This is a genomic window from Rhizobium sp. Rhizsp42 (assembly GCF_047304155.1).
In the GTDB taxonomy this organism is placed as follows: Bacteria; Pseudomonadota; Alphaproteobacteria; order Rhizobiales; family Rhizobiaceae; genus Rhizobium.
On sequence record NZ_JBGLYS010000016.1, the window covers coordinates 55,255 to 109,907 of the forward strand.

57 protein-coding genes are annotated in these 54,653 nt (G+C 62.8%); 27 read left to right on the plus strand and 30 right to left on the minus strand.

Translation table 11 applies throughout. From position 1 onward, the window contains the following. Positions 1 to 343 precede the first annotated feature (343 nt). The 4 genes from smc to ACCD05_RS16825 all read right to left on the minus strand — a co-directional run bounded on the left by smc (position 344) and on the right by ACCD05_RS16825 (position 5,737). A complete protein-coding gene (gene smc, locus ACCD05_RS16810; protein WP_413394097.1) occupies positions 344 to 3,805 on the minus strand; it encodes a chromosome segregation protein SMC in 3,462 nt (1,153 codons plus the stop codon). 84 nt (positions 3,806 to 3,889) lie between these two features. Then, positions 3,890 to 4,582 (minus strand): DsbA family protein, encoded by a 693-nt coding sequence (locus ACCD05_RS16815; RefSeq protein ID WP_047507864.1) that lies wholly within the window; start codon positions 4,580 to 4,582, stop codon positions 3,890 to 3,892. 183 nt (positions 4,583 to 4,765) lie between these two features. Continuing rightward, the gene (locus ACCD05_RS16820) at positions 4,766 to 5,266 is read right to left on the minus strand and encodes a DUF721 domain-containing protein (RefSeq protein WP_413394098.1); all 501 of its coding nucleotides are present in this window, start codon (positions 5,264 to 5,266) and stop codon (positions 4,766 to 4,768) included. A gap of 18 nt (positions 5,267 to 5,284) precedes the next feature. Next, entirely contained in the window at positions 5,285 to 5,737 is a 453-nt protein-coding gene (locus tag ACCD05_RS16825) for a hypothetical protein (protein ID WP_413394100.1), read from the minus strand. 95 nt (positions 5,738 to 5,832) lie between these two features. Between ACCD05_RS16825 and mutY the strand changes: the two genes are divergently transcribed. The 4 genes from mutY (at position 5,833) to ACCD05_RS16845 (ending at position 9,053) form a co-directional block, all read left to right on the plus strand. Then, the gene (mutY, locus tag ACCD05_RS16830) at positions 5,833 to 6,936 is read left to right on the plus strand and encodes an A/G-specific adenine glycosylase (protein WP_413394102.1); all 1,104 of its coding nucleotides are present in this window, start codon (positions 5,833 to 5,835) and stop codon (positions 6,934 to 6,936) included. Beyond that, on the plus strand, positions 6,937 to 7,545 hold the full coding sequence (locus ACCD05_RS16835) for an HAD family hydrolase (protein ID WP_413394105.1): 609 nt from the start codon (positions 6,937 to 6,939) through the stop codon (positions 7,543 to 7,545). It begins immediately after the preceding gene. A gap of 2 nt (positions 7,546 to 7,547) precedes the next feature. Further along, positions 7,548 to 7,913 (plus strand): nuclear transport factor 2 family protein, encoded by a 366-nt coding sequence (locus ACCD05_RS16840; protein ID WP_047507871.1) that lies wholly within the window; start codon positions 7,548 to 7,550, stop codon positions 7,911 to 7,913. A 228-nt stretch (positions 7,914 to 8,141) separates the two neighbouring features. Beyond that, positions 8,142 to 9,053, plus strand: coding sequence for a hypothetical protein (locus ACCD05_RS16845; RefSeq protein WP_413394107.1), 912 nt, complete (start codon positions 8,142 to 8,144; stop codon positions 9,051 to 9,053). Positions 9,054 to 9,226: 173 nt separating this feature from the next. Here the strand turns inward: ACCD05_RS16845 and ACCD05_RS16850 are convergent, their stop codons facing one another. Beyond that, entirely contained in the window at positions 9,227 to 10,357 is a 1,131-nt protein-coding gene (locus tag ACCD05_RS16850; RefSeq protein WP_047507873.1) for a site-specific DNA-methyltransferase, read from the minus strand. A 142-nt stretch (positions 10,358 to 10,499) separates the two neighbouring features. Here ACCD05_RS16850 and ACCD05_RS16855 point away from each other — a divergent pair, with 142 nt between their 5' ends. Continuing rightward, positions 10,500 to 10,871, plus strand: a complete 372-nt coding sequence (locus ACCD05_RS16855) for a nucleotidyltransferase family protein (RefSeq protein ID WP_413394110.1) — start codon at positions 10,500 to 10,502, stop codon at positions 10,869 to 10,871. A 32-nt stretch (positions 10,872 to 10,903) separates the two neighbouring features. Next, on the plus strand, positions 10,904 to 11,740 hold the full coding sequence (locus tag ACCD05_RS16860; RefSeq protein ID WP_413394112.1) for a carbon-nitrogen hydrolase family protein: 837 nt from the start codon (positions 10,904 to 10,906) through the stop codon (positions 11,738 to 11,740). A 6-nt stretch (positions 11,741 to 11,746) separates the two neighbouring features. Here ACCD05_RS16860 and ACCD05_RS16865 read toward each other — a convergent pair whose 3' ends face one another. Both ACCD05_RS16865 and ACCD05_RS16870 read right to left on the minus strand, forming a co-directional pair. After that, entirely contained in the window at positions 11,747 to 12,100 is a 354-nt protein-coding gene (locus ACCD05_RS16865; RefSeq protein ID WP_413394114.1) for an antibiotic biosynthesis monooxygenase family protein, read from the minus strand. Continuing rightward, positions 12,097 to 12,426, minus strand: a complete 330-nt coding sequence (locus ACCD05_RS16870) for an NIPSNAP family protein (protein WP_413394116.1) — start codon at positions 12,424 to 12,426, stop codon at positions 12,097 to 12,099. The genes ACCD05_RS16865 and ACCD05_RS16870 overlap by 4 nt, the downstream gene beginning before the upstream one ends. Positions 12,427 to 12,527: 101 nt before the next feature. Between ACCD05_RS16870 and ACCD05_RS16875 the strand changes: the two genes are divergently transcribed. Continuing rightward, the gene (locus ACCD05_RS16875) at positions 12,528 to 13,226 is read left to right on the plus strand and encodes an ArsR/SmtB family transcription factor (RefSeq protein WP_413394118.1); all 699 of its coding nucleotides are present in this window, start codon (positions 12,528 to 12,530) and stop codon (positions 13,224 to 13,226) included. Between the two features lie 77 nt (positions 13,227 to 13,303). On the opposite strand, the gene ACCD05_RS16880 is transcribed toward ACCD05_RS16875, so the two are convergent. From ACCD05_RS16880 to ACCD05_RS16890, 3 genes are all read right to left on the minus strand, one after another. Beyond that, entirely contained in the window at positions 13,304 to 13,729 is a 426-nt protein-coding gene (locus ACCD05_RS16880) for a DUF1284 domain-containing protein (protein WP_413394120.1), read from the minus strand. A 1-nt stretch (position 13,730) separates the two neighbouring features. Beyond that, complete coding sequence (locus tag ACCD05_RS16885; protein ID WP_413394122.1) at positions 13,731 to 14,309, minus strand: biotin transporter BioY; 579 nt, start codon at positions 14,307 to 14,309, stop codon at positions 13,731 to 13,733. A gap of 201 nt (positions 14,310 to 14,510) precedes the next feature. Further along, complete coding sequence (locus ACCD05_RS16890) at positions 14,511 to 15,182, minus strand: GntR family transcriptional regulator (protein WP_413394124.1); 672 nt, start codon at positions 15,180 to 15,182, stop codon at positions 14,511 to 14,513. A gap of 214 nt (positions 15,183 to 15,396) precedes the next feature. Between ACCD05_RS16890 and ACCD05_RS16895 the strand changes: the two genes are divergently transcribed. Next, positions 15,397 to 16,086, plus strand: a complete 690-nt coding sequence (locus tag ACCD05_RS16895) for an HAD family hydrolase (protein ID WP_018899055.1) — start codon at positions 15,397 to 15,399, stop codon at positions 16,084 to 16,086. A gap of 242 nt (positions 16,087 to 16,328) precedes the next feature. Here ACCD05_RS16895 and ACCD05_RS16900 read toward each other — a convergent pair whose 3' ends face one another. Then, on the minus strand, positions 16,329 to 16,988 hold the full coding sequence (locus ACCD05_RS16900; RefSeq protein ID WP_413394201.1) for a hypothetical protein: 660 nt from the start codon (positions 16,986 to 16,988) through the stop codon (positions 16,329 to 16,331). A gap of 232 nt (positions 16,989 to 17,220) precedes the next feature. Between ACCD05_RS16900 and thrC the strand changes: the two genes are divergently transcribed. Genes thrC through ACCD05_RS16920 form a run of 4 tightly spaced genes read left to right on the plus strand, consistent with a single transcriptional unit; the run spans position 17,221 to position 23,500 of the window. Then, positions 17,221 to 18,621, plus strand: a complete 1,401-nt coding sequence (thrC, locus tag ACCD05_RS16905) for a threonine synthase (protein WP_113196632.1) — start codon at positions 17,221 to 17,223, stop codon at positions 18,619 to 18,621. A 27-nt stretch (positions 18,622 to 18,648) separates the two neighbouring features. Continuing rightward, the gene (locus ACCD05_RS16910; RefSeq protein WP_413394127.1) at positions 18,649 to 19,947 is read left to right on the plus strand and encodes a M16 family metallopeptidase; all 1,299 of its coding nucleotides are present in this window, start codon (positions 18,649 to 18,651) and stop codon (positions 19,945 to 19,947) included. Positions 19,948 to 19,976: 29 nt separating this feature from the next. Then, entirely contained in the window at positions 19,977 to 20,591 is a 615-nt protein-coding gene (locus tag ACCD05_RS16915) for a GNAT family N-acetyltransferase (RefSeq protein ID WP_018899059.1), read from the plus strand. Further along, a complete protein-coding gene (locus tag ACCD05_RS16920; protein ID WP_413394129.1) occupies positions 20,588 to 23,500 on the plus strand; it encodes an EAL domain-containing protein in 2,913 nt (970 codons plus the stop codon). The genes ACCD05_RS16915 and ACCD05_RS16920 overlap by 4 nt, the downstream gene beginning before the upstream one ends. Before the next feature lie 21 nt (positions 23,501 to 23,521). Here ACCD05_RS16920 and ACCD05_RS16925 read toward each other — a convergent pair whose 3' ends face one another. The 3 genes from ACCD05_RS16925 to ACCD05_RS16935 form a co-directional block, all read right to left on the minus strand. After that, entirely contained in the window at positions 23,522 to 24,607 is a 1,086-nt protein-coding gene (locus ACCD05_RS16925; RefSeq protein ID WP_413394130.1) for a putative zinc-binding metallopeptidase, read from the minus strand. Positions 24,608 to 24,687: 80 nt separating this feature from the next. Next, positions 24,688 to 24,879 carry a CsbD family protein gene (locus tag ACCD05_RS16930; RefSeq protein ID WP_111561915.1) on the minus strand — a complete coding sequence of 64 codons (192 nt, stop codon included), beginning with the start codon at positions 24,877 to 24,879 and terminating at the stop codon, positions 24,688 to 24,690. 87 nt (positions 24,880 to 24,966) lie between these two features. Continuing rightward, positions 24,967 to 25,572 carry a YqgE/AlgH family protein gene (locus tag ACCD05_RS16935; RefSeq protein WP_018899063.1) on the minus strand — a complete coding sequence of 202 codons (606 nt, stop codon included), beginning with the start codon at positions 25,570 to 25,572 and terminating at the stop codon, positions 24,967 to 24,969. Positions 25,573 to 25,711: 139 nt separating this feature from the next. On the opposite strand from ACCD05_RS16935, the gene ACCD05_RS16940 reads away from it, so the two are divergent. The 6 genes from ACCD05_RS16940 to ACCD05_RS16965 all read left to right on the plus strand — a co-directional run bounded on the left by ACCD05_RS16940 (position 25,712) and on the right by ACCD05_RS16965 (position 30,386). Continuing rightward, positions 25,712 to 26,548, plus strand: coding sequence for a protein-disulfide reductase DsbD domain-containing protein (locus tag ACCD05_RS16940; protein ID WP_413394133.1), 837 nt, complete (start codon positions 25,712 to 25,714; stop codon positions 26,546 to 26,548). An 82-nt stretch (positions 26,549 to 26,630) separates the two neighbouring features. Next, entirely contained in the window at positions 26,631 to 27,116 is a 486-nt protein-coding gene (locus ACCD05_RS16945; RefSeq protein ID WP_413394135.1) for a peroxiredoxin, read from the plus strand. Between the two features lie 619 nt (positions 27,117 to 27,735). Continuing rightward, positions 27,736 to 27,861 (plus strand): hypothetical protein, encoded by a 126-nt coding sequence (locus ACCD05_RS16950; RefSeq protein WP_413394137.1) that lies wholly within the window; start codon positions 27,736 to 27,738, stop codon positions 27,859 to 27,861. Continuing rightward, positions 27,858 to 28,598 (plus strand): metal ABC transporter ATP-binding protein, encoded by a 741-nt coding sequence (locus ACCD05_RS16955; RefSeq protein ID WP_413394139.1) that lies wholly within the window; start codon positions 27,858 to 27,860, stop codon positions 28,596 to 28,598. Before ACCD05_RS16950 ends, ACCD05_RS16955 begins: the two co-directional genes overlap by 4 nt. Further along, on the plus strand, positions 28,595 to 29,467 hold the full coding sequence (locus ACCD05_RS16960; RefSeq protein WP_413394141.1) for a metal ABC transporter permease: 873 nt from the start codon (positions 28,595 to 28,597) through the stop codon (positions 29,465 to 29,467). The genes ACCD05_RS16955 and ACCD05_RS16960 overlap by 4 nt, the downstream gene beginning before the upstream one ends. Positions 29,468 to 29,486: 19 nt before the next feature. After that, entirely contained in the window at positions 29,487 to 30,386 is a 900-nt protein-coding gene (locus tag ACCD05_RS16965; protein WP_413394143.1) for a metal ABC transporter solute-binding protein, Zn/Mn family, read from the plus strand. A gap of 31 nt (positions 30,387 to 30,417) precedes the next feature. Here the strand turns inward: ACCD05_RS16965 and ACCD05_RS16970 are convergent, their stop codons facing one another. Together ACCD05_RS16970 and ACCD05_RS16975 are read right to left on the minus strand one after the other, a co-directional pair. Then, a complete protein-coding gene (locus ACCD05_RS16970; protein WP_026283108.1) occupies positions 30,418 to 30,726 on the minus strand; it encodes a Dabb family protein in 309 nt (102 codons plus the stop codon). Between the two features lie 136 nt (positions 30,727 to 30,862). Further along, complete coding sequence (locus ACCD05_RS16975) at positions 30,863 to 32,746, minus strand: methyl-accepting chemotaxis protein (RefSeq protein ID WP_413394145.1); 1,884 nt, start codon at positions 32,744 to 32,746, stop codon at positions 30,863 to 30,865. 303 nt (positions 32,747 to 33,049) lie between these two features. On the opposite strand from ACCD05_RS16975, the gene fdhA reads away from it, so the two are divergent. Beyond that, positions 33,050 to 34,240, plus strand: a complete 1,191-nt coding sequence (gene fdhA, locus ACCD05_RS16980) for a formaldehyde dehydrogenase, glutathione-independent (RefSeq protein WP_183901005.1) — start codon at positions 33,050 to 33,052, stop codon at positions 34,238 to 34,240. A gap of 940 nt (positions 34,241 to 35,180) precedes the next feature. Next, positions 35,181 to 35,693 carry a hypothetical protein gene (locus tag ACCD05_RS16985; protein WP_112982190.1) on the plus strand — a complete coding sequence of 171 codons (513 nt, stop codon included), beginning with the start codon at positions 35,181 to 35,183 and terminating at the stop codon, positions 35,691 to 35,693. A gap of 47 nt (positions 35,694 to 35,740) precedes the next feature. On the opposite strand, the gene ACCD05_RS16990 is transcribed toward ACCD05_RS16985, so the two are convergent. Further along, positions 35,741 to 36,643 carry a LysR family transcriptional regulator gene (locus tag ACCD05_RS16990; RefSeq protein ID WP_413394148.1) on the minus strand — a complete coding sequence of 301 codons (903 nt, stop codon included), beginning with the start codon at positions 36,641 to 36,643 and terminating at the stop codon, positions 35,741 to 35,743. A 99-nt stretch (positions 36,644 to 36,742) separates the two neighbouring features. Between ACCD05_RS16990 and ACCD05_RS16995 the strand changes: the two genes are divergently transcribed. Further along, positions 36,743 to 37,681 carry an AEC family transporter gene (locus ACCD05_RS16995; protein ID WP_413394150.1) on the plus strand — a complete coding sequence of 313 codons (939 nt, stop codon included), beginning with the start codon at positions 36,743 to 36,745 and terminating at the stop codon, positions 37,679 to 37,681. Between the two features lie 289 nt (positions 37,682 to 37,970). On the opposite strand, the gene rnhA is transcribed toward ACCD05_RS16995, so the two are convergent. The 5 genes from rnhA to ACCD05_RS17020 form a co-directional block, all read right to left on the minus strand. Further along, complete coding sequence (gene rnhA, locus ACCD05_RS17000) at positions 37,971 to 38,411, minus strand: ribonuclease HI (protein WP_018902017.1); 441 nt, start codon at positions 38,409 to 38,411, stop codon at positions 37,971 to 37,973. After that, positions 38,408 to 39,373, minus strand: a complete 966-nt coding sequence (locus ACCD05_RS17005) for a homoserine kinase (protein ID WP_413394152.1) — start codon at positions 39,371 to 39,373, stop codon at positions 38,408 to 38,410. Before ACCD05_RS17005 ends, rnhA begins: the two co-directional genes overlap by 4 nt. 230 nt (positions 39,374 to 39,603) lie before the next feature. After that, positions 39,604 to 40,605, minus strand: a complete 1,002-nt coding sequence (gene ispH, locus ACCD05_RS17010) for a 4-hydroxy-3-methylbut-2-enyl diphosphate reductase (protein WP_413394154.1) — start codon at positions 40,603 to 40,605, stop codon at positions 39,604 to 39,606. A gap of 165 nt (positions 40,606 to 40,770) precedes the next feature. Further along, a complete protein-coding gene (locus tag ACCD05_RS17015; protein WP_413394156.1) occupies positions 40,771 to 41,550 on the minus strand; it encodes an SURF1 family protein in 780 nt (259 codons plus the stop codon). Continuing rightward, positions 41,519 to 41,902 (minus strand): DUF983 domain-containing protein, encoded by a 384-nt coding sequence (locus ACCD05_RS17020; RefSeq protein ID WP_047507915.1) that lies wholly within the window; start codon positions 41,900 to 41,902, stop codon positions 41,519 to 41,521. The genes ACCD05_RS17015 and ACCD05_RS17020 overlap by 32 nt, the downstream gene beginning before the upstream one ends. A 121-nt stretch (positions 41,903 to 42,023) precedes the next feature. Between ACCD05_RS17020 and ACCD05_RS17025 the strand changes: the two genes are divergently transcribed. Next, positions 42,024 to 42,665 carry a chloramphenicol phosphotransferase CPT family protein gene (locus ACCD05_RS17025; protein WP_413394158.1) on the plus strand — a complete coding sequence of 214 codons (642 nt, stop codon included), beginning with the start codon at positions 42,024 to 42,026 and terminating at the stop codon, positions 42,663 to 42,665. A gap of 302 nt (positions 42,666 to 42,967) precedes the next feature. Continuing rightward, a complete protein-coding gene (locus ACCD05_RS17030; protein WP_413394160.1) occupies positions 42,968 to 43,141 on the plus strand; it encodes a hypothetical protein in 174 nt (57 codons plus the stop codon). A 123-nt stretch (positions 43,142 to 43,264) separates the two neighbouring features. Here ACCD05_RS17030 and ACCD05_RS17035 read toward each other — a convergent pair whose 3' ends face one another. The 6 genes from ACCD05_RS17035 to coxB form a co-directional block, all read right to left on the minus strand. Then, positions 43,265 to 44,143: a cytochrome c oxidase subunit 3 gene (locus ACCD05_RS17035; RefSeq protein WP_047507917.1), complete on the minus strand. Its 879-nt coding sequence runs from the start codon at positions 44,141 to 44,143 to the stop codon at positions 43,265 to 43,267. A gap of 57 nt (positions 44,144 to 44,200) precedes the next feature. Then, positions 44,201 to 44,806, minus strand: coding sequence for a cytochrome c oxidase assembly protein (locus ACCD05_RS17040; protein WP_413394163.1), 606 nt, complete (start codon positions 44,804 to 44,806; stop codon positions 44,201 to 44,203). 9 nt (positions 44,807 to 44,815) lie between these two features. Next, on the minus strand, positions 44,816 to 44,944 hold the full coding sequence (locus ACCD05_RS17045; protein ID WP_280636991.1) for a hypothetical protein: 129 nt from the start codon (positions 44,942 to 44,944) through the stop codon (positions 44,816 to 44,818). After that, positions 44,941 to 45,897, minus strand: a complete 957-nt coding sequence (locus tag ACCD05_RS17050; protein ID WP_413394165.1) for a heme o synthase — start codon at positions 45,895 to 45,897, stop codon at positions 44,941 to 44,943. Before ACCD05_RS17050 ends, ACCD05_RS17045 begins: the two co-directional genes overlap by 4 nt. Before the next feature lie 71 nt (positions 45,898 to 45,968). After that, positions 45,969 to 47,669 carry a cytochrome c oxidase subunit I gene (ctaD, locus tag ACCD05_RS17055; protein WP_047507923.1) on the minus strand — a complete coding sequence of 567 codons (1,701 nt, stop codon included), beginning with the start codon at positions 47,667 to 47,669 and terminating at the stop codon, positions 45,969 to 45,971. Between the two features lie 17 nt (positions 47,670 to 47,686). Then, positions 47,687 to 48,580 (minus strand): cytochrome c oxidase subunit II, encoded by an 894-nt coding sequence (gene coxB / locus ACCD05_RS17060; protein ID WP_018902033.1) that lies wholly within the window; start codon positions 48,578 to 48,580, stop codon positions 47,687 to 47,689. Positions 48,581 to 48,917: 337 nt separating this feature from the next. On the opposite strand from coxB, the gene ACCD05_RS17065 reads away from it, so the two are divergent. The 3 genes from ACCD05_RS17065 to ACCD05_RS17075 all read left to right on the plus strand — a co-directional run bounded on the left by ACCD05_RS17065 (position 48,918) and on the right by ACCD05_RS17075 (position 51,585). Continuing rightward, on the plus strand, positions 48,918 to 49,523 hold the full coding sequence (locus ACCD05_RS17065) for an invasion associated locus B family protein (protein ID WP_018902035.1): 606 nt from the start codon (positions 48,918 to 48,920) through the stop codon (positions 49,521 to 49,523). Between the two features lie 137 nt (positions 49,524 to 49,660). After that, on the plus strand, positions 49,661 to 51,076 hold the full coding sequence (gene tldD / locus ACCD05_RS17070) for a metalloprotease TldD (RefSeq protein WP_413394168.1): 1,416 nt from the start codon (positions 49,661 to 49,663) through the stop codon (positions 51,074 to 51,076). Between the two features lie 11 nt (positions 51,077 to 51,087). Next, a complete protein-coding gene (locus ACCD05_RS17075; RefSeq protein ID WP_413394170.1) occupies positions 51,088 to 51,585 on the plus strand; it encodes a GNAT family N-acetyltransferase in 498 nt (165 codons plus the stop codon). 3 nt (positions 51,586 to 51,588) lie between these two features. Here the strand turns inward: ACCD05_RS17075 and ACCD05_RS17080 are convergent, their stop codons facing one another. Both ACCD05_RS17080 and ACCD05_RS17085 read right to left on the minus strand, forming a co-directional pair. Continuing rightward, a complete protein-coding gene (locus ACCD05_RS17080; RefSeq protein ID WP_413394172.1) occupies positions 51,589 to 51,900 on the minus strand; it encodes a pyrophosphatase in 312 nt (103 codons plus the stop codon). A gap of 70 nt (positions 51,901 to 51,970) precedes the next feature. Further along, positions 51,971 to 53,296 (minus strand): serine hydrolase, encoded by a 1,326-nt coding sequence (locus ACCD05_RS17085; protein ID WP_209232865.1) that lies wholly within the window; start codon positions 53,294 to 53,296, stop codon positions 51,971 to 51,973. Positions 53,297 to 53,543: 247 nt separating this feature from the next. On the opposite strand from ACCD05_RS17085, the gene ACCD05_RS17090 reads away from it, so the two are divergent. Then, positions 53,544 to 54,593 (plus strand): polysaccharide deacetylase family protein, encoded by a 1,050-nt coding sequence (locus ACCD05_RS17090; RefSeq protein ID WP_413394174.1) that lies wholly within the window; start codon positions 53,544 to 53,546, stop codon positions 54,591 to 54,593. Positions 54,594 to 54,653 lie beyond the last annotated feature (60 nt).

Below are 54,653 nucleotides of genomic sequence, written 5' to 3' on the forward strand. Positions count from 1 at the left end.
AAAATCGCACAAATACGGCCAAAATGTTGCAGTGCACAACATCCGCGTATTCAAGCCGTTTGAATTTTCAGGAAGAGTAATAAAGCTTTGCGGGACCGCAACAAAGTCCCGCAAAGCCTTATTTCCGTCCGGCCAGGAAAACCGGACGGGGGGTTCAGCATGCCGATACAACGTGGAGGAAGCCTCAACACATGCGCACGGCAATCTGTACGCAAAACCGGTGGCGCGATCCTCGCGGACCGCACATACAGTTTCTTCTAATGCAAGATGGGTAAAAAGGCATCACCTTATTGGGTGAGAAGCCCGTTCGGGCCTGACTTTTTTTGGGTGTTTCGCCTTGACCTCAGGCGATCTCGCGCAATTGTTCGGCTGTTTGCAGGTCGACAGAGACCAGCTGCGACACGCCCTGTTCCGCCATCGTCACGCCGAACAGGCGGTTCATGCGGGCCATGGTGATCGGGTTATGGGTGATGATGACAAATCGCGTCTCGGTGGAGGCCGCCATCTCGTCCATCAGGTTGCAGTAGCGCTCGACATTGTGATCGTCGAGCGGCGCGTCCACTTCATCGAGCACGCAGATCGGCGCCGGGTTGGTGAGAAACACCGCGAAGATTAGCGCCATCGCCGTCAGCGCCTGCTCGCCACCCGAGAGCAGCGTCATGGTCTGTGGCTTCTTGCCCGGCGGGCGGGCGAGGATTTCAAGGCCTGCTTCCAACGGATCGTCGGATTCGATCAGCTGCAGCTCGGCCGTGCCGCCGCCGAACAGGTGGGTGAAGAGACGCTGGAACTGGGTGTTGACGACGTCGAAGGCGGCGATCAGGCGCTCGCGACCCTCGCGGTTCAGGCTCTGGATGGCGCCGCGCAGCTTGCGGATGGCGTCGATGACGTCGTCACGCTCCTTGATCAGCGCCGCCAGCCGGTCGCTCAGTTCCTTCTGTTCTTCCTCGGCGCGCAGGTTGACGGCGCCGAGCCGTTCGCGCTCCATCTTCAGCCGCTCAAGCTCGCGCTCGACCTCGCGCAGATGAGGCATCGCCTGCATGGCATCGAGACCGGCGAGCCTGAAGGCTTCGTGCGGGGCGACGTTCAACGCCTCGCGGATGCGCGCCTCGGTCTCCACGCGCTTTTCGCGGGCCGAGACTAGGCGCTCTTCGGCGCGGCCACGGCGTTCGCGGCTTTCGGCGAGCTCGGAGAGCGCAATCGCCGCCTTGTGATCGACATCGCGCTGCATCAGCTCGGCTTCGGCCAGAAGATCGGCGGCGGCGCGGCGTGCGTCGTCAGCCTTCTGCAGCTCGTTCAGCAGGCCCCGACGCTTGTCGTCGAATTCGTCCGGCGCCATTTCGAGATCGGCCGCTTCCTCGCGGGCTTCTTCCTCGCGGTCGCGCAGCGTCGCGATGTGGTCCTCGGCACTTGCCGCGCGCTGGCGCCAGGTCTCGCGCTCCTGGCCGATGGCGATGATGCGGCGCTGGCGGGCGTCGTTTTCGCGGTTCAGGCTCTCGTGGCGGGCACGGGCTTCGGCAAGGGCGCCGCGATCGGTCGCCACATCGGCCTGCTGCAGCCGCAGGCGCTCGTCGAGCGCGGAGAGATCCGGCGCGTCGTCGAGCTCGATGCGGGCGTTTTCCTCCTGGATGGCGATGTCTTCGAGCTGGCTCTGCAGCTGGCTGACGGCTTCGGCAATGACATCGCGGCGGCGGATGAGATCGCCGGAGGCGCGCTCGGCAGCCGCCAAGGCCTCGCGGGCTTCCGCCAGCTGGCGTGCGGCCATGCGCGCGGTATCGCGGGCCTCGGCCAGGCGATGTTCCTCGCCCGAGATCGCTTCGGCCGCGATCGCCAACTGCTCTTCAGCCTCGGTGAGCACGTCGCGGGCAATCGATGCTTCGCTCTCGAGCTCGGAGAGACGGTTCTTCTGTGCGAGACGGAGGGCGGCGGCACTCGGCGCGTCGGCGCCGGTGACGTGGCCATCCCAGCGGTAGACGGCACCATCGCGGGTGACGAGGCGCTGGCCGGGCTTCAGGCTCGCCATCAGGCCAGGTGCATCCGCGTCGGAGACGAGGCCGATCTGCTTGAGACGGCGGGCAAGGGCGGCGGGCGCGCGGACGTGTGTGATCAGAGGGGTGGCGCCTGACGGCAGCGCCGGATCGGCCGCGCCATCGCCATTTTCCGACCAGTGGGCGGGCGCCTTCGGATCGAGCGGGGATTCGAGATCGTCACCGAGGGCAGCACCCACGGCGGTCTCGAAACCGCGATCGACCTTGAGCTCATCGGCGACAGGCGCGAATTCGCCGGCGGTGGCGCCGGATGCCAGCATGCGCGAAATGGTGCGCGCTTCGGTCTCGATGGCGTTCAGCTGGGCGCGGGCCTGATCGACCGGCGCGCGCGACATCGCCTCCGTCTGGCGGGCAGCGGCCAGCGCCTGCTCGACCGCCTGGATGGCGGCTTCGGCCTCGGCCACCGCACTTTCGCCGGCTTCGACGACCATGCGCTTCTCGTCGGGATCGGGCAGCGTCGCGATGCGCTCGCCGATGCCTGACAGCTCGCGATTGGCCTCGTCCATCTGGCGCTCAAGGCGCATCTTGCGATCGGAGAGGTCGCGGATGGCGCGTTCGAGCTGGTTGCGGCCGGCGGCGGCCTCGGCGCGTTCCGATGTCAGGCCGGCGAAGATGCGCTCGCTGTCGGCAAGCTTGGCTGCGGCTTCCTCGAAGGCCTCGCGGGTCTCTTCCGCGTAACGGCCGGAATCGGCGAGGACCTCGTTGATCTCGGCTTCCTCGGCATCGAGGCGCTGCAGGATCTCGGCATTGTCGGCGACGAGCCGTTCCTCGCGCCTGATATCCTCCGAGAGCTGCGCCAGGCGGCGGGTGAGCTCATCGCGACGGCGCAGGATGCGGTTGGCGTCTTCTTCCAGCTGCGTCTTGGCGATCTGCAGGCGCTGCAGGGCAGCTGCTGCGCGGGCTTCGCCCTCGCGCAGTTCCGGCAGCTTGAGGCTCGATATCCCTTGCGACTTGGCGGCCTCCATCTGCATCTGCGCCTTTTCGGCGACGATGGAGGTGGCCTGGTTGAGCGCGCTGTCGGCCTCTGCTTCCGCCTCCTTGGCCTGCACCCAGCGGATATGCAGGAGCATCGCCTCGCGGGCGCGGATATCGGCGGAGAGCGACTTGAAGCGATTGGCCTGGCGGGCCTGGCGCTTCAGGCTCTCTATCTGGCTCTCGAGCTGCGACGTGACGTCGTCGAGACGTTCGAGATTGCTTTCTGCGGCGCGCAGGCGCAGCTCGGCCTCGTGGCGGCGTGAATGCAGGCCGGAAATGCCGGCGGCCTCTTCCAGCAACTGGCGGCGGGCCTGCGGCTTGGCCGAGATCAGCTCGCCGATACGCCCCTGCCCGACCATCGACGGCGAGCGGGCGCCGGTGGAGGCGTCGGCGAAGAGCAGCTGCACGTCCTTGGCGCGGCTTTCCTTGCCGTTGATGCGGTAGACCGACCCCTGCTCGCGCTCGATGCGGCGCGTGACCTGGATCTCGTCGCTATCGTTGAAGCCGGCAGGCGCGGTGCGGTCGGCGTTGTCGAGATAGAGTGCGACCTCGGCGGTGTTGCGGGCGGGACGATTGCCGGAACCGGAGAAGATCACGTCGTCCATGCCCGACGCGCGCATGTTCTTGTACGAGTTCTCGCCCATCACCCAGCGAAGCGCCTCGACAAGATTGGACTTGCCGCAGCCATTCGGCCCGACGACACCGGTCAGGCCGCGCTCGATGACGAATTCGGCGGGTTCGACGAAGGATTTGAAGCCGACGAGGCGGAGCTTGTTGAACTTCATGCGGTCGCCTCAGCCGGGCGCTGGCCCAACGAAAAAACGGGCGCACGGCTTCCGCCGTCGCCCGTCTTATAGGAACGGCTCAGCTTAAAGCAGGCTGTCGATAAGGGCCGACATGATGTCAACCGACATGTCTCCAGAGTAGCGCTTCCCGTTGATGAGGAAAGTCGGCGTGGCGTTGACGCCGAAATCCTTGGAACCCCGTTCCCGCGTCGCGTTCACTTCATCCAGCAGCTTCTGGTTCGTCAAGCACTTCGTGAAGCTTTCCTCACTAAATCCAGCGAGTTTGGACATCTGGAGGAGTGCGGTGCGGCCATCTTCGGCGGCGGCCCAGGTCTGCTGCTGCTTGAAGAGCATCGAGACCATCGGGAAATACTGCTCCGGCGTGCTCAGATCTTCGGGCTTGGACGGATTGCAGCGGGCCAGCATGAAGGCTGCGGCGGCGCGCGGGTCGAAGGGGAATTCGCGGATGATGAAGCGAGCCTTGCCGGTATCGACATACTTCTTCTTGATCTCGTCGAAGGTGGTGGTGTGGAAGTGCGCGCAATGCGGGCAGGTCATCGACATGTATTCGACGATGGTGACCTTGGCGTCTTCCTTGCCCAGCGCCATTTCCGGCAGTGCGCCCGGCTTCAGCACGGCTTCCATATCGACATCGCCGTCGGACTTCGGAATTTCCACAGCCGCATTGGCGCTGCTGAAGACCGCCAGGCTGGCGGTCGCGGCAGCTGCGCCGCCCAGGAGCTGGCGCTTGGTCAGTTGCATTTCGGACATCTGCATAATTTCCTCATAAATGAGAGTAGCGGCTGGAAGTGCGATATAACGGCTGATCGCCGCTAACAAGGCACGCATGAACGAGTTTCTTCAAACAATTGTGACCTTGATGGGACGAAGGGGCGGGAGTGGCAAGCAACTCTTGATTTTATTTGGCGCGGAAGGCGGCCGAATCGCTTCTAAGGCTGGTCAGCGCCCCTTCTTCCCCAACACCGCCGTGCCCAGCCGCTTCACCGCCTCGCGCAGCTTCTCATTGTCGATGCCCTCCATCATCCCCTCCAGCCGGCGGGCCGCCTCGCCTTTCAGCGGTGGTGGGGTGCGGGGGCGTTTGAAGGCCTGGGAGACCGGCTTCTGGACGATGCGGATCTGGTGGACGGCGGAGAAGCCGAAGAAGCTGTTGATGCGCTGGATGAGTTCGCCCTGCGCATGCGTGAGAAACAGCGCGCGGGCGCCTTCGCAGGCGATGGTCAAAACGCCGGGACGGAAGCTGCCGTCATCGCCGCCGCGCGCCCAGGCGATCTTTTCCGGGCGGGTGCAATCGGCGAAATCCTCGCCGGCGATCTCGTCCCAGGAGCCGAGCAGCGCCGTGTTGATGCCGGCGCGCTTGGCAAGCACGGGATCGATCAGGCCGTTGGCCAGTTCGGAGATCTGTTTTTCACCTCGTGCACGAGGCGCCTGCCCGTTAGCCACCATTGCTCCATTTCGCCTTCAGCGAACGCCCCCGCCTCTCAAGAGATCACGAAACGCCCGCCAGTCGTGTCCGCCATTTACCAGCAGCAGGCGTGCTACGACAATGCAGAAAGCGAAAAAGGCCACGGAGAGCATCTGCAAAGGGAAAACGCCTTTGTCGCGGGAATGCAGATATGCAGTCAACAACACGCCATTGCCGCTGATAAAGACAATCACCGACAAGACATAGAACATCACCGCGCTTGTGAACATGAAGGCGAGCCGCGACCTTCTTGAGGGCTGCCGGGCAGGCCTCAGCTCCTTCTCGAGCCATCGCAGGACCCCGCTAACCATTGCCGGGAGACTGCCGCTTTTCGGCGACAGCAGCCTGCCGATGCGGTCCAACAGCCGTAGGATGATGTAGACACAGGCCAATGCCGCCACCGCGGAAGCCAGCGTTGGCGAAAATTCAAAAAGAGCGTTCAGGTTCATATTCACATTCCCTTGGTTTGCCGAGTTTCATCAATCCCCAGCTTACTCGTGTCGGACCATTGCGGACGGCGTGCCATTCCCTATCTTCGGACGGAATGAACGCACGCACATCATCGGCCATTTCGGCCCCCTCCGCAAAGCCCCTGCTCGATTGGTACGATCGCCATCACCGCGACCTGCCCTGGCGCGTTTCGCCGCCGATGGCGAGCCGCGGGATCAAGGCCGATCCTTATCATGTGTGGCTTTCCGAGGTGATGCTGCAGCAGACGACGGTTCCCGCAGTCAAAGCCTATTTCCTGAAATTCCTCGCGCGCTGGCCGACGGTTGGCGATCTTGCCGCAGCGCCCAGCGAGGACGTGATGGCGGCATGGGCAGGGCTTGGCTATTACGCGCGTGCCCGCAACCTGAAGAAATGCGCGGAGGCCGTGGCGTACGAACATGGCGGCGTGTTTCCGGATACGGAGGAAGGACTGAAGGCGCTGCCCGGGATCGGCGATTATACGGCAGCGGCCGTGGCGGCGATCGCATTTAACCGGCAGGCTTCCGTGATGGACGGCAATATCGAGCGGGTGATCTCGCGGCTTTATGCGATCTCGACGCCGCTGCCTGCAGCCAAGCCGTTGATGAAGCAGAAGGTGGCGCTGCTGACGCCATCCGATCGGCCTGGCGATTTCGCCCAGGCGATGATGGATCTCGGCGCGACGATCTGCACGCCGAAGCGGCCCGCCTGCGCGCTCTGTCCCTTCAACGGGTCGTGCGAGGCGCTGGCGCTGCACGATCCCGATCATTTCCCGGTCAAGGCCGCCAAGAAGGCGAAGCCCGTTCGCGTCGGTGCCGCCTTCGTGGCGGTGACTGATGATGGCGAGGTTTTGTTGCGGCGCAGGATCGAGAGCGGGCTGCTTGGCGGCATGACCGAGGTGCCGACGACGGGCTGGACGGCGCGGATCGACGGCGAGACCTCGGCCGACGCCGCCCCCTTCCCGGCCGACTGGCAGCCATCGGGCACCGTCACCCATGTGTTCACCCATTTCGAGCTCAGGCTTTCGATCTGGCGCGTGGCAATCCCCGCGAGGATCGAAGGGGATGACGGATGGTGGGAGCCGGTTACAAATCTTGACGCGCAGGCATTGCCCACAGTCATGAAAAAAGCGATCACATCGGCTATTCCACGCGCGTTTCAACAGTCCAAGGACGGATAAATGCCTATTGATCATATCGTTTTCGATATCGGAAAAGTTCTTATCCATTACGACCCGAACATTCCCTTCAGCCGCATCATTCCGGATGCCGCCGAGCGGCAGTGGTTTTTCGACAATGTCTGCACCCACGACTGGAACATCGAGCAGGATCGCGGCCGCACATGGGCGGATGCCGAGGCGCTTTTGATCGAGACGCATCCCGATCGCGAAGAGCATATCCGCGCCTTCCGCAAGCACTGGCACGAGATGGTGTCGCATTCCTACGACGACAGTGTCGCCATCATGGAAGGGCTGATCGCCGAGGGCCGCGACGTGACGATGCTGACGAACTTCGCTTCCGACACGTTCCGCGAGGCGCAGGTGCGCTTTCCTTTCCTCACCAAGCCGCGCGGCGTTACCGTTTCCGGCGATATCGGCCTGATCAAGCCCGACATCGCGATCTACGAAGCGCATACCGAGAGCTTCGGCCTCAACCCGGCGGCGACGATCTTCATCGACGATTCGGCACCCAACGTGGAAGGCGCCAAGACGGCGGGATGGGACGCGGTGCTCTTCACCGGCGCCGAGCAGCTGCGCGCCGATCTTGCAGAACGCGGCGTGAGGGTCTGACCATGGCATTCGATCCAGTCAAGGAAATCACCCTGTTTCACGACGCGATCAACAGGCTCGACTACCAGATGATCGAGGACTATTTCGCCGAGGACGCGACCTACGTCTCGAACGGCGTCGGCAGTCTTTCGGGCCGCGACGAGATCATGACGGCGTTTCGCAAATATTTCGACGACTATCCCGACCAGACGGCGTTCAACACGCTTGTCGAGCGCGTCAGCCCCTATGCCGGACGCGCGGTATGGTCGGTGCGCGCCACCCACAGCAAGACCGGCAAGCCGCTGGTGCGCGAGGGCGAGGAAACGATCACCTTCAACGAAGAGGGCCGCGTGACGCGGGTGGACGTGAAGGATTACCAGGACTTCTAAGCCTCCCTCCCGGCGTGAAGAGAAACCGCAAATCTCTCATCGCCTTAGGAACAATCAGCGCCGTTGACGGTTTTGTGAGGACCCGCGCATGACGCGGTTTCGAGCAAACGATAAGTCAGCCGTGCTGACGGGAGGTTATGATGGGTAGAGGTATCTTGCTGTGGTTTCTGGGCGTTCCGATCCCGCTGATCCTGATCATCCTGCTGTTCTGGCACTAGGGGGTCGGCGATGTCCTTTACCTCCTCCACCGTGGTGACCGACGCACCACTGGAATCATCGGCTCCCGCCGTCAGCTGGGGGCCGATCATCGCGGGCACGCTGGCCGCCACCGCGATCTCGTTGATCTTCATCCTGATCGGCTCCGGCCTTGGCCTGACCATGGTATCGCCCTGGTCGCATGACAACGCCTCGCTGACCACGATCGGCGCAACGGCCGCGATCTGGCTGATCGTCGTGCAATGGGTTTCGGCCGCACTCGGCGGCTACCTGACCGGGCGGTTGCGGACCAAATGGGTCGGCGTCCACACCTACGAGGTTTTCTTCCGCGATACCGCGCATGGCTTCCTCTCCTGGGCGCTGGCAACCGTGGTCGTTGCCGGATTGCTGGGATCGGCGCTGTCGTCGGTGATCAGCACCGGCACGCAGGCCACCGCAACAGCCGTGGGTGCCGTCGGCGCCGCGGGTGCCGGGGCGGCTGTGAGCGCCAGCGATGGCACGAGCGGTTTCTCGCCCGCCTATTTCACCGACGCCTTGCTGCGCCCGGCCAATACGGCGCCGGCAGCGGGCAACCAGAGTGATGAGGCGGTCAATGCCCAGGTGACGAGTGTGCTGGTGAACGGCATTGTCGACGGCAAGCTTTCGGCCGACGACCAGGCCTTTGTCGAGCAGGTGGTTTCGGCCCGCACCGGCCTTTCCGCGACCGATGCCAAGGCACGCGTCGATGCCATCATGAAGCGGATCGACGACGCCAAGCTTGCCGCCAAGGAGGCTGCGGATAACGCCCGCAAGACGGCTTCGGCGGTTGCCCTGTTCGGCGCGCTGTCGCTGTTCGTCGGCGCCTTCATCGCCAGTGTCGCCGCCGCAATCGGCGGACGCCAGCGCGACGAGGACGAAGAGCGGATGGCGTTGCTGCGCCGCTAAGCGGTGAAGCTGAAAACTGAAAAGACGCTCGGAGCGATCCGGGCGTCTTTTGTTTTTCTCGGAAGTCCAGAACTGAAGACGCCCGGGGTATGATCCCGGGCGCCTTTTGCCGTCTTCCGCAACTGGAGGTACAAAAACCGGTCGACGGCAGTCTCGATCGGGCCTTTCGCGGATCAGCCCGCGTTTGCCAGATCACTGCGGATGACGGCCCTGAGATCGTCGATCGGGCGCAGGGATTGCCCATCGTCGAAGTGCCAGAATGTCCATCCGTTGCATGCGTCGAAACCCTGGACCTTTGCGCCCATTCTGTGGATCGAACCCGCCTCGCCGCCAGCCGTGACCGTGCCGTCGGCGCGAACGATCGCGCTATAGCGGCGCTTGGCGTCGGTCAGCACCTGGCCGGGCTTGATGAGGCCGCTTTCGACCAGCGTGTTGAAGGCCACGCGGACCTCCTGCTTCTTGCCGGTCATAACAGTCAGTTCCGCCTTGCCGAGCGGCTCGACGGCCTCGATGCGGGCGGAAGCCGCGTCGATGTAATCCTGTTCGCGCTCGATGCCGACGAAGTGGCGGCCGAGGCGCTTGGCGACGGCGCCCGTGGTACCCGAACCGAAGAACGGATCGAGGATGATGTCGCCGGGCTTGGACGAGGCCATGATGACACGGGCGAGCAACGCTTCCGGCTTCTGCGTCGGATGCACCTTCTTGCCGTCCTCTCCCTTCAGGCGCTCATGACCGTTGCAGATCGGGAACAGCCAGTCGGAGCGCATCTGCACGTCGTCGTTGGAGGCCTTCAGCGCATCGTAGTTGAAGGTGTAGCCCTTGGCCTTGGCGTTCGGGCTCGCCCAGATCATCGTCTCATGCGCGTTCTGGAAGCGACGGCCCTTGAAGTTCGGCATCGGGTTGGTCTTGCGCCAGACGATGTCGTTCAAGATCCAGAAGTTCAGATCCTGCAGCGTGGCGCCGACGCGGAAGATGTTGTGATAGGAGCCGATGACCCAGAGCGTGCCCGTCGGCTTCAGCACGCGGCGGCAGGCGAGCAGCCAGGCGCGGGTGAAGGCATCATAGGCTTCGAAGGAGGCGAACTGGTCCCATTCGTCGTCGACCGCATCGACCAGCGACTGATCGGGACGATGCAGATTGCCGCCGAGCTGCAGGTTATAGGGCGGATCGGCGAAAATGACGTCTACGGAATGGGTCGGGAGGGCTTCAAGAGCGGCAACGCAATCGCCCTTGATGATCGTGTCGATCCAGCTGTCCGGCTTTGCGGAGGCCTTGAGATCGGCAAGCGGAAATACTGACGCCATCTTTTAACTCGCTCATACACATTACGCTCTTACTGTCTGTTATGGTTACTCATCTTGGTTACCAAAGCCTGAACCGGGGTACGATTTCGGGAAAAAATTCAGTTCGAGGGCAAAGCGCATGCGGATGCGGTAGTCTTGCGGCATGAGGAAAAGCGAAGCGCTCGAACGTCTGAAGAGCAATGCCGAGGCGGTGCGCGCACTCGGCGCAACCTCGCTTTACCTGTTCGGCTCGGTTGCCCGCGACGAGGCGAAACAGGCAAGCGACATCGACCTCTTCATCGATTACGACCCCAAGAGCCGCTTCAAGGCCTTCGATCTTATCGGTATCAAGCTGATGCTTGAGGAGAAGCTCGAGACGCCTGTCGACATCGCCACGCGAGACGGCCTGCATCCGCGTTTGAGAGCGCGGATCGAATCCTCGGCGATGCAGGTTTTCGCTGCCCGCCGAGCCTGTTTGCAAAAAGGTAACTCGCCTTTGCCTTGGATATGGGCTCTCCTCCGCCCGTCACGCTGAGCAGCGTGAGTCGAGGATTCAGGGAGGCAGAGTTGCAAATAGCTACGGCCCAGACCTTTGTGTCATCCGACATTGCAGCCAATGTCGCCGCAATACGAGACCTGATCCGGCAAGCTGCTTCGGCCGGGGCGCGATTGATCAATTTCTGCGAAGGCGCTCTTTCCGGATACGGAAAGATGCAGATCATGAGCCCCGAGGACTGGTCGACATTCGATTGGGAGGCGCAGCGAGCCGCTCTCCGCTCCATCGCCGAAATCTGCGGTGAACTTAGTATATTCGCAGTGGTCGGTGGGGCACACCGCTTCTCAGAGAGCCGCCCGCCCCACAACAGTCTCTACGTCTTTTCCGACGCCGGCGGGTTGATCAATCGATACGACAAGCGCTTCCTTTCCAACTCGGAACTCCAAGGTTGGTATACACCCGGCACAGCACCGGTCGTTTTTGATGTCGATGGTTATCGCTTCGGCTGCGCGATCTGCATAGAATCACAGTTTCAGGAGGTATTCAGCGAATATGAGCGCCTCGGCGTGGACGCGGTTCTGTTTTCTTCCTACGGCGTCCCGCCGCGTTTCCAGACAGTCCTCAGAGCGCACGCGGATTTGAACTGCATCTGGATTGGCGCCGCCACGCCCGTGCAGAAAGCCCATAAGGGACCGGCGGGCACAATCGGCCCCGACGGAGAGTGGGTAGTGCAATGCCCCGCGGCGCCGGAACCCGGTTTTGCCGTGGCGACATTGGACCGGGATGATCCAGTCTACGACATACCGCTCAAGAAGGCCCGTCCGTGGCGGGCCAAGGCAAGGCAGGGCGAGATCTATCGCACGCAAATGCGCGATGATGGCGAGAACGACGACCGCACCCAGTATTGAGGCCGACTAACCCACCACATCATGCACCGCCCGGCTATCGGCCGGCGCCTCTCCCCGCTCGTTCATCCCGTAATCGCGGATCACATGGCCGATGCGCAAACGATAATCCGCGAAGATGCCACCTCGGCCGGCGGCCTGGGCGGCGCGGTGGTGTTCGAGGTTGCGCCAGCGTTTGACCGCGTCCTCGTCGCGCCAGAAGGAGAGCGAGAGCAGCTTGCCGCGCATGGTCAGGCTTTCGAAGCGCTCGATGGAGATGAAGCCATCCATCATCTCCAATTCGGACCGCAGTTCGCCGGCAAGGTCGAGATAGGTGTGGCGCTCGCCCATATAGGGCAGAACTTCGAAGATGACGGCGATCATGGCAGCACCTTTACGGCGTGGGGAAGCGAGACGTTCTTCAGGAAGATCCGGTCTTCCTTCAGGATGAAGCGTTCGCGACGAGCGAATTCATAATTCTCGCGGCCGAGCGGATCGGCGGCAAGGCGGGCGCGGTAGGCTTCGTAGGCAGCGAGGCTTTCGATGTTGTAGACGCCGTAGGCCGTGGTTGCCGAACCCTCGTGCGGGGCGAAATAGCCGATGAGGTCGGCTCCGTTGCGCGGGATGGCGTGGCCCCAGTTGCGCGCGTATTCGGCGAAGGCATCCTTTTTGAACGGGTCGATTTCATAGCGGATGAAGCAGGTGATCATCTTTTTTCTCCTTGATTGCAGGATGGTTTTGCCATGTTGCGGGACGGAGATGCTTCGGCTACGGTCGAAGTATGGAAGATGAGATCCTGAGGAGGTGAGCCGTGAAGGAAGGACCTGATATCGCCCAGATTGGCGCGCTGATCGGCGACCCCGCGCGTGCCAACATGCTGGCCGCGCTGACGGGCGGGAAGGCGCTGACGGCGACCGAGCTCGCCGCTGTCGGTGGCATCACGCTGCAGACGGCGAGCGCGCATCTCGCCAAGCTCGAGGCCGGCGGGCTGCTCCTTCCCCGCAAGCAGGGGCGGCACCGCTATTTCACGCTTGCTGATGAAACTGTCGCGCGGCTGATCGAAAGCATGATGGGCTTTGCGGCGAGCCGCGGGCATCTGCGCCACCAGCCGGGGCCGAAGGAGCCGGCGCTGCGCAAGGCGCGGATCTGCTACGACCATCTGGCCGGCGATTACGGGGTGCGGATGCTGGATAGTCTCGTCGCCAAGGGCGCGATCGACGCCGTGGGCGACGGGCTGGCGCTGACCGCGAAGGGCGAGGAGACGTTTCAGTGCGTCGGGATTAACGTCGCCGACCTCAAAGCGTCGCGGCGGCCGCTCTGCCGCTCATGCCTCGATTGGAGCGAGCGGCGGGCGCATCTGGCCGGCAGTCTCGGCAAGGCGCTGCTGGCGAATTTCTTCGACAAGGGTTGGGCGCGGCGCACGGCGGGCAGTCGCTCGGTGATCTTTTCGCCCGATGGAGAGCGGCAGTTTCTGGCGCTGTTTCCGGTGGAGACGCCAGTCGCGGCCTGAAGCGCGGCGCGCTTCAGGCTCTTGTTTTTGCGCATGTCTTTGTCCCGAAACCGGGAACCACTTTCGGGAGACATGCGTCAGCTTGGCGCGACCAACACATCGGCAAAACCGCGCTCGGCGATATCGTTGCAGAGTTCGCTCCATTCGCACTCGTCGCAAGCCTTGCGGATCGTGCCGAGAGCGAAATTGCGGCGCAGGCGTTTCAGCAGCGCCGCGTCGGGATAGATGCGGGTGCCCTTCCAGACCGCCATCCCCAACAGACGGCCGACGGCTTGCGCCGCCGCCCTGTCCCGCGCCACGACGCTTTCGTTGTGGCAATGCGCCGCCGCTCCTGAAAGCAGCGGCGCGCAGATATCGTCGGGGCCGTCGACCAGCTCGATCTCCTCGCCCGACGACAGGCGCCGGGCGATGCGGATGTAATTCTCGGTGAAGGCGGGTGTGTAGCCTTCACCGACGAAGGTCAGCATGCAGAGCAGGTGGTGGGCGCGCAGGCGAACGGTCATTTCAGCGGCCGGTGTAGATCCTGATACCCTTCAGCACGGCTGCCGCCAGCGCCGACTTCAGCACCGCGCCCAGGATGAAGGGGGCAGCGCCGAGCAGCCAGGCTTTTTCCATGCCGAGCAGGTTTGCGAGCCACAGGCCACCGATCGCCAGGCACAGGATGTTGGCGGCGAAGTGGGCTGCGAAGCTGCGGATCACGGCATCGCCGGTCCAGCCGCGCGCGGCAAGCCAGCCGACAAGGGCGGCGATCACGGGGAAGGATGCGAGATAGCCCGCCGTCGGGCCGGCGAAGGGGGCGAGACCGCCGGCGCCACCGGCCAGAACCGGGAAACCCATGGCTGCTTCAGCGAGCCAGGCCAGCACCGTCGCCGCGCCGAGGCGCCAGCCGTAGAGCGCGCCGATCATCGTCACCGCGAAGGTCTGCATGGTGATCGGCACCGGCACCATCGGCACCGAGATCTGCGAGGCGAGCGCCAGGATGAGCGTGCCCGCCAGCACGAAGACGGCCTTGATGGCGGCCGGGCGGGCGGCGAGGCGCAGCGGGTCGAAACGGAACTCCTGGGATTGATCGAACAGGGACATGAACTCTCCTTCTCAAATTATAGATAATTTTTGATTCCCATCTATTTTATGAGAGAGATTTTTCGCGATGGCAAGCGGGTACGATGCGATTGCGCGGTGGACAAGCGGGATCACACGCAGGATCGGCGGCGAAAGTGAGCGCAAATGCGCACATTTCTAGGCGATTCACGCCGACAACAAATTATCTATAATTTTGAGAAATCAGCCGACGATGGCGAAGGATTCGCCGTTTTCGCCGCTCTTGTTGGTGGATTTCGGCGCGCGGCCGATCCACTGGACGTGGCGCTCGAGGATGCCGGCCGCCTCTTCCGCCCTGCCCTGGCGCAAGGCCACGAGGATGGCGCGGTGGTCGTGGTCGGTGCGCTTTTCCCAGCCCGAACGCCAGGCGGAAAACAGAAAGCGGGCGCTGGCGGCGTGGAGATCGTCGATCGAGGCGAGCAGACGGCTCATGTTGCAGGGTGTTAGGATTAATCGATGGAAGCGGCGATTGGCCTCTTCCCAGGCGTGAACGTCGGCCGCGGCATCGCCCTCGCGGGTCGCCTCCTCGGCGGCGTCCAGAATGGCGGGCGTCAGGTGCTTGGCGGCGTGGCGCAGCGCCAGCACTTCGAGTGCGGCGCGCATCTCGGCCACTTCGCGCACTTCCTTGATATCGAAGGAGGCGACGCGAACGCCGCGACGCGGCTCGCTGATCGCCAGCCCCTGGGCCTCCAGGCGGCGGAAGGCTTCGCGCACGGGCACGTGGCTGGCGCCGAACTCCTCGGCGATATGGTCCTGGCGCAGACGGAAGCCGGCCGGCAGTTCGCCGCGAACGATGCGGTCGGCGAGCACGCGGCTGATGCGGCTTGCGATTGTGTCTTCCGGTTCCTTGGCCATAATCATCCATTAAATGGCGAGCCGTGGCTTGTCGAGATGGCTTGTCGAGGCGGCAAGCGTCTGCATCCGCAGGCATTTCAATTGAGCGCAACCCTAGCCATCCGGCGACCGCAGGCCAGCCATGACACCCGGCCGGTTGAGATCGGGCGAGGCATCGTGTAAAGCCGCAGCATCCCCTAAACCAAGGCCCCTCTAACGAAGGCTTGAGACTTATATGAACGGCTTCGACCTCATCCTTTTCGACTGCGACGGCGTGCTGGTCGATTCCGAAATCATCGCGGCGGACGTGGAGTCCAAGCTTCTGACGGAGGCCGGCTACCCGATCAGCATCGAGGAGATGGGCGAGCGATTCTCCGGCATGACCTGGCAGAACATCCTCATGGAAGTGGAGCGCGACGCCAGCATCCCGCTCTCGGCCTCGCTGCTCGACAAGTCTGAGAAGCTGCTCGACATGCGGCTTGCTTCCGACGTGCAGGCGATCGCGGGCGTCGAGGCGGCCATCAAGCGCATTGATCTCAAGCGCTGCATCTGCTCGAACTCCTCCAGCGCGCGGCTCACCATGATGCTGTCCAAGGTGGGGCTCAGCCAGTTCTTCGCGCCGAACATCTTCTCGGCCAAGGACCTCGGCGCCGACCGCGTCAAGCCGAAGCCCGATATCTTCCTGCACGGCGCCAAGCAGATGGGCGCTTCGCCGTCGCGCTGCGTGGTGGTCGAGGATTCCGTGCACGGCGTCCATGCAGCCCGCGCCGCCGGCATGCGCGTGATCGGCTTCACCGGCGCCTCGCACACCTACCCCTCGCATGCCGACCGGTTGACGGATGCGGGTGCGGAGACGGTGATTTCGCGGATGGTGGATCTTCCGGGTGTGGTTGCGGCGCTGGCGGAGTGGGAAGGCGTGGCCTGAGTTTGGATTGAGGACTTGAGGGGTGACTTGTTGGCGCTGTGCCGTGAAGCCCCCTCATCCGACCCTTCGGGCCACCTTCTCCCCTATGGGGCGAAGGAGAGGTTGAGCGAGCGGCCAGCCCCGAGTCTCTTCTCCCCAGCGGGGAGAAGGTGGCGGCAGCCGGATGAGGGGGCCACACGGCACCACCTCAAACTTTGAAATCGCGACGCAACTGCAACCGCGATCCCCTACCCCAAAAACCTTTAGCTAGACTTCATCTTGCCCTTGCCCTTGGCAGGCGCGCCCTGGTCGAAGCCGACGTTGACGCGGACCAGTGCGCCGGAGCCGACGGGCAACTTGATGTCGTCCTTGCGGAACAGGACCTGGGTGGCGCCGGTCGGGTCGATCTGGGCGGGGAAGTTGGTGACTTCGGAATAGAGCGCGTCCTCGCCGTCGAAGACGGAGATGCGGATCGGGAGCGTGACGTTGCCACCGGTGCCGGCCGGGCCCGCGACGACGCGGACCTGCGCCACGACGGTCATGACGAGGTTCTGGTCGTTCAGCGTGCACTGGCGCGTGTAGTTGCCGATCGAGGCCTGGAAGGAGAGCTTGTCGGGCGCGCCGGTCTTGGCGCCGCCGGCGTAGCGGTAGAGGATCGCGTCGGCGTCCTTCATGTAGATGGTTGGGCAAGCGCCCTGGACGACGCGCGCCGTGGTGCCGGATGCCGTGGTGGCGGTGCCGATCGACGGGTCGTTGGAGGACGGGTTGGCAGGCGACATCGGCATGATCTGGCCGGTGGCGCCGGAGGGGGCCGTTTCCGCCGTCTTCGTCTCGCCACCGCCCATCCCGAGCGAGTTGCAGCCGACCAGAACAGCCGCGAAGGATACGGAAGCGATAAGACGAGAGACCTTGCCGAGCACGATTATTCCACCCTCTTCACAAAGTTTTTTGCCAGGCCTGCTGAGTGAAAACAGGGCCTTTCGTGACAGTTTGCGATGGTCTATATCAGCGGCGCAAACAAAAATCGATTGGGTAAGCACTGTTTTGATGCACATTTCGGGATTGCAGCCGGCGAAGGCCAGAGCTGCGGCCAAAGGGCGGCGCGACACAGGTTTTCTCTTCAATCCGGATTTTATCTAGGCCGGCACATCAAGGATGACGACAGTGGAATATATCTCGACCCGCGGCAAAGCCCCTGCTCTCGGTTTCTGCGATGCATTGCTGGCGGGTCTGGCGCGTGACGGTGGCCTCTATGTGCCGCGCGAATGGCCGCAATTCTCCAAGAAGGAAATCCGGGCGCTGCGCGGCAAGAGCTACCAGGAAATCGCCTTCACCATCCTGTCGCCGTTCACCAACGGTGAAATCCCTGAAGACACGTTTCGGGCGATGATCGACGAAGCCTATGGCACCTTCCGCCATCCGGCGATCGCACCTTTGGTGCAGACCGGCCCGAACAGCTTCGTCATGGAGCTCTTCCACGGCACGACGCTCGCCTTCAAGGATGTGGCGATGCAGCTTCTGGCGCGGCTGATGGACTATGCGCTGGAAAAGCGCGGCGAACGCGCCACCATCGTCGGCGCCACCTCGGGCGATACGGGCGGGGCCGCGATCGACGCATTCGCCGGCCGCGAGCGCACCGACATCTTCATTCTCTTCCCGCATGGCAAGGTTTCGCCGGTTCAGCAGCGGCAGATGACGACGTCGACGGCGTCGAACGTGCATGCGCTCGCCGTCGAGGGCAATTTCGACGATTGCCAGAACCTCGTGAAGGCGATGTTCAACGATGGCGCGTTCCGCGACAAGGTGAAGCTTTCGGGCGTCAACTCGATCAACTGGGCGCGCATCATGGCGCAGATCGTCTATTATTTCACGACGGCGATCACACTGGGCGCACCCGACCGGAAGGTCTCGTTCACCGTGCCGACCGGCAATTTCGGCGATATCTTCGCCGGTTACTGCGCCAAGCGCATGGGCCTGCCGATCGGCAAGCTGGTCGTCGCCACCAATGAAAACGACATCATGGCGCGCACGATCAAGACCGGCCGCTACGAGATGAAGGACGTCAAGGCGACGACCTCGCCGTCGATGGATATCCAGATCTCGTCGAACTTCGAACGGCTGCTGTTCGAGGCCTATGGTCGCGATGCGTCGAAGGTTCGTGCCGCCATGGACAGCCTGAAGCAGTCGAACGGCTTCGACATTTCCGCCGATGCCATGTCCTTCATCAAGAAGGATTTCCGCGCCGGCCGCGCCAGCGAAAAGCAGGTCGCCGAGACGATCAAGACCACGCTCGAAAAGACCGGCTATCTGCTCGATCCGCATTCGGCGATCGGTGTTTTCGTGGCCGACAAGCATGAAAAGGCCAATTCGCCGATGGTGACGCTGGCCACCGCGCATCCGGCTAAGTTCCCCGCCGCCGTAAAATCCGCATCCGGTATTGACCCCGCGCTTCCGACGTGGCTTGCTGATTTGATGGACAAGGAGGAGCGCTTTCAGATCGTTAAGCCCGAGCTCAAAGAGGTAGAAACATTTATCGACGAGCATTCCCGGGCCTAATCGGCAGAAGGCGCAGAAAGATAGCCAATGACAGTTGAGTGCACCCGGCTCAAATCCGGGCTGACAGTAGTGACACAGACCATGCCGCACCTCGAAAGTGCAGCACTCGGGGTCTGGATCAAATCAGGTTCGCGCAACGAGACGACAGACGAGCATGGAATTGCCCACCTGCTCGAGCACATGGCCTTCAAGGGAACCGCGCGCCGCAGCGCCCGCGAGATCGCCGAACAGATCGAGGATGTCGGTGGCGAAGTAAACGCCGCCACCTCGACCGAAACAACCTCCTACTACGCGCGCGTCCTGAAAGACCACGTGCCGCTCGCCGTCGATATCCTGGCTGACATCCTCACCGAATCCGCTTTCGAAGAGGAAGAGCTGGAGCGTGAGAAGCAGGTCATCCTGCAGGAAATCAACGCCGCCAACGACACGCCCGATGATGTGGTGTTCGACCGGTTTTCCGAAGTCGCCTACCGCGACCAGACGCTCGGCCGCGCCATTCTCGGCACGCCGCAGACGGTGGTGTCCTTCACGCCGCAGCAAATCCGCGGCTATCTCAGCCGCAACTACACGACCGACCGCATGTTCGTGGTCGCCGCCGGCGCCGTGCAGCATGACGAGTTCGTGCGCATGGTCGAGGAGCGATTCGCTTCGTTGCCGACGGCGCCGAGTGCCACGCCGGTCATGGACCCCGCCAAGTATATCGGCGGCAACATCCGCGAGACACGCGACCTGATGGACGCCCAAATCCTGCTCGGCTTCGAGGGCAAGGCCTATCACGCGCGCGACTTCTACTGTTCGCAGATCCTCGCCAACATCCTCGGCGGCGGCATGTCGTCCCGCCTGTTCCAGGAAGTGCGCGAAATCCGGGGCCTCTGCTATTCGATCTATGCCTTCCACTGGGGCTTCTCCGACACCGGCATATTCGGCATTCATGCCGCGACCGGCGGCGAGAACCTGCCGGAACTGGTGCCTGTCATCATCGACGAGCTGCACAAGTCGGCGACCTCGATCGACCAGAAGGAAATCGAGCGTGCCCGCGCGCAAATCCGCGCACAGCTTCTGATGGGCCAGGAAAGCCCGGCGGCGCGCGCCGGCCAGGTGGCACGGCAGATGATGCTCTACGGCCGGCCGATCTCCAATCCTGAAATGATGGAGCGGCTGGAAGGCATCACCATCGAACGCCTGACCGACCTTGCGGGCCGGCTGTTCTTCGACACCGTGCCGACGCTTTCGGCGATCGGCCCGCTCGAGCATCTGGCGCCGATGGAAGACATCGCCGCGTCGCTCACCTCGCCTGCCCCACAGGGCAAGCAAGCCGTAATTTGAACCTGCATTCGCGTTGCCGGGAGTGATCGATGCCAAAATCGGTGTTTCGGTTCCTGTCTCGGCAGCCGGAAGCAGTTGAAATCGAAGACGCCAATTATGTGCTGCGGCTGCCGCGCTACCAGGATTTCAACCAGTGGCACAAGCTGCGGTCGGCAAGCCGCGGCTTTCTCGAACGCTGGGAGCCGACCTGGCGCCGCGACGAGCTGACGGAGGGCTCGTACCGGGCCCGCGTCATTCGCGGCAAGCAGGAATATGCGTCCGGACAGGCCGTTCCGCTGCTGCTTTTCCACCGTGAAAACATGACGCTGCTCGGCGGCATCACCATCGGCTACATCAGGCGCGGGGCGGCACAGAGCTGCATGATCGGCTACTGGATGGGCGAAGCACATGCCGGCCAGGGCCATATGTTCGCCGCACTTCAATTGGTTATACCCTACATCTTCGCAGGCCTTGAGTTGCACCGTATCGAAGCAGCCTGTATTCCAGACAATGCTCGGAGCATCCGCCTGCTTGAAAAAGCCGGGTTTCAGCGGGAAGGCTATCTGCGCGGATACTTGAAGATCAACGGTCAGTGGCATGATCACGTGATGTTTTCACTGCTCGCCACCGATACGGATAAAGGCAGGATAACCGACAGCCGATGACCAACAAACGCATGCTGCACCCATCACCATCTGGACGTCTCGTCGCGGTGATCGCAGCGCTTTTCCTGTCAGCTTTGGCGCTGATGGCAGGGGTCGCGCAGGCGGCCGAACCGGTGAAGATTTCCCGCGACGACACCGCGCTCGATCTGACCAAGACCACCGAGATCTACGCCAACCAGGGCGAGGCCTTTCAGGTTTCGACCGCGGCCGGCGCCGACGGCATCCGCCGGCGCATCGAGGTGCGGTCCAGTTCCGGCAACCACCAGGGCGACTGGGCGGTCTTCGCGCTCGCCAACGTTTCCGACGAGCAGCTGGAGCGCGTCATCGTCGCACCGCATTTTCGTCTGGTGAATTCCAAGCTGTTCTGGCCCGACCTCGGGTCGCAGCGCATCATCGCGATCACGCCGAGCGAAGGCTTCGCGCTCGACCGGCAGCCGAGCGACGATTCCGACGTCTTCCGCATCACGCTCAACCCGGGCTCCGTCATCACCTTCGTCGCGGAGCTTTCGACACCGGAACTGCCGCAGATCTATCTGTGGGAACCCGACGCCTACAAGGACACGATCAACGCGTTCACGCTCTATCGCGGCATCGTGCTTGGGATTGCCGGCCTTCTGGCGGTGTTCCTCACCATCCTTTTCGTCGTCAAGGGCACGTCGATGCTGCCGGCGACGGCCGCACTCGCCTGGGCGGTGCTCGGCTATATCTGCGTCGATTTCGGCTTTCTCGGCAAGCTCGTCAGCATCGCTTCGGCCGACCAGCGAATATGGCGCGCCTGCGCGGAAGTGGCGCTGGCATCGAGTTTCGTCATCTTCCTCTTCACCTATCTCAACCTCAACCGCTGGCATACGCATCTCGGCTACGTGACGCTGGCCTGGGTGCTGGGTCTGGCGCTGCTCTTCGGCGTCGCGATCTACGATCCGGCCATCGCCGCCGGTATCGCCCGCCTCTCCTTCGCGCTCACCGCGACGCTGGGCCTGCTGCTCATCATCTATCTCGGCCTCAACCGCTATGACCGCGCCATCCTGCTCGTGCCCGCCTGGGCGCTGATCCTGGTATGGCTGTTCGGCGGCTGGCTGACGATTACCGGCCAGCTCGACAACGACATCATCCAGCCGGCGCTCGGCGGTGGTCTCGTGCTGATCGTGCTTCTGATCGGCTTCACCGTCATGCAGCACGCCTTTGCCGGCGGCACGTTCCAGCAGGGGCTGTTCTCCGATCTCGAACGGCAATCGCTGGCGCTGACCGGCTCCGGCGACATGGTGTGGGACTGGGACGTGGCGCGCGACCGCGTCGTCACCATCCCCGATGTCTCCGTCAAGCTCGGCGTTTCGCCCGGCACGATGCATGGTGCGGCCCGCAACTGGCTGCCGCGCCTGCACCCCGACGATCGCGACCGCTTCCGCGCCACGCTCGACGTGCTGCTCGAACATCGCCGCGGCCGGCTGAACCACGAGTTCCGCATCCGCGCCGAGGACGGGCATTTCCACTGGCTGCTGATCCGCGCCCGGCCGGTGCTCGATTCCAACGGCGAGGTGATCCGCTGCGTCGGCACCGTCATCGACGTGACCGAGCAGAAGAACTCGATCGACCGGTTGCTGCAGGACGCGCTGCACGACAACCTGACCGGCCTTCCCAACCGCCAGCTGTTCCTCGACCGTCTGCAGGGCGTGCTGGCGCTGGCGCCGGGTGGCGATACGCTAAGGCCGACCGTGATGGTGATCGATATCGATCGCTACAAGTTGGTCAACGATGCGCTTGGCGTCGCCGCCGGCGACAACATCCTGATTGCGCTCACCCGCCGTCTTCGCCGGCTCCTGAAGCCGCAGGACACGCTGGCGCGTCTCTCCGGCGACCAGTTCGGCCTCATCCTCGTTTCCGAGCGCGATCCCGCCAAGATCGCCGACTTCGCCGATGCGATCAGCAAGGCGATCATGGTGCCGATCAACTTCGCCAATCGCGAGATCATCCTGACGGCCTCGATCGGCCTTGCCTCCTTCGTCGACCAGCAGGAAAACGCGACGGGGATGCTGAGCGACTCCGAGCTTGCCATGTACCGGGCCAAGCGCGCCGGCGGCAATCGCGTCGAGCCGTTCCAGCCTGCCTTCCGCGACTTCGGCGCCGACCGGCTGCAGCTGGAATCGGATCTGCGCCGTGCGCTGGAGCGCAAGGAACTGTCGATGGTCTACCAGCCGATCGCCGGCCTGGAAGATGTCGAGATCGCCGGCTTCGAAGCGCTTATGCGCTGGGAGCATCCGAAGCGCGGCAACATCCCGCCATCGGAGTTCATCCCGATCGCCGAGGCATCCGACATCATCAACATGCTCGGCGTCTTCGCGCTCGAACAGGCGACCAACGACCTGATGGCCTGGGAGAGCCAGACCGGCGAGCTGCCGATCTTCGTGTCGATCAATCTCTCGAGCGCCCAGCTCCTGAACAACGATCTCTATGACGACGTGCGTTCGGTTCTCGCCAAGACCCATTGCGATCCGACCCGGCTGAAGCTGGAGCTGACCGAAACGATGGTGATGGAGAACCCGGAACAGGCGCGCCTGGTGCTGGGCAAGCTGCGCGAAATCGGGCTGGGGCTGGCGCTCGACGATTTCGGCACCGGCTATTCTTCCCTCTCCTACCTCACCCGTTTCCCGTTCGACACGATCAAGCTCGACAAGACGCTGGTCTGCGACACCAGCGACCGGAAGTCGACCGTGCTGCGCTCGGTGATCTCGATGGCGCGGGAGCTCGAGATGAAGGTCGTGGCCGAGGGGATCGAGTCCAACGAGGACGCGATCGAGCTGGCGAAGATGGGCTGCACCTACGGCCAGAGCTACCTCTTCGGTCCGCCGATGGCATCGGAATCGGTGCTGCGGCTGCTGAAGGAACGGTTTCCACTGACCAAGCGCGCCTGAGGTCTCTCAGGCCTCTGAAGTTCAAGCAGCGACTTGCCGTGGCTCGGCGACGCGATCCTGGATCAGCCGGTGCAGATATTCGAGCTTTTCGACGACAGCGTTCGACAGCACGAAGGGATAGGAATCCGGCTGGCCCATGCTGCGCTGGATGGCATTGATCGCCACCGATAGCGGCACCCAGGCGCTGACCAGTTGCTCGGCGCTTGCCGCCCGGTAAGGGTTGAAATCCACCTCGGACGCCATTTCCTCGTGGCCCCGCGGATCGATCGCGATGCCGAAACCGCGCGCGGTCTCCAGCGTATCGACGATATGGAGATAGTGCGCGAAGCACTCGGCGAAATCCTCCCAGGGATGGGCCGTCGCGTAAGCGCTGATGAAACCCTGCTGCCAACCGATTGGCGCGCCGTTCTGATAATGGTTCTGCAGCGCCTGGCCATAATCCTGGCGCTCATCGCCGAAGACGGCGCGGAAGCCATCGAAGGCGTCGCGGTCGCGGACCAGGCGGTTCCAGACGAAGTGCCCGATCTCGTGGCGGAAATGGCCGAGCAGCGTTCTATAGGGTTCGTTCATCGAGGCGCGGGCGAGTTCGCGGGTGATGTCATCGGCCTCGGCGGCGCGGATGGCGATGACGCCCTCGTCGTGGCCCGTCATGGCCGGGATGACATTGCCGTCGACCTGCACTTCATCCTCGAGGAAGTCGAAAACCAACCCGCCTTGCGGATCCTCGATACGGTCAGGCGGCGGAAGACGCCAGCGCAAGAGCGAATAGAAGAGATGGCGCTGCGCCTGGCTGATGCGGCGCCAGCGATCGATCCCCTCCTGCGTATGGGTGTTCGGCACCAGGCGATTGTAGCGGCAGGCCATGCAGAACGGATTTTCGTCATCCGCACTGACCAGCCAGTTGCAGATGTCGAGACCGGCATTGGCGCAGAAACGCACGGCGCGCTGAGGGTCCGACGTCAGCTGCCACAGCGTCTCATCGCGCTGCTCGAGCGCGCGCATCGAGAGATCGTCAGCTAAGAAGCCGAGGCGATGGTTGCAGCGGACGCATTGCCGGTTGTCGAAGTGCACGACCTGATCGCAGTTATCGCAGGCGAAAAGCCGCATGGAACGCCCCATAGCGTGGAGTTGATACAAAACGACCCGCAGCGCGGATGCGCGACGGGCCATTGCGGGGATGCTTTCGATCACATGCGATCGACGACATCCTTGATCTTGCCTTTGGCATCGCCCTTGGCGGACTGGGCCTTGCCCTTGGCTTCCTGGACGGCGCCCTTCGCACGGGTGGAATTGTCGCCGGTCGCCTTGCCGACAGCCTGCTTCGCCTTGCCGGCGATTTCGTTAGCCTTGCCGGAAATCTTGTCGCTGGTGCTACCCATCTGATGTCTCCTTTTGGTACGGGCCTCGTGCCCGGTGCGAAAAGAGAACGTGGTTCGCAGCTATTCGTTCCGCGAATTTTTTCAGCTTCAGGCGTGGCCGGCTTCGGTGGAGAGCATGGCCGCCGAAATGCCCATGCCGGCCAGTGCACGCTCGTATTTATCATCGAGATTGGGATCGAAGATGAGGGCATCGTTGGCCGGGCAATTCAGCCAGCCGTTGCTGGCGATCTCGGCTTCGAGTTGCCCCGCGCCCCAGCCGGCATAGCCGAGCAGCATGGTGGCGCGCTTCGGCCCCTCGCCCTTGGCGATGGCGCGGATGATGTCGAGCGTCGCCGTCATGCAGATATCGTCGCTGACGGGAATGCTGGAATCGCAGAGATAATCATCGGAATGCAGAACGAAGCCACGGCCGCTTTCCACCGGCCCGCCCGTCTGGATCGACAGGTCGCCGGATGGCGGCGGCATGAGGATCGCCTCGTCGCTCTTGATCATGTCGAGATGCATGAGCACGTCGGTGAATGAGAGTTCCTGAGACCGGTTGATGATGAAACCCATGGCGCCGGCGTCGGAATGGGCGCAGACATAAATCACCGTGCGGGCGAAATTGCTGTCCGATACGCCGGGCATGGCGATCAGGAACTGGCCGTCGAAGAAGCCGCGTTCACGTCTGTTTTTCAGGGTCGACAGGGACATGATACCTCCTGATGCCAGACCGCTCGAGGCGCCGACAAGAGAAACATGGGCCAATGTCCTGTTTCAATCAACTGAAAATGAAAATTAAATCGGATGCGGCTGCTGGCGAAGGGCAGCGGATTTGAATAACCATTGCCGCATGACCTTTGCCCCGCACAAAATACATCTCATCCTGATCATCGCCACGGCTCTTGGCCTGTCCCTGCCCGTGCTCTCCGCAGCGCAGGCGGGCACCAGCGAATGGGTCGACAATGCCGGCGGGCGGATGCGGCTGGTGGCGATGGCGCCCGACGCGCACGGCAAGATCCGCGCCGGGCTGCAGATCGAACCCAATGCCGGATGGATCACCTACTGGCGCGAACCGGGCAATAGCGGCATCCCCCCGCAGATCACGATCGCGCCAGAGACGGGGGTGACGCTGGATAAGATCGGCTACCCGATCCCGAAGCACATCAAGGACGACAGGCTCGACGACATCGGCTACGACGCGCCGGTGACGCTGCCGCTCACGCTTTCGGCCACCAGCGGCGCCACCGAGATCAAGGCGCAGGCCTTCATCGGCATCTGCAAGGATATCTGCGTGCCCTTCCAGGCCGATCTCACCGTTGCCCTCTCGGCGGCGGGGCAATCGCAGCCGGAGGAAAAGGCCATTCTTGACGCCGCCGACGCGAGGCTGCCGGAAGCGCCCTCCTCCAAGTTCAAGGTGACCAAGCACACGCTGTCGGCCGACCAGAAGGAGCTGACGCTTGATATCACGCTCCCCGATATCGGCGACACGACACCCGACGTCGCCGTTGCCGGCCCGAGCGGCTATGTGTTTACCAAGCAGCTGATGAGCAAGCGCGATGGCGCTTCGCTGACGACGACGATCGCGATCGGCAAGCTGCCGAAGAATTACGACATATCGGGCAAGAGCTGGAGCGCGCTCGTGATCGACGGAGCGCGTGCCATCGAAAGCCCGCTTGCTTTCAAATAGGCCGATCCTATCATTCACACCTGCCCTTGATCTCAACGTCTGCGCCCAGACGGCGCCTCACAAACATAACCAGGAGATAGTCATGACCATTGCAATCGGCGACACGCTGCCTTCGGCGACCTTCAAGGAAAAGACGGCTGACGGCCCGGTGGAGACCACGACCGAGGCGCTGTTCAAGGGCAAGCGCGTGGTGCTCTTCGCCGTGCCCGGCGCCTTCACGCCCACCTGCTCGCTCAACCACCTGCCCGGCTATCTCGAAAACCACGACACCATTCTCAATAAGGGCGTCGACGACATCGCGGTCATCGCCGTCAACGACTGGCACGTGATGGGCGCCTGGGCGCAATCCTCCGGCGGCATGGGCAAGATCCACTTCCTCCCCGACTGGGACGCCTCCTTCACCAAGGCCATCGGCCTCGACGCCGACCTCTCCGGCGGCGGCCTCGGCGTGCGCTCCAAGCGCTACTCGATGCTGGTCGAGGACGGCGTCGTCAAGTCGCTCAACGTCGAGGACAATCCGGGCCAGGCGACGGTTTCGAGCGCTGCGACGATGATCGAACAGCTGTGAGGTGATGTTGCGGGGTGGAGCCGCGCGTCGGCTTCGCCCTGCGCTTGGTCAGGCTGACGCGCTGGCTTGCGTGGCGGGTCGCGGCGCTTGGCGCCCTTCCGCTCTTGCTGCGCCGTAGCGTTCCGGGCGGCGTGCTTAGATCCTCGGGACGAGCCCGAGGATGACGTTGAGAATGTGGGAAGCGACGTCTTTCCAACAAGTTAGCAGCCCAATAGGTTAGCGACGGCCCATCCCCTCGACCGTCATACTCGGGCTCGTCCCGAGTATCTGCTGTGGGCGCAAATGGCTCGACGTGAATGGACGCTGGGCGAGGACGGGGCTGCGGGTGCCCAGGCGCCAATACATATCCTCCCGCTTATTCCAGTGGCTCGCGCCCCTTTTACTCCCCTGCACCGTCGCATTCCTGGAGGCGTGCTTAGATCCTCGGCACCTTGGCCGAGGATGACGCCGAGAGCGTGGCGGCGCTTTCACTCTTCGCCCCCAATCCGCCATTCAACTCCCCTGTTTTCCACCAACCTCTGTCGATCGCCGATATTTTTCGCGCTCGACCGCTTGCGTCATCGCCGAAAATATCGTTATAACGTTACAAAGTAATGTTATTACATACTGAGTACCCGCGATGCCCCTCCTAAACAACCTCGCCGCCGGCCTGATGGGCGGCTCGGCAATGAGCCGTGTGATCGGCGCTGTTGTCGTCGCCGCCCTGCTCTGGATCGCCATCGCATGGGCGGTGGTGCTGCCATGAGCGAAGAACTGATCCGGCTTTCCAATCTCACCGTCGCCTATAACCGGCACCCGGCCGTGCACCACGTCTCCGGCGCGATCACGGCCGGCAGCCTGACGGCTATTGCCGGGCCGAACGGGGCGGGGAAGTCGACGCTGTTGAAGGCGATCATGGGTGAGCTCAGGCCGAGCGAGGGGCGTGTCGAGCATCGGCTGCAGCGCACCGATTTCGGCTACCTGCCGCAGGCGGCGGATATCAACAGGCGGTTTCCGATCTCGGTGCTCGATACCGTGCTGCTTGGCGCATGGCGGCAGGCGGGGGCGTTTTCGCGGGTTTCGGGTGCGGAAATGGTGAAGGCGCGTGAGGCGATTTCGGCGGTCGGGCTGGAGGGTTTCGAGCGGCGGCAGATCGGGTCGTTGTCGTCGGGCCAATTGCAGCGCGTGCTGTTCGCGCGGCTGCTGTTGCAGGATGCCAAGGTGATCCTGCTCGACGAGCCGTTTACCGCGATCGACGCCCGCACCACCCGCGACCTGATCGAGATGATCCTGACCTGGCATGGCGACGGACGCACGATCGTGGCAGTGCTGCATGATTTCGAGCAGATCCGCGCGCATTTCCCGCAGACGCTGCTTCTCGCCCGCGAGATGATCGACTGGGGGCCGACGGCCTCCGCCATGTCGGCCGAGAACCTGTTGAAAGCAAGGGCGATGGCCGAGCGCTGGGATGAGGACGCAGACACCTGCGCGCCGGCCGCATGACCATCTACGATCTCTTCTTCGCACCCTTTGTCGATTACGGCTTCATGCGCCGGGCGCTTGTCGCGTGCCTCTGCCTCGGGCTCGGCTCCGGGCCGATCGGCGTGTTTCTGATGCTGCGGCGGATGAGCCTGATGGGCGATGCGATGAGCCATGCGATCCTGCCCGGGGCTGCGATCGGCTATCTCGTTGCCGGGTCGCTGTCGCTGACGGCGATGGGGATCGGTGGACTGGTGGCTGGGCTTGCCGTGGCGCTGCTGTCGGGCGCGGTCAGCCGGGTGACGGTGCTGCAGGAGGATGCGAGCTTTGCCAGCTTCTATCTCGCGTCGCTGGCGCTCGGCGTGCTGATCGTCTCTCTTAGGGGCTCCAATATCGACCTGCTGCATGTGCTGTTCGGCACGATCCTCGCCATCGATCCCCCTGCCCTTTACCAGATCGGCGCGATCACGACGCTGACGCTGATCGTGCTTGCCGCGATCTACCGGCCGCTGATCGCGGAGTGCTTCGACCCGAGTTTCCTGAGGGCAATCGGCGGGCGCGGTCCGGTCTATCACTTCCTGTTCCTGCTGCTCGTCGTGCTCAACCTCGTCGCCAGCTTCGAGGCGCTTGGCACGCTGATGGCCGTTGGGCTGATGATGCTGCCCGCCGCGATCGCGCAGCTCTGGTCGCGCAGCCTGCCCTCGATGATGCTGGTGGCTGCCTTGAGTGCCGCGGCATCCGGCTATTTCGGGCTGATCGCCTCCTACCATTTCGAGCTCGCCTCCGGGCCGACGATCATCATGACGGCGGCGGCGATCTACGGCTTTTCCATCTTTTTCGCACCGTCGGGCCTTGCTCGGCGACTTTTCCCCCGCGCCCATCTCAAGGGCTAACTAACCAAAGGATCCTTCTATGCCCCATAGAAGATTGCTTCTTGCCGCCTCGCTTCCCGCGCTGATGGCCTTCTCGGCCATGCCGGCTTCGGCCGAAACGCTTCATGTCGTGGCCTCGTTCACCGTGCTGGCCGATGTCGTCAAACAGGTCGGCGGCGACCATGTCGAGGTCAAAAGCCTCGTCGGGCCGAACGGCGACCCCCACGAATTCGAGCCGTCGCCCACCGACGCCAAGAACCTGAAGGCCGCCAAGGTGACCTTCGTCAGCGGCGAAGGGCTGGAAGGCTGGATGGACCGGCTGATCGCCGCATCGGGCTACAAGGGCACGCCGGTGACCGTTTCCGAGGGCGTGAAGACGCGCACAATGGAAGAGGACGGCAAGACCGTGACCGATCCGCACGTCTGGAACAGCCCCGTCAGCGTCAAGGTCTGGGTTGAGAACATCGAGAAGGCGCTCACATCGGCCGATCCTGCCGACGCGGCGGCGTTCAAGGCCAATGCCGAGGCTTACACCAAGAAGCTCGACGAGATGGACGCCTATGCCAAGGCGAAGTTCAAGGATATTCCCGAGGATCATCGCAAGGTGCTGACCAGCCATGACGCCTTCGGCTATTTCGGCCGGGAGTATCATGTGAGCTTCCTGGCGCCGCTCGGCGTGTCCACCGAAAGCGAAGCGTCGGCCGCCGAAGTGGCCAAGCTGATCGAGCAGATCAAGGCCGAGCACGTGAAGACCTATTTCTTCGAAAACTCCAACGATCCGCGCCTCGTCAAGCAGATCGCCAAGGCAACGGGGGCAGAGCCCGGCGGCGAGCTCTATGTGGAATCGCTGTCGGATGCCAAGGGCCCGGCATCCACCTATGAGAAGATGTTCCGCTACAATGTCGACCAGATCTCCGCCGCGATGCGCAAGGGCAGCTGACGACGGAAACCGAGACGTTCGACCTGCGGGATCAAACCTGCAGGTCGAAGACGATCAGGCCGCCGAGGCCGCCATCCAGCGACGAGACGATGCGCTCGCCGACGGCGACATGCTCGGGATGAACGAGATAGGCGTCGCGCGCTTCCGGGCTTTCGAAGGTCACGGCAAAGCCATCGACGAAGCCGGCATGCAGGCCCTCGGGCGAGACGTTCGGGCCGTATTTGATATCCAGAATACCCGGAATGACCTGCTTCAGCGCGACGATCTGCTCGAATAAGGACTGCTTCTCTTCGCCCGTGATGGCCGATTTCAGCCGCATCAGCACTGAGTGCAGGATCATATGTTGCCTCCCAACATGTTGTTATCCGCAAAGCATAGTGGGAATGCGGCTGCGGGCAAGATGCAAAGATTAGCCATGGAAAAAGGCGCGACCGGTGACCGGCCGCGCCTTCTGATCAATGATTGCCGAGCCGCGATCAGGCGGCGGAGCGACCTGCGAAAGACGACGTCAGGCGATCGGCGAGCGCACGGGCCGGCGACTGCACCGGACGCGAGCTTGACGTGGCGGCGCTGACGGCGCGGTCGTCGAGCTTGAACTGCGACAGCAGTTCCAGCAGGGTCGCCGCCTGGGTTGCCAGGCCGTGGCTCGCGGCGGTTGCCTGCTCCACCATGGCCGCGTTCTGCTGGGTGCCCTGGTCCATGAGATTGACCGAGGTGTTGATCTCCGACAGGCCGGTCGACTGTTCGCGCGAGGAGAGCACGATCGACTGGACGTTGCGGTTGATCTCCTGCACTTCGGAGACGATCTCCTGAAGCGCCTGGCCGGTACGGCCGACGAGATCGACGCCGCCGCGCACCTGGTCGCCGGACTTGGTGATCAGCTGCTTGATCTCCTTGGCGGCGTTGGCCGAGCGTTGGGCGAGTTCGCGCACTTCCTGGGCCACGACCGCAAAGCCCTTGCCGGCTTCACCGGCGCGCGCTGCTTCGACGCCTGCGTTCAGCGCAAGCAAGTTGGTCTGGAAGGCGATATCGTCGATGACGCCGATGATGTTCGAGATCTGGCTCGACGACTGCTCGATCTCCTGCATGGCATCCACCGCTTCGCGGACGATCTCGCCGGAGCGCTCGGCGCCGGCCTGGGTGCGCTTGACCAGCTCGCCGGCGTCACCTGCGCGGCCGGCAGAATCCTTGACCGCGGTCGTGACCTGCTCCAGTGCCGCTGCCGTCTCTTCGACGGAGGCTGCCTGCTGCTCGGTGCGGCGGGAGAGATCGTCGGCCGATGCCTTGATCTCGGCTGCGCCGGCATCGATCATCCGGGCATTCTCGCCAACGGTGCGCAGCGTTTCCTGCAGACGGCCGATCGATTCATTGTAGCTGATGCGCAGCGCGTCCAGCTGGTCGGCGAAGGGAGTTTCGAGACGGTAGGTCATGTCGCCATCCGACAGGCGCTGCAGGCCGACGCCGAGGCCATCGACGGCAAAGCGGACGTCTTCGGCTTCGCGTGCCTTCTGCGCTTCGCGGGCAATCCGCTCGTTTTCGCTGAGGCCGCGATTGGCTTCCGTTTCGCGCTCCAGGCGTTCGCGCTCCAGCGCGTTGTTGCGGAAGACGGCGACAGCGGCTGCCATTTCGCCGATCTCGTCGCGGCGGGCGCCGTGCGGGATCTCGTGGCTGTTGTCGCCCGATGCAAGCTGGTTCATCGCGCCGGTGATGTCGCTGATCGGACGCGCCACGCGGAAGAAGGAGATGAAGGCGGCAACGATGGCGAGCAGGGCTGCGATCGCGACGGCCGTGAAGGTCGAGATCCGAGCGAAGCTGACGACATCGCTGGAGATCGCAATCGACTGCGCCGCCAGATCCTTGTTGTTGTCGACCACGCCCTTGATGATGCCGCTGGCTTCAATGCCGATCGGGTCCATGTTCTCGACCATGAACGGCTTCAGGTTCGCCTGTTCGCCTGAGGTCGCCATCTTCGCGATCGTCGCGCCGAACTCGTCATAGGCGCGGAAGTCCTTCTTCAGCGTCTCGACCTTGGCGCGGGTGGCCGGCAGCGTGACGCGGGTCTCGAAGGAGTTGAGTGCGTCATCGCGGATGGCACGCGCGTCGTCCACCGCCTTCTGGTGCGCTGCGATTTCCTGCGGGCCGGTCGCCGACAGCATGGCCGTGACATTGCGGCGCTGATCGCCGAAGCTCTTGTCGAGCGCCGCCAGGAAGGCGTTGCCGGTCATGTTGCGGACCATCAGCTGCGACTGCGTTTCCAGATTGGAAATGGAATTGAGCGCCAAGCCGCCCTGAATGACACCCAAGACAACAACGCCGCCAAAGAGCGCTGGTATCAGTGTCCTGATCTTCAAATTCATCATCGTAAGCCCCGGTGTTTCTTCAATCTTTTTCGATCTGGCCCTCCTCAACCGCTGGCAGGTTTGACAAATCGCAATTTAGAAATACTTACCGGAGGGGCTGTTGCGGCGAAATGTAGCAAGTCCTTGTAGTCGCGTAGGCAAGTATACAGCGCGATGGATCACGGCTTCGAGATGGCCGTTTCGGGCGGAAAAACCGTCGTAAACGGGACGACGTCGGCGACATTCTCCTCTAAGCTGCGACCCATGACCGCACGGGAAGAGGAGCCCGCGCGGACCGCAGCATTTTCAACGGAGGAGATGAAAATGAGCAAGAACCGTGGCGTCGTCTACATGCGGCCCGGCGTTGTCGAAATCCATGACATCGACGATCCCAAGCTCGAGGCACCCGATGGGCGCCGCATCGAGCATGGCGTGATCCTGAAGGTGATCTCGACCAATATCTGCGGATCGGACCAGCACATGGTGCGCGGCCGCACCACGGCAATGCCGGGGCTGGTTCTCGGCCACGAGATCACCGGCCAGATCATCGAAAAGGGTATCGACGTCGAGATGCTCGAGGTCGGCGACATCGTTTCCGTACCCTTCAACGTCGCCTGCGGCCGCTGCCGCTGCTGCAAGTCGCAGGACACCGGTGTGTGCCTCACCGTCAACCCGTCGCGCGCCGGCGGCGCCTATGGCTATGTCGACATGGGCGGCTGGATCGGCGGACAGGCCCGCTACGTGACCATTCCCTACGCAGACTTCAACCTCCTGAAAATTCCGGATCGTGACCGGGCGATGGAGAAGATCCGCGACCTCACCATGCTCTCCGATATCCTGCCAACGGGCTTCCACGGTGCGGTGCGCGCAGGCGTCGGCGTCGGCTCGACCGTCTATGTCGCGGGCGCCGGTCCGGTTGGGCTTGCGGCTGCCGCTTCCGCCCGCATCCTCGGTGCCGCCGTCGTGATGATCGGCGACTTCAACAAGGATCGCCTGGCACATGCCGCCAAGGTCGGCTTCGAGCCGATCGATCTGTCGAAGAGCGACCGTCTCGGCGACATGATCGCGCAGGTAACCGGGAGCAACGAGGTGGACAGCGCCATCGACGCCGTCGGCTTCGAGGCACGCGGCCATTCGGGCGGCGAGCAGCCGGCGATCGTTCTGAACCAGATGATGGACATCACCCGCGCCGCCGGCTCGATCGGCATTCCCGGCCTCTACGTGACCGAGGACCCGGGCGCCGTCGACAGTGCGGCCAAGACCGGCAACCTGTCGCTGCGCTTCGGGCTCGGCTGGGCCAAGGCGCAATCCTTCCACACCGGCCAGACGCCGGTGCTGAAGTATAACCGGCAGCTGATGCAGGCGATCCTCCACGACCGCCTGCCGATCGCCGATATCGTCAACGCCAAGGTGATCCCGCTCGAAGAGGCCGTTCAGGGCTATGAGAGCTTCGACCACGGGGCCGCGACGAAATTCGTGCTCGACCCGCATGGAGACGTGGCGAAGGCGGCTTGAGGGATATGAGGCGGCTAGCGTTTTAGCGTGTGGCCCCCTCACCCTACCCTCTCCCCGCTGGGGAGAGGGGGAAGATGGCACAGAGGGGCCGCTTTTCCCTTCTCCCCCGCGGAGAGAAGGTGGCCCGAAGGGTTCAGGTGCAAAAAGTTGCACCGGGGATGAGGGGGCCGCTGGCGCTGACGTTAGCCACTTTCGAAACTCCCACCCACAAAACAACATGCCTCTACCCCGGCAGGTTTTACCCCCGGCTGATACGGCATCTGATCGGACGGGGCGCCAGAAGCTGCCTCGTAAATAGTTTAGTTTTATTGACACCTTCCAGCGCCCCGTTCGGCGGTCTGCTATCGTGTCCTGGTTCCTTTACCGGGTGATCGGCATCTTTTCAGAGATATGCTCGCGGGGTTGTTCTTGTTCTTGAGGCTTTCGCTCCCCGGGCATCCCGAAGGGCCGTCTTGATCGACGCCGGGAGGGCCTCCGCGGACCTGTCGCCCGCGGCACCCCAGCGCCGTTCCGCAGAACCCTTTCGAGCTCAACGGTCGGCCAGTCGCCGTCCCTTATGTGCATAGGTGCGTGGTATCGGCGAACCGACCTGCGCACCCGCACACCAACTCTTCGCTGGCGGAACCATTCCGCGACGCCCCTCGTTTCACCCTGCGTCAGGGGCTTCCCGAAAGCGCCGGTCCCGCCTCGCCGGTAACGCAACCGGTGTATCCGAAGACGGGACGGGGTGAGTTTGGCGCAGGCGGTGGGTGTGGGGAAAATGTGTGGCGTAAGTGGTTGATATTGTGGGATGTGGGGGTGAGATGAGAGAAGAAGGCGAACGTGGGATGGAGAGGCGTTTATTGATATCAGGATCAGCTCGACTTAGCCAAAGTGATAACGTTCTTAAAACACCGAGTTCCAGCATCATGCCAACCTGCATCAAGCTAGAGGAGCCGCAATGAGCGCTCGACTGTCGACAGCCATCAGAATCGGAGATGCCGCCAGGGCAATACTTCGGAAAACTCGGAGCTTTCCTGACGGGGGATTTGGGGAATGCGAAGACTTAAGGCATGGCAACCACATTGGCGTCGAGCCTATGCTTCTGGCACTTTCCATGGAATTGGCGCTGAAAGCATGGTTCGTCTTCGACTATGATGATCCAAACGTCGCCAAATCGCATGATCTTCTAAAGCTGTTTGATAGTCTAAAGCCGGAAAGCCAAGAAAAACTCGACGCAGAATTTAAAAGATCAGTCGTCCCGTATCATCCCAACTGCCTTTTCATGGACTACGACATTCGTCACATCTTGTTTCAACACAAGGATGCTTTCATCGACTGGCGCTACCTTCATGAAGGAGGCAAAACAATGAGTTTTGAGCAGAGCGCCTTCGAGGCGACGCTCGAAATGGTTCTGCGTGAGTTCGAAAAGCGATACTACGTCGAGCCGTTTAAGCCTCTCTTGTCATCGTGACATACGCCCGGATCGAAGGCGCACTCGCAAAGGGTGTAGTCCGGCAATTATCCCGGGGCTCGAAGTGAAAGCGCCCCACCCAACCTCTCCGCCACCTCAAACAGCGCCGGCACCGCCGGATTGCTCGACGCAGCCGAAGCACAGAGCACGATGTCGAACTCCGGCGCATCCTTGATCGGCCGCGAGACCAGTCCTTCCGCCAGATCCGCACACAAAGACTGCGGGATGAGCGCGATGCCAAGGCCTTCGGCGACGAGGCGGATGATGGTGTGCTGCAGGCGGGGTTCGAGGGCGAAGTGCGGCGCGACGCCTGGGGAGGCGCAATAGTTGCGGATGGCGTCGCGCAGGGTCGGCGTCACGCTTGCGGGGGCGGCGATCAGGCGTTCGCTTGCGAGATCGGTTGGGCCGGCGATGTCGAGTTCGGCCAGGCGGTGATCCCTCGGCACGATCAAGCGCAGGCGGTCGCGGGCGAGAAGCGTGGTGCGCAGATGGGTGGCCGGGCTGCCGCCGAAGGTGACGGCGGCGTCGAGGCGGCCTTCGATCAGCATCTCCTCGATATCCGTCGGTATGCGCTCCTCCAGCACGAGACGGACATCGGGGCGCTTTGCGGAATACAATCTCACCAGCGCCGGGACGACGCTGTAGGCGGCGTTCATCATGAAGCCGAGCTTCAGCTCACCCTTCACGCCGGATGCGACCAGCTGCACGTCGCGGCAGGCGGTGTCGAAACGCTCAAGCACCGCGCGGCACTCCTCGAGAAAATGCTTGCCCGCCGCCGTCAGCGCGACGTTGCGGGAATTGCGCTCGAACAGGCGGGCGCCGAGCGTCTTCTCGATCGCGGCGATCTGGCGGCTGAAGGGCGGCTGGCTCATGTTCATGCGGGCCGCCGCATGGCCGAAGTGCAGCGTCTCGGCGAGCGCCACGAAATAGCGCATGTGGCGCGTATCCATTTCATACCTCTGAGGTATCAATCAGCAATGATATCGACATTGGATTATATCGATATCAGGGGCTAGACAATGGTCTTTGCAACCTGAGTTCCCCTCCCCATGCTGACCAATCTCCTCATCGTGCTCCCCATCTTCGCGCTGATCCTGACCGGATGGATCGCGCGCAAGACCGACGCGCTCGGCCCCAATGCGACGCGCGAGGTGAACCGGCTGGTGGTCTATCTGGCGCTGCCTGCCCTGCTCTTCGACATCATGGCCAACGCGAAGCTCACGCAAATCTGGCAGCCGGGCTTCATCCTCGCCTTCACTTCCGGCTGTGCCATCATCTTTTGCGCGACGCTCTGGTGGCGGATGGCCAAGGGTCGGCATCTGGCGGATGCGGCGATCGACAGCCTGAACGCCAGCTACGCCAATACGGGCTTCGTCGGCTTTCCGCTGGTGCTTTCTGTTGTCGGCGACAACGGCATGGCGCCGACGCTGATCGCGACGATCGTGACCGTCTGCGTGCTCTTCGCCGTCGCCATCGTCTTGATCGAGGGCGGGCTGCAATCGGAGACGCGGCGGCGCGATATTGCCAGGAAGACCTTTCTCTCGCTGGCCAAAAACCCGCTGCTGATCGCGCCGGTGCTGGGCGCGCTGTTCATGGTCTCTGGCGTGGCGCTGCCGGCGCCGGTGCATGCGTTTCTAAAACTTCTCGGCGGCGCGGCCTCGCCCTGCGCGCTGATTGCGCTGGGGCTGTTTCTGGCCGGATCAAAGGCTGGGGCTGCGACCGAGCGCGCGGCGACGGCGGGGATACTCGTCGGGCTGAAGCTGGTTGCGCAGCCTTTGGTGACATGGGTGATTGCTGGGCCGCTGCTGCAGCTGCCGCCGGTTGCGGTGCATACCTGCGTGCTGCTCGCAGCGCTGCCGACGGGGACCGGGCCCTTCATGCTGGCGGAGTTTTATGGGCGCGAGGCGAGTTTGACGGGGCGCGTGGTGCTGGCCTCGACGGTGCTGTCGATTGGGACGATTTCGGCTTATCTGGCGGTGGCGGGGTGAGCGGCCGGTAAGAAATGTTTTGCCGTGTGGCCCCCTCATCCGCCCTTTGGGCACCTTCTCCCCTATGGGGCGAAGGGAAGATGGAGCAAGCGGGCCGCCACGAGTCCCTTCTCCCCAGCGGGGAGAAGATGCCGGCAGGCAGATGAGGGGGCCACGGGTGAGGTGTTTAAGATAATGATTCTGATGGACAAGTTGGGGCCCGGAACCCCTTCATCCCCGGCGCAACTAGTTGCACCTGAACCCTTCGAGCCACCCTCTCCCCGCTGGGGAGAAGGGAAAAGCCCCCGCCCTACCGCTTCTTGAACGGCTCCATGCCTTTGCGCGCCAACTCATCGGCGCGTTCGTTTTCCGGGTGGCCGGCGTGGCCCTTGACCCAGTGCCACTTGACCTTGTGGCGCTGGTTGGCGGCGTCCAGCGCCTGCCAGAGCTCGCCGTTCTTCACCGGCTTCTTGTCCGCGGTCTTCCAGCCGTTCTTCTTCCAGCCGAAGATCCACTTGGAGATGCCGTCCATGACGTATTTGCTGTCGGTGTGGAGATCGACCTCGCAGGCGCTTTTCAGCGCCGTCAGCGCCGAGATGGCGGCCAAGAGTTCCATGCGGTTGTTGGTGGTTTCCGCCTCGCCGCCGCAGAGCTCCTTTTCGACCTCGCCATAGCGCAGCACCGCGCCCCAGCCGCCGGGGCCGGGGTTTCCGGAGCAGGCGCCATCGGTGTAGATATCGACGTGCTTCATGGGGTCAGCCCGTATTCGGCGGCGGATTTGATCTGCCGGTGGAAGCGCAGCTTGCGCAGGTATTCGAGCGGATCCTTCTTCGTCACCATCGCGCCCTCGGGCGTCATCAGCCAGTCGTAGAGGCGAGTGAGGAAGAAGCGCAGCGCCGAGCCGCGCGAGAGGATCGGAAGTGCTGCCAGTTCGGCGTCGCTCAGCGGCCGAACGCTGGTATAGCCCTCGAGCATGGCCATGCCCTTGGTGATGTTATAGGCGCCGTCCTTTTCGAAGCACCAGGCGTTGAGGATGATCGAGACGTCGTAGGCCAAGAGATCGTTGCAGGCGAAATAGAAATCGATGAGGCCAGAGAGATCGTCGCCCAGGAAGAAGACGTTGTCGGGGAAGAGATCGGCGTGGATGACGCCGGAGGGGAGATTCTTCGGCCAGTTCGCCGCGAGAAAATCGAGCTCGCCACGGATTTCGGCCTGCAGGCCCTTCTCGACCTCGTCGGCGCGAGCTTCAGACTTGTCCCACAGCACCTGCCAGCCATCGACGGAGAGCGCGTTGGGGCGCTTGAGGTCGAAACCTTCGCCGGCGATGTGCATGCGGGCCAACGCCTTGCCGACTTCGCGGCAATGTTTCGCTTCCGGCTTGCGCAGCCACATGCCTTCGAGGAAGGAGATGAGGGCCGCGGGGCGGTCCGACAGCTGGCCGAGCAGCGCGCCATCCTTGCGCGGCAAGGGCAGCGGGCAGGACAGGCCGCGGGCGGAAAGATGCTGCATCAGGCCGAGGAAGAACGGCAGGTCGGTCTTTTCGACGCGCTTTTCGTAGAGCGTCAGGATCAGCGGGTCCTTCGACGTGTGCAGCAGGAAGTTGCTGTTTTCGACGCCCTCGGCGATGCCCTTGTAGGACAACAGCGTGCCGGCGTCATATTCCGTCAGGAACCACTTCAGATCGTCTTCGGAGATATCGGTGTAGACTGCCAAGGCGGGCTCTCGTTTTCGGTTTGGTGCTTCGGTCGGCTTCGGGCGGTGCAGATGATACCCCCCTCTGCCCTGCCGGGCATCTCCCCCACAAGGGGGGAGATTGATCCGTGGTGGGGGTTTCCCCAAACAATTTGATCTTGCAGCGAGCGGCCGCCCCCAGCCGATCTCCCCCCTTGTGGGGGAGATGTCCGGCAGGACAGAGGGGGGGTGGCCCACCCTCCGACTACCGATTACCCGTTCACGAACGCCATGTCCGCTGTCGTCAGCTCGATGTCGCGCAGCTCGCGGTTGACGAGGAAATGCTCGTTTTCCTGCACGGTCTCGGCAAGCTCGACGCGGGCATCAAACCGGGCGCGAAATGCTTCGATGATCTCGTTGACGATGACCTCGGGGGCAGAGGCGCCGGCGGAAAGGCCGAGCGTGCCGACGGGGCCGATATCGTCCCAATCGAGCTCGGAGGCGCGCTGCACGAGGATCGATTTCTTCGCCCCTGCCCTCAGCGCCACTTCGACGAGGCGCTTGGAATTGGACGAGTTCGGCGCGCCGACGATGATGAAGAGATCGCAGCCGGGGGCCGCCTGCTTGACGACTTCCTGGCGGTTTGTCGTGGCGTAGCAGATCGAATCGGCCGATGGCGCAGTCAAGTTCGGGAAGCGCTCCTGCAGGCGGGCGATGACGCCGGCGGTGTCGTCGACCGAGAGCGTGGTCTGCGTGACATAGCCGAGATTGTCGGGGTCGACGGGCTCGTAGAGATCGACATCGGCGATGGTCTCGACCAGCGACACGGCGCCTTCGGGGAGCTGGCCCATGGTGCCGATCACCTCGGGGTGGCCGGCATGGCCGATCAGCACGACGTGGCGGCCGAGCTTGTTGTGGCGCATGGCCTGCTTGTGGACCTTGGAGACCAACGGGCATGTGGCGTCGAGATAGAAGAGGTTGCGAGACGTCGCATCCTCCGGCACCGATTTCGGCACGCCATGGGCTGAGAAGACGACCGGCTGAGCGCGATGCTCTTCCGGGATCTCGTTCAGCTCCTCGACGAAGACGGCGCCCTTGGCTTCCAGACCTTCGACGACATAGCGGTTATGAACGATCTCGTGCCTGACATAGACGGGCGCGCCATAGGATTTCAGCGCCAGAACGACGATCTGGATCGCCCGGTCGACGCCGGCGCAGAAGCCGCGCGGCCCGCAGAGCCTGATCGTCAGTGGAGGTTTCGCCGCAATATTCATGTCTTTTCCGGTTTATGCAGATACGCGCCTTAAAGCGTGCCGCGATCCTTCGGATTCGCTCGTCACGCTTTAAGCCTTTGTTTTATCGCATGTCGGTGCCGCAAAACCGCTGCACACTTTTGCGCGACATGCTTTAGCCCAATATAGGCAGAAATTGAAGCGATACTATTGCGCCGGCGGATTGCCGCGCTTGCGCAAGCGCGCGACGACGACGATCACGACCAGCGTTAAGGCCAGGCCATACCAGATGAAGGCGTATTGCAGGTGGTTGTTGGGCAGGTCGACCTCGGTGACGCCGCCGATCGGCATGCCCTTGGGATTGGGCGTGTCATCGGCATCGACGAAGAAGGGCACGACAGAAGCCTTGTCGAGCCCGGTGCTCGAGGCCATGACGTCGAGGTCCTTCCAGTAGAAGATGTTCTTGGCGACGTCGTTATCGGGCACGATCCATGACGGCTTGCCGGGGAGTTTGCTGCGGGCGAGACCGTTGACGGTCTGCTCGCCCGTCAGCTGGCCCTGCATACGCATTTCCGGTTCCTTGTTGTCATATGGAACGAAGCCGCGATTGACGAAGAGGAAGCGGCCATCTGAGAGCTGTAGCGGCGTGTAGACGTAGAAGCCGGTCTGGCCGCGCCAGGTGGCGAAGAAGTGGCGTTCGCGGCTGTTGTCGTAGACGCCGGACAAAGTGACGCGGCGGTACTCGATATCCTCACCCTTGGCGGCCATCGCCTCGATATCGGACAAGGGGACTACGGGCGCTGCGAGGCGCGTGGCGATATCGGCGAGCAGGCCTTCCTTCCAGTGCAGCCGCTCGACCTGCCAGGTGCCGAGCGCAATCAGGATGGCGAGTGCTACGAGGACTGCGATGGCGGTCAGGACCGATCGCGTGCGGCGGGGGGCAGCGGCTGTGGCATCAATCACGGGAGAGACGTCCTTCACGGGCATTGTGGCGGTATTGCATGGCGATCAGGATGCCCTTGCACCAACGCAGCGCCAGTAGCGAGAGAATGATCGTCAGCGGCGCGAAGAGCAGGATATGCAGCCAGATCGGCGGCGAATAGTTCACTTCCAGCCACAGCACCGAGCCGATGACGATGAAGCCGACGATCAGGATGACGAATACGGCCGGGCCATCGCCGGCGTCGGCAAAGGCATAATCCAGGCCGCAAGCGGCACAGCGCGGCTTCAGGCCCAGCAAACCATTGAAAAGCTTGCCATTGCCGCAGCGCGGGCAGCAGCCGCGAATGCCTGTTTTCAAAGGATCCACAGGTGGGAAATGCGCGCTGTCCTCGTTCATGCTATCCTCCCGACGCGGTGAGTCACCGCCTTAAAGTCACCCATAATGTAATCGCAATACGAAGTGAAATGCCTGCGCGATTTCGCCTCACTGATTCGCGCCAAACAAAAGAAGAAAACACATGTCCGAGGAAAACCCAGCCGCTCAGATCGTCATTCTGAACGGCGCACCGCGCAGCGGAAAATCATCGATCGCCAAGGCGATCCAGGACGAGTTCGACGGCCCGTGGATGAACATCGGCGTCGATGCCTATAACGCCATGACGCCCGATCGCTATCTGCCCGGCATCGGCCTGCGGCCCGGTGGCGAACGCCCCGATCTCGAAGACGCGGTGCCGTTCTTCTATGCCGCCCTCTACGAGACGATCGCCATCCATGTCGGCCTCGGCCTCAACGTCGTCGCCGATCTCGGGCACCACGATTTCTACTCGCAACCGCTCGGCATTCTCGCCGACTGCGCCCGCAGGCTGGAAGGTTTTCCGGTTCTGTTCGTCGGCGTGCACTGCCCGCTCGACACGATCATGCGCCGCCGCGAGATCCGCATGCCGGGCCGCGAGGGGCTCTACGACCAGGCGAGCGCCGAAGACCCGATCCCCGATTCGGTGCAGCGCTGGCAGGACCATGTGCACCAGCCGGGCATCTACGATCTGGAAGTAGACACGTCGCTGCTAACGCCGCTGGAATGCGCCGAGATCATCCGGCAGACGCTCGATATCGGCATTCCCAGGCCGTCGGCGTTCGAGCGGATCGCGGAAGCGCGGTAGCGGCGAGACGGTAGAAGCGGACTTCCTACGCAGGTGAACCGTGGATGCGGTCAACCTCAGCACCCGGAGCCCCCTCATCCGCCCTTCGGGCACCTTCTCCCCGCTGGGGAGAAGGGAAAAGCGGCGCCCTCTGCGGTCTCTTCCCCTCTCCCCTCGGGGAGAGGGTAGGGTGAGGGGGCCACTGGTGAGACGCTGCTACAGAGGTCCGCACGGGCCCATTGCCGTCATTCATACCCCATGCCGCTTGAAATTATATTCGGATATACAAACATTGCATAGGTAGAGAACGAGGAGGTTTTGGCGTGGCGCTATTGAAGTATGTTTCGATACTTTCTGCTTCGTACTTCCTGATCGTCCTCCTAAGCGTGGCGGCTTTTGAAGAACCAAACTGGGGAGGTTGCCTGCTGCTTCTGGTGTTCGCGGAATTTTCTCGTCTTTTTACGGTTTGGTTTAACCTCGCCTTGCGTGGAAAATAGCATCAGCAAACTGACCTCGTCGTACCGCCCACCATAAAAAATGCGGAGCCACCTCTCGATGACCCGCATTTGCATTACCGGCAGGCCCTGCGAGCCGCCCTTTCAATCCAACAGCCGCAGTCCTCACCCGGCCGCGAGCGGTGCGCCCCAGCCGCCCCAGACGTAGATCGAGAAGAACAGGAAGAGCCAGACCACGTCGACGAAGTGCCAGTACCAGGCGGCCGCTTCGAAGCCGAAGTGTTGCTTGGGGGTGAAATCGCCGCGTATGGCGCGGATCAGGCAGACGATCAGGAAGATCGTGCCGACGAGCACGTGGAAGCCGTGGAAGCCGGTCGCCATGAAGAAGGTGGCGCCGTAGATCGAGTTCTTGAAGGCGAACGGCGCGTGAGCGTATTCATAGGCCTGGACGCTGGAGAAGAGCACGCCGAGCAGCACCGTCAGCGTCAGGCCCTGGATGAGGCCCTTGCGGTCGTTGTGCAGCAGCGCATGGTGCGCCCAGGTGACCGTGGTGCCCGAGAGCAGCAGGATGACGGTGTTGTAGATCGGCAGGTGCCAGGGGTCGAGCACCTCGATGCCCTTCGGCGGCCACTGACCACCGGTGAAGGCCAGACGCGAGGCCTGGATGGCTTCGTGCGGATAGAGGCTGGCGTCGAAATAGGCCCAGAACCAGGCCACGAAGAACATCACCTCCGAGGCGATGAACATGATCATGCCGTAGCGCAGGTGCAGCGAGACGACGCGGGTGTGGGCGCCCTCATGGGCTTCCTTGACGGTATCGGCCCACCAGCCGAACATCACGTAAAGAACGACCGCAAGGCCGATGAAGAACAGCCAGGGATGGGCCCATTCGATGCCGAAGATGTGCAGCGAGCCGCCGTTGAGATAGCGCATGTAGCCGACGCCGCCGAAGGTCATGACGAAGGCGCCGAACGAAGCCAATATCGGCCACGGGCTCGGATCTATGATGTGATAATCGTGATGTTTCTGATGCGCTTCGGCCATTTGGACTCCCCCGGACCTATCCTCTCCGCTCCGGCTTAGCCGGAAACGAACCCAGTATCAAAGTTTCTTTTCAAGCGTTTGCGTTCCATCCTCGCGCGAAGCCACCGGCTTCGGTCCTTCCTTCGGATAGAACGTGTAAGACAATGTGACCGTGTGGATATCCTTGGATTCCACGGCCTTGACGATATCGGCGTCGATGTAGAAGACGACAGGCATGTCCAGCTTCTCGCCCGGCTGCAGCACGGTCTCGTTGAAGCAGAAGCACTGCACCTTGTTGAAATAGACACCCGCCTCGCCCGGCGTGACGTTGAACACGGCCTGGCCGCGCTGCGGCTGATTTGACTTGTTGACGGCGGTGAAATTCACCTGGATCGTTTCGCCGATGCGCGGATTGACCTCGCGCTCCACCGGCTTGAACTCCCAATCCAGCCCCGGCGCGACATTGGCGTCAAAGGTGACCCGCATCTTGCGGTCGAGGATGACAGTCGAGGCCTGCTCGACGCGCTGCGTCGTGCCGTTATAGCCGGTGAGCTGACAGAACATGCGATAGAGCGGCACGGCGGCATAGCTTGCCGCGCCCATGCCGAAGACGAAGGCAAGGCACATGAAAACGACGGCGCCATTGTTGCGCGGCTTTCTCGGCGTGCTTTGCGCTTCGCTCATCTCATGCCCTCAAGTGAATTTCACGATGGTTATGGCGTAGAAAATGACGACCAGAGCGGCCAGCACGAGGCCAAGCGCAACGTTGCGGTTGCGGCGGGACTTGCGCTGGGCGTCGGTGAGCTTGACGGTCTCGATCAAAGGCCGGCTCCCCAATGCGTCATCAGGAAGGACGCCAGGCGGTCGAACATCAGCGCCGAGAAGATGGCGAAGAGATAGAAGATCGAATAGGCGAAGAGCTTCTTGGCCGGCACCATCTTTTCGTCGCCATCGGGCATGCGCCAGCAAATGACGGACCAGTAGACGAAGACGGCGCTGAGCAGGCCGGCGACGACGCCATAGCCGGTGCTTGCAAAGCCGAGGAAGGTCGGCGCAACGGCGCTGAACGCGGTCAGCACTGCATAGACGACGATCTGGTTCTTGGTGGTGCGCTCGCCAGAGACATTCGGCAGCATCGGCACGCCGACGGACTGATAATCGCGCATCTTGAACAGCGCCAGCGCCCAGAAGTGGGCAGGCGTCCAGAGGAAGATGATGAGGAAGAGAACCGTGCTTTCGATGGTGACGCTATCGGTTACGCAGGCCCAGCCGATCATCGGGGGGAAAGCACCGGCCGCACCGCCGATGACGATGTTCTGCGGCGTCGAACGCTTCAGCCACATCGTGTAGACGACGGCGTAGAAGAAGATGGTGAAGGCGAGGATCGAGGCTGCGAGCCAATTGACGGCGAGCCCGAGGATCGACACGGAAAAGCAGGAAAGCACGAGGCCGAAGGCGAGCGCCTCGTTGGGCGCGATACGGCCGGCGGGGATCGGGCGCTTGGCGGTGCGGGTCATCACCGCATCGATATCGGCGTCATACCACATGTTGAGCGCGCCGGATGCACCAGCGCCGACAGCGATGCAGAGCACCGCGATGATGCCGATGACGGGATTGATGTGGCCGGGCGCCACGATCAGGCCGGCGAATGCGGTGAAGACCACAAGCGACATGACGCGCGGCTTGAGAAGCTCGAAGTAATCGCGTGCGCTGGCTTCCGACATGCGAAATTCGCTGTCGTCTCCAAGGCTGCTGCGATCGTCGATGACTGTCATTGGTATTGTCCTGAAAACTGAACGGTGACCGCCGCGCTCCTCCGGCGGCGGTCACGATGTCTCGCATCCATTTACTTGATGCGCGGGAGCTGTTCCCATTGGTGATAAGGGGGTGGCGAGGAAAGCTGCCACTCGAGGGTCGTAGCACCCTCACCCCACGGATTGTCTCCGGCGACGCGCTTCTTGGCGAAGGCTTCGAATACGCCGAAGAGGAAGATCAGAACGCCGAAAGCCGAAATGTAGGAGCCGATCGAGGACACGTAGTTCCAGCCGGCGAAGGCATCCGGATAGTCGATATAGCGGCGCGGCATGCCGGCGAGGCCGAGGAAGTGCTGCGGGAAGAACACCAGGTTGACACCGATGAACATGACCCAGAAGTGCAGCTTGCCGATGAGCTCGTTGTACATGTAGCCGGTCATCTTCGGGAACCAGTAGTACCAGCCGGCGAAGATGGCGAAGACGGCGCCGAGCGACAGAACGTAGTGGAAGTGCGCCACAACGTAATAGGTGTCGTGCAGCGAACGGTCGAGACCGGCGTTTGCCAGCTGCACGCCGGTGACGCCACCGACCGTGAACAGGAAGATGAAGCCGATAGCCCAGACCATCGGCGTCGAGAAGGTGATCGAGCCACCCCACATCGTCGCGATCCAGGAGAAGATCTTCACGCCCGTGGGCACGGCGATGACCATCGTCGCGAAGACGAAGTAGCGCTGTGCATCGAGCGACAGGCCGACCGTGTACATGTGGTGGGCCCAGACGACGAAGCCGACGGCGCCGATCGCGACCATGGCGTAGGCCATGCCGAGGTAGCCGAAGATCGGCTTCTTCGAGAAGGTCGAGATGATGTGGCTGACGATGCCGAAGCCGGGCAGGATCAGGATGTAGACTTCAGGGTGACCGAAGAACCAGAACAGGTGCTGGTAAAGGATCGGGTCGCCGCCGCCCTCGGGCACGAAGAAGGAAGTGCCGAAGTTGCGGTCGGTCAGCATCATGGTGATGGCGCCGGCGAGAACCGGGAGCGACAGCAGAAGCAGGAAGGCGGTGATCAGAACCGACCAGGCAAAGAGCGGCATCTTGTGCAGCGTCATGCCGGGAGCGCGCATGTTCAGGATCGTGGTGATGAAGTTGATCGCGCCGAGGATCGACGAGGCACCAGCGATGTGGAGCGCGAAGATCGCCAGATCGACCGCAGGACCCGGCGTACCCGTGCTCGAAAGCGGCGGATACATGGTCCAGCCGCCGCCGGCACCATAAGCGCCGGCCGGGCCTTCGACGAACATCGACATGATGAGCAGAAGGAAGGCCGGAACGATGAGCCAGAAGGAGATGTTGTTCAGACGCGGGAAGGCCATATCCGGCGCGCCGATCATGATCGGCACCATCCAGTTGGCGAAACCGCCGATCATCGCCGGCATGACCATGAAGAAGATCATGATCAGCGCGTGCGCGGTGGTGAACATGTTGAACATCTGCTTGGCGCCGTCGATGGCGGCATCGCCTTCGTAACCATAGACCATGGCGGCGAGGCCATGGAAAATCTGGATACCAGGCTCCTGCAGCTCCATGCGCATGGCAACGGAGAGCGCGCCGCCGACGATGCCGGCCATGATCGCGAAGATCAGGTACAGCGTGCCGATGTCCTTGTGGTTGGTCGAAAAGAGCCAGCGATTGACGAAGCTCGGCTTGTGCGAGTGGTCGTGGTGGTGATCGTCATGGGCGTGCGCGCCATGATCGTGATCATGCGAATGATCGTGTGCGGAAGGTCCAGCCATGTCCCGTTCCTTTTCCTTTACTGAGCGACGTTTTCGGCGACATCGAGGGTCTTTGCGGGACCATCGGTTTCAGCCATGAGGTTCTTGTAAGCACCGGGCAGGTCGGAGGCGGCGGACGCCATCCACTGCTTGTACTTGTCCTCGGAAACGACGCGAATTGCGATCGGCATGAACGCGTGGTCCTTGCCGCAGAGTTCGGAACACTGGCCGTAGAACAGGCCCTCGCGCTCGGCGCGGAACCAGGTTTCGTTCAGACGGCCGGGCACGGCATCGATCTTGACGCCGAAAGACGGCATCGCGAAAGCGTGAATGACGTCGGTCGGGGCAGCCGTCACGAGAACGCGCACGGTCTTGTTGACCGGCAGCACGAGTTCGTTGTCGACGGCGAGAAGGCGCGGATACTTGGCCTTGTCTTCCTTGCCGGCAGCGGCGCGGTCCTGATCCTTCAAGAGATAGCTGTCGAAGGCGAGCGGATTGTCGCCCGATCCCTCATACTCATAGTTCCACTGCCACTGCGTCGCGGTCGCCTTGATGGTGACATCAGGGTTCTCAGGAAGCGTCAGCTGCGCGGTCAAAAGATTGAACGACGGAACCGCCAGGAAGAGCAGCACCAGGACCGGTCCCACGGTCCAGGCGATCTCGATTGCGGTGTTGTGGCTCGTCTTTGATGGAACCGGGTTCGCACTTGCCCGGAAGCGAAGACAGACGATGATAAGAAGAGCGAGCACGAAGAGTGTCACGGGAACAATAAACCACAGCGTATATTGTTCGAACCAGTGAATATCGCGCATGATCGGCGTCGCGGCTGGCTGCAAAGTGGCCTGCCACGGCATCGGTTGGTCGGCATAACTGCCGGAAGCAAAAAGCAGACAGACCATCGCGGTCATGCCTGCATAGGCCTTCTTAATCACGTTTCATCTCCCTCGAGCGCTGACCCGCGTGCACTGCACGCAGAATCCTTGCCATCCTCATGCGCTTCAAACCACAGTTTAGCACTTGCCGCAATAATCCAAAGCATTTGGCCATGCGGCATTTTCGCCCCGATGATCCCTCCTCCGGGCGCATCGAAACATGCCATGATTTTCCTTATGATACGGAAAATGTTGGCTTGAGCCAGCCATCCTTCCCAAGAATAATCAAGAAACGTCCCATTTCCGCCGTAGTCCCCGGCTTTTCAGCGGGTGGGGCTTTTCATTTTGGACGGCCCGCCCCAACTTAGCGGCACTGATTCGAACTGCAGAGGTTTTCATGGGTTTCCGTTCCCTAGTGCGGCCGTTCGTGCTGTCGGCTTGTGTTACCGCCGCGGCGATCGCTCCGGCTTTCGCGCAGACGCCGGCGCCGACACCAGCTCCGGCCGCGCCGGCACAGCCCGCCCCCGGCGCCCCTGCCGCGCAGGCGACACCAGGACAGACGCAACCGCAGGCGCCCGGCACCGTCCGCTCCAATCACGGCGCGTGGTCCGTGGTCTGCGACAAGCCGGCCGGCGCTTCGGCCGAGCAATGCGCGCTGATGCAGAACGTGATTGCCGAGGATCGCCCGGAAGTGGGCCTCTCGGTTGTCGTGCTGAAGACCGCCGACCGCAAGTCGAAGATTCTCCGTGTGCTCGCGCCACTCGGCGTGCTGCTGCCCAACGGTCTCGGCCTTAACGTCGACGGTAAGGATATCGGCCGCGCCTACTTCGTGCGCTGCTTCGCCGATGGCTGCTACGCCGAAGTCGTGCTCGAGGACGAACTGCTGAAGACCTTCCGCAGCGGTGCCAGCGCCACCTTCATCGTCTTCCAGACGCCTGAAGAGGGTATCGGCATTCCTGTCGACCTCAAGGGCTTCGCCGAAGGCTACGACGCGCTTCCCTGATAACAGGGGCCTAATAGCTAGGCCTGAGCTCCGCGTCTGATCGCTTTTGCGATCCTTACCAATTCGACACTTGCTCGAACCGTCCCCGGGACCTACATCGGCAGGAAGCATTTCCTGCCGCAGCGGAGCATAATGACATGAATACCGATCTCCTGACGCTTTTCGACGCCGACGAAGCGAAGATGCGTTCGCTTGTCGCCGAGGCCCTTTCCGGTGCGGACGACGGGGAGCTCTATATCGAGCACGCGCAGGCCGAATCGCTGATGTTCGACAATGGCCGCCTCAAGGGCGGCAGCTTCAACACCGAGCAGGGTTTTGGCCTGCGCGCGGTGGCGGGCGAAGCCGTCGGTTACGCGCATGCGGGCGATCTCTCTGTTTCGGCGCTGAAGCGGGCTGCCGACGCGGTGAGCGCGGTGACGCGCGGCTATACCGGCAGCTATGCGGCGGCCCCGCAGGGCACCAACAAGAAGCTCTACAGCGACGAAAACCCGATCGGCTCACCCACCTTCGAGGAGAAGGTCAAGGTTCTGCAGGACATCGACGCCTATCTTCGCGGCAAGGACGACAAGGTCCGGCAGGTGACCGCTTCGGTCGCGGCCAGCTGGCAGGTGGTCGACATCCTGCGCGCGGACGGCCACCGGGTCCGCGATATCCGGCCGATGACGCGCATCAACATCTCCGTCATGGTCGGCCAGGGCGACCGCCAGGAAAGCGGCTCCTATGGCAGCGGCGGACGCATCGGCTTCGGTGATTTCATCGCCGAGGGCAACTGGCAGTATGGCGCCGACGAAGCGCTGCGCCAGGCGCTGGTCAATCTCGAGGCGATCGAGGCGCCTGCGGGCACGATGGATGTGGTGCTCTCCTCCGGCTGGCCGGGCGTGATGCTGCACGAGGCCGTCGGCCACGGGCTGGAGGGCGATTTCAACCGCAAGAAGACGTCGGCCTTCGCCGGCCTGCTCGGCCAGATGGTCGCCGCCCCGGGCGTGACCGTGGTCGATGACGGCACGATCGATAGCCGCCGCGGCTCGATCACCATCGACGACGAAGGCACGCCCTCGGGCTATAACGTGCTGATCGAAAACGGAAAGCTGGTGGGCTACATGCAGGACCGGCAGAACGCCCGACTGATGGGCATGAAGCCGACGGGCAACGGCCGCCGCCAGGGCTACGCGCATGTCCCGATGCCGCGCATGACCAACACCTACATGCTGGGTGGCGACAAGACGCCGGAAGAGATCATCTCGTCGGTGAAGAAGGGCATCTATGCCGTCTCCTTCGGCGGCGGCCAGGTCGACATCACCTCCGGCAAGTTCGTGTTCGGCTGCACCGAGGCCTACCTGATCGAGAACGGCAAGATCGGTCCGGCCGTCAAGGGCGCCATGCTGATCGGCAACGGTCCGGATGCGATGCAGCGGATTTCCATGGTCGGCAACGACATGAAGCTCGACACCGGCATCGGCAATTGCGGCAAGGCGGGCCAGTGGGTTCCGGTCGGCGTCGGCCAGCCGCATCTGAGGATGGACCAGGTGACGGTGGGCGGCACGCAGGCGTAGGCCCTTCCCCGATGACCGATATCAGCATTCGCCCCTTCGCGCCGTCGGACAAGGACGGCGTGATCTCGACGATCCTGCCGATCCAGAGCGAGGAGTTCGGGATCGCGATCACAGCCGCCGACCAGCCGGACCTTTCGGCCATTCCCGAGTTCTACCAGTCGGGCAAGGGTCAGTTCTGGGTGGCAACATCGGGTGATACCGTGGTCGGCACGATCGGGCTGAAGGATATCGGCAACGACCAGGCGGCGCTGCGCAAGATGTTCGTGGCGGCGGATTTTCGCGGCCGCGAACGTGGGGTTGCCACGGCGCTTCTTGCGGCGCTGGTGCGGCACGCAGAGGCGCAGGGGCTTGCCGATATCTATCTCGGCACAACGGACAAGTTTCTCGCGGCGCATCGCTTCTACGAGAAGAACGGCTTCGTCGAAGTCGAGAAGAGCACGCTGCCGCCGAGCTTCCCCGTCATGGCCGTCGACAGCAAGTTCTACAGGCTGAGCCTCAGCGCCGACTGACGCTCACAGAGCTTCATCCAAGGAAAACAGCCACTTGCGCTTGATCGCGGCCGCGAGGTCGAGATCGTTTTGGTGTGCGAAGAGCAGGATGTGGCCAAGCACGTCGGCGGCTTCGTTTTCGAGGTCGCGGGCCATGTCCTCGCCGGAACGGCCCTTGGGGCGCCCTCGCCCGCTGACGCGGTTCCAGGCCTGGGTGAGTTCGCCCATCTCTTCCTGGAGCTTCAGCAGAAACCAGTCGGCATCGCGGGTGATGCCGTTTTCTCCGGCATAGGCGCTCGAGGCCCGCTCGAACTTCAGGGCAAGATCATCCAGCATCATGTTCTCCTTTCGTTTACGTAGGAGAACCCTGATTCAGCGGCAATGTCCAGTCGGAATGGCTGGCGGATCAGCCGCGGTCGCCGAGCAGCATGCAATCGTAGGACCGCTTCTTCAGCGCATCGCAGGCGGATGTCGCGGCGTCGCGGCTTTCGAAGCCGACGAAGCGTGCGCGGTAGACCTTGTTGGCCCCCTTGCCGACGGCTTCCGTATAGGGGTTGGCCGACTTCAGCGCGGCGCCGCCTTCGGACTTGGCCTGGGCGAGAAGCGCGCGGGCGGCTTCGTCGCTCGGGGCAGCCGAGATCTGGATCGACCAGTCGCCGGTCGAAGCAACGGATGCGAGTGGCTTTGCAGAGCCGATTTTTGCCGACGGCGTTACGGCGTCGAGCGCCGAGGGACGCTCCTGCGGAACGGTGTCGCTCAGGTAGCCGAGCGCCTTGGGAGCAAGTTCGCTGCGGGCGATTTCAGGTGCTGCGACCGGGGCGACATCCTCGACGCGCGGTGCGGATGCGGGAACCGGCAGGTCGCTGGCGTCGGCCGCGGATGCAACTTCGACAGGCTCGCGGGAATTGACGCTGGCGACCAAGCGGGCGCCACCCGAAGAGGATGCGCGGCCCATGGCCTTGTCGAGCAGGGCCGCCATCTTGTCGTCGCGGCTGCGGGCGGTGCGGCCACCGAGGACCACGCCGACGACGCGACGGTTGCCATCCTTGACGGCGCTGACGAGGTTGAAGCCCGAGGCGTTGGTGTAGCCGGTCTTGATGCCGTCCATGCCCTGGTAGCGGTACATCAGGTTGTTGTGACCGCGAATCTGGCGTCCGCGGAAATTGAAGCTCGCGGTCGAGAAGAGGCGGTATTCGCGGGGATAATTCTTCATCAGGGCGACGGCGAGCGTGGACATGTCACGCGCCGTGGTCACCTGGCGACCATCCGGCAGGCCCGACGCATTGTAGAACGAGGTACGGCTCATGCCGAGCTGGCGCGCCTTCTGCGTCATCAGCCTGGCGAAATTGCTTTCCGAGCCACCGAGCTTCTCGCCCATGGCGGCAGCGGCGTCGTTTGCCGACTTGGTGATCATACCGAGGATTGCTTCGCGCACGGTGATCGACGTTCCTGCCTTGGCGCCGAGCTTGGTCGGCGGGCGGGAGGCGGCGTATTTCGACATGACGATCGGGGTATCCCAGTTCATCTTGCCGCGATTGATGGCCTCAAACGCCATGTAGATCGTCATCATCTTGGTGAGCGACGCGGGATGATTGAGGACATCGGCGTTTTCCGACGACAGAACCTTGCCGGTTCTTGCATCGAGGATGAGTGAAGCGCTGCCAGCCATAGCCGACAACGGCGCCGCAACGACCAACGTCGCGGTTATAATCGCGGCCAACAGCTTTCTCATGCACTTCCCCTCGATGAACGGCCGACCCTCGTCGCCCGAATTTTGTCCCGTTCCTGTACAGAAGGACACAATATGGCGCGACTTTGCGGCAACGTGGACAATTTTTGTCAAATTTTACCCTTTATGGTGAAAAAAACGTAAAACACGCCCTGCAATATTAGCATTCAGGCAAAGTCAGCATTCAGCAAGGCTTAACCTCGCCCTTGCTAGGGTCGCCTTCCTCACGACCCCCGCAGACGGAGCGGAGATGATGAACGCCAGAACGCTGGCAAAGCGGATCGCGATAACTGGCGGGCTGGAGGTGGCCAACCTCCTGCGCTCGGTCGGGCTGATGCGCGGCGCACGCGGGATGGGCGCGATCTTCACGCTGCATCACGTTCGCCCCCACGAGCCGGCCGCCTTTTCGCCTAACGCGCATCTGGAGATCACGCCGGACTTTCTCGACGCGGTGCTGACGCGGCTGAAGAGCGACGGCTACCGATTCGTGTCGCTTACTGATGTTCCCGATGCGCTCGCCGAGCCGAAACCATCGCAGCCCTTCGCGGCCTTTACGCTCGACGACGGCTATCGCAACAATCTCGTCTACGCCATGCCCGTGTTCGAGCGGCATGAGGCGCCGTTCACGATCTTCGTGGCCAAGGGGCTGGTGGAGCGGACGCATACGATCTGGTGGGAGACGCTGACGGCGCTCTTGCGGCGCGAGGACAGGCTGAGCTTCGATTTCGGCGATGGTGCCGAGACGATCGACACCGCGACGCCCGCTGACAAGCACCGCGCCTTTGCCCGCTTCGCACGCTATATTCATATGCATGAGGAGAGCTCTGCTGTAGAGGCCGTGGATGCGCTGGCGCGGTCGCATGGGATCGACCCCACCGAGATCGTCGACGATCTGGTGATGGGCGCGCCGGAGCTCAACCTTCTCGACGCCAGCCCACTCGCCTCGCTCGGCGCCCACACGGTCAGCCACCGTGCCGTCGCGCGGCTTTCCGACGCCGAGGTTCGCGATGAGATGACGCACTCCCAGGATTATGTCGAGGTGATCAGCGGCCACCGGCCTGAGGCGTTTGCCTATCCTTATGGAACGCGCGAGGCGGTGACGCAGCAGCAGGCGGCGATTGCTAGGGATCTCGGCTTTTCTCTGGCGGTGACGACGCAGCCCGGCGTGATCGGCCGGCAATCGCTCGAGCGCGCCACCTATCTGCCGCGGCTCTCCATCAACGGGCTCTATCAGAAGCCGCGCTATGTCTCCGGCCTTGCTTCGGGAATCCCTTTGAAGCTGATGGGCAATCGCGGCTGAGGGTCAGCCCTTCCCCGCCGAGATTATCCACCGATCACTTTCTTTTGAGTCGGCAAGCCA

Excerpts from the sequence above, each read along its gene's own strand:
- thrC (WP_113196632.1), top strand. The coding sequence starts at position 17,221 with ATGACGACAGTGGAATATATCTCGACCCGCGGCAAAGCCCCTGCTCTC.
- ACCD05_RS17090 (WP_413394174.1), top strand. The coding sequence starts at position 53,544 with ATGATGAACGCCAGAACGCTGGCAAAGCGGATCGCGATAACTGGCGGG.
- ACCD05_RS16990 (WP_413394148.1), bottom strand. The coding sequence starts at position 36,643 with ATGGATACGCGCCACATGCGCTATTTCGTGGCGCTCGCCGAGACGCTG.
- ACCD05_RS16865 (WP_413394114.1), bottom strand. The coding sequence starts at position 12,100 with ATGATCGCCGTCATCTTCGAAGTTCTGCCCTATATGGGCGAGCGCCAC.
- ACCD05_RS16985 (WP_112982190.1), top strand. The coding sequence starts at position 35,181 with ATGAGCGCTCGACTGTCGACAGCCATCAGAATCGGAGATGCCGCCAGG.
- ACCD05_RS16950 (WP_413394137.1), top strand. The coding sequence starts at position 27,736 with ATGCCCCTCCTAAACAACCTCGCCGCCGGCCTGATGGGCGGCTCGGCA.
- ACCD05_RS16925 (WP_413394130.1), bottom strand. The coding sequence starts at position 24,607 with ATGCGGCTTTTCGCCTGCGATAACTGCGATCAGGTCGTGCACTTCGAC.
- ACCD05_RS16910 (WP_413394127.1), top strand. The coding sequence starts at position 18,649 with ATGACAGTTGAGTGCACCCGGCTCAAATCCGGGCTGACAGTAGTGACA.
- ACCD05_RS17035 (WP_047507917.1), bottom strand. The coding sequence starts at position 44,143 with ATGGCCGAAGCGCATCAGAAACATCACGATTATCACATCATAGATCCG.
- ACCD05_RS16970 (WP_026283108.1), bottom strand. The coding sequence starts at position 30,726 with ATGATCCTGCACTCAGTGCTGATGCGGCTGAAATCGGCCATCACGGGC.
- ACCD05_RS16935 (WP_018899063.1), bottom strand. The coding sequence starts at position 25,572 with ATGTCCCTGTCGACCCTGAAAAACAGACGTGAACGCGGCTTCTTCGAC.
- ACCD05_RS17080 (WP_413394172.1), bottom strand. The coding sequence starts at position 51,900 with ATGCTGGATGATCTTGCCCTGAAGTTCGAGCGGGCCTCGAGCGCCTAT.
- ACCD05_RS16975 (WP_413394145.1), bottom strand. The coding sequence starts at position 32,746 with ATGATGAATTTGAAGATCAGGACACTGATACCAGCGCTCTTTGGCGGC.
- ispH (WP_413394154.1), bottom strand. The coding sequence starts at position 40,605 with ATGAATATTGCGGCGAAACCTCCACTGACGATCAGGCTCTGCGGGCCG.
- ACCD05_RS16845 (WP_413394107.1), top strand. The coding sequence starts at position 8,142 with ATGTCCTTTACCTCCTCCACCGTGGTGACCGACGCACCACTGGAATCA.
- ACCD05_RS16930 (WP_111561915.1), bottom strand. The coding sequence starts at position 24,879 with ATGGGTAGCACCAGCGACAAGATTTCCGGCAAGGCTAACGAAATCGCC.
- tldD (WP_413394168.1), top strand. The coding sequence starts at position 49,661 with ATGAATACCGATCTCCTGACGCTTTTCGACGCCGACGAAGCGAAGATG.
- ACCD05_RS16835 (WP_413394105.1), top strand. The coding sequence starts at position 6,937 with ATGCCTATTGATCATATCGTTTTCGATATCGGAAAAGTTCTTATCCAT.
- mutY (WP_413394102.1), top strand. The coding sequence starts at position 5,833 with ATGAACGCACGCACATCATCGGCCATTTCGGCCCCCTCCGCAAAGCCC.
- ACCD05_RS16880 (WP_413394120.1), bottom strand. The coding sequence starts at position 13,729 with ATGACCGTTCGCCTGCGCGCCCACCACCTGCTCTGCATGCTGACCTTC.
- ACCD05_RS16945 (WP_413394135.1), top strand. The coding sequence starts at position 26,631 with ATGACCATTGCAATCGGCGACACGCTGCCTTCGGCGACCTTCAAGGAA.
- ACCD05_RS16960 (WP_413394141.1), top strand. The coding sequence starts at position 28,595 with ATGACCATCTACGATCTCTTCTTCGCACCCTTTGTCGATTACGGCTTC.
- ACCD05_RS17025 (WP_413394158.1), top strand. The coding sequence starts at position 42,024 with ATGTCCGAGGAAAACCCAGCCGCTCAGATCGTCATTCTGAACGGCGCA.
- ctaD (WP_047507923.1), bottom strand. The coding sequence starts at position 47,669 with ATGGCTGGACCTTCCGCACACGATCATTCGCATGATCACGATCATGGC.
- ACCD05_RS16870 (WP_413394116.1), bottom strand. The coding sequence starts at position 12,426 with ATGATCACCTGCTTCATCCGCTATGAAATCGACCCGTTCAAAAAGGAT.
- ACCD05_RS17040 (WP_413394163.1), bottom strand. The coding sequence starts at position 44,806 with ATGAGCGAAGCGCAAAGCACGCCGAGAAAGCCGCGCAACAATGGCGCC.
- ACCD05_RS16855 (WP_413394110.1), top strand. The coding sequence starts at position 10,500 with ATGAGGAAAAGCGAAGCGCTCGAACGTCTGAAGAGCAATGCCGAGGCG.
- ACCD05_RS17085 (WP_209232865.1), bottom strand. The coding sequence starts at position 53,296 with ATGAGAAAGCTGTTGGCCGCGATTATAACCGCGACGTTGGTCGTTGCG.
- ACCD05_RS16920 (WP_413394129.1), top strand. The coding sequence starts at position 20,588 with ATGACCAACAAACGCATGCTGCACCCATCACCATCTGGACGTCTCGTC.
- ACCD05_RS16885 (WP_413394122.1), bottom strand. The coding sequence starts at position 14,309 with ATGTCCCTGTTCGATCAATCCCAGGAGTTCCGTTTCGACCCGCTGCGC.
- ACCD05_RS17020 (WP_047507915.1), bottom strand. The coding sequence starts at position 41,902 with ATGAACGAGGACAGCGCGCATTTCCCACCTGTGGATCCTTTGAAAACA.
- ACCD05_RS16965 (WP_413394143.1), top strand. The coding sequence starts at position 29,487 with ATGCCCCATAGAAGATTGCTTCTTGCCGCCTCGCTTCCCGCGCTGATG.
- ACCD05_RS16940 (WP_413394133.1), top strand. The coding sequence starts at position 25,712 with ATGACCTTTGCCCCGCACAAAATACATCTCATCCTGATCATCGCCACG.
- ACCD05_RS16815 (WP_047507864.1), bottom strand. The coding sequence starts at position 4,582 with ATGCAGATGTCCGAAATGCAACTGACCAAGCGCCAGCTCCTGGGCGGC.
- ACCD05_RS16995 (WP_413394150.1), top strand. The coding sequence starts at position 36,743 with ATGCTGACCAATCTCCTCATCGTGCTCCCCATCTTCGCGCTGATCCTG.
- smc (WP_413394097.1), bottom strand. The coding sequence starts at position 3,805 with ATGAAGTTCAACAAGCTCCGCCTCGTCGGCTTCAAATCCTTCGTCGAA.
- ACCD05_RS16895 (WP_018899055.1), top strand. The coding sequence starts at position 15,397 with ATGAACGGCTTCGACCTCATCCTTTTCGACTGCGACGGCGTGCTGGTC.
- ACCD05_RS17015 (WP_413394156.1), bottom strand. The coding sequence starts at position 41,550 with ATGCCCGTGAAGGACGTCTCTCCCGTGATTGATGCCACAGCCGCTGCC.
- ACCD05_RS16825 (WP_413394100.1), bottom strand. The coding sequence starts at position 5,737 with ATGAACCTGAACGCTCTTTTTGAATTTTCGCCAACGCTGGCTTCCGCG.
- ACCD05_RS16890 (WP_413394124.1), bottom strand. The coding sequence starts at position 15,182 with ATGGCCAAGGAACCGGAAGACACAATCGCAAGCCGCATCAGCCGCGTG.
- ACCD05_RS16840 (WP_047507871.1), top strand. The coding sequence starts at position 7,548 with ATGGCATTCGATCCAGTCAAGGAAATCACCCTGTTTCACGACGCGATC.
- rnhA (WP_018902017.1), bottom strand. The coding sequence starts at position 38,411 with ATGAAGCACGTCGATATCTACACCGATGGCGCCTGCTCCGGAAACCCC.
- ACCD05_RS17050 (WP_413394165.1), bottom strand. The coding sequence starts at position 45,897 with ATGACAGTCATCGACGATCGCAGCAGCCTTGGAGACGACAGCGAATTT.
- ACCD05_RS17065 (WP_018902035.1), top strand. The coding sequence starts at position 48,918 with ATGGGTTTCCGTTCCCTAGTGCGGCCGTTCGTGCTGTCGGCTTGTGTT.
- fdhA (WP_183901005.1), top strand. The coding sequence starts at position 33,050 with ATGAGCAAGAACCGTGGCGTCGTCTACATGCGGCCCGGCGTTGTCGAA.
- ACCD05_RS16955 (WP_413394139.1), top strand. The coding sequence starts at position 27,858 with ATGAGCGAAGAACTGATCCGGCTTTCCAATCTCACCGTCGCCTATAAC.
- ACCD05_RS17075 (WP_413394170.1), top strand. The coding sequence starts at position 51,088 with ATGACCGATATCAGCATTCGCCCCTTCGCGCCGTCGGACAAGGACGGC.
- ACCD05_RS16850 (WP_047507873.1), bottom strand. The coding sequence starts at position 10,357 with ATGGCGTCAGTATTTCCGCTTGCCGATCTCAAGGCCTCCGCAAAGCCG.
- ACCD05_RS16915 (WP_018899059.1), top strand. The coding sequence starts at position 19,977 with ATGCCAAAATCGGTGTTTCGGTTCCTGTCTCGGCAGCCGGAAGCAGTT.